The sequence below is a fragment of the Pseudomonas sp. 58(2021) genome (assembly GCF_017491585.1).
GTDB lineage: Bacteria > Pseudomonadota > Gammaproteobacteria > Pseudomonadales > Pseudomonadaceae > Aquipseudomonas > Aquipseudomonas fluorescens_BT.
The window spans coordinates 170,226-227,896 of sequence record NZ_JAFGYZ010000012.1 but is presented as its reverse complement, the minus strand read 5'-3'; the positions used below and the strand labels follow the sequence as shown (position 1 = coordinate 227,896).

General features: G+C 60.3%; 52 protein-coding genes (2 of these 52 cut by a window edge). 27 read left to right on the top strand and 25 right to left on the bottom strand.

Annotated features, from left to right (window positions below):
* The 5 genes from J5M72_RS16345 to J5M72_RS16325 all read right to left on the bottom strand — a co-directional run.
* On the bottom strand, nt 1-659 hold the 5' end (the start) of the coding sequence (locus tag J5M72_RS16345; protein WP_207866382.1) for a hypothetical protein. 1,543 nt of this gene lie to the left of the window's left edge; the window shows 659 of its 2,202 coding nt (coding positions 1-659); its start codon is at nt 657-659; the stop codon falls past the left edge of the window.
* Between the two features lie 389 nt (nt 660-1,048).
* Nucleotides 1,049-1,957, bottom strand: coding sequence for a hypothetical protein (locus tag J5M72_RS16340; RefSeq protein WP_169429344.1), 909 nt, complete (start codon nt 1,955-1,957; stop codon nt 1,049-1,051).
* A 71-nt stretch (nt 1,958-2,028) separates the two neighbouring features.
* Nucleotides 2,029-6,042 (bottom strand): hypothetical protein, encoded by a 4,014-nt coding sequence (locus J5M72_RS16335; protein WP_207866380.1) that lies wholly within the window; start codon nt 6,040-6,042, stop codon nt 2,029-2,031.
* Nucleotides 6,043-6,160: 118 nt separating this feature from the next.
* Nucleotides 6,161-6,556, bottom strand: coding sequence for a YbaN family protein (locus tag J5M72_RS16330; protein ID WP_207866378.1), 396 nt, complete (start codon nt 6,554-6,556; stop codon nt 6,161-6,163).
* A 10-nt stretch (nt 6,557-6,566) separates the two neighbouring features.
* Nucleotides 6,567-7,154 carry a YecA family protein gene (locus J5M72_RS16325; protein WP_169429347.1) on the bottom strand — a complete coding sequence of 196 codons (588 nt, stop codon included), beginning with the start codon at nt 7,152-7,154 and terminating at the stop codon, nt 6,567-6,569.
* Between the two features lie 277 nt (nt 7,155-7,431).
* On the opposite strand from J5M72_RS16325, the gene recQ reads away from it, so the two are divergent.
* From recQ to J5M72_RS16310, 3 genes are all read left to right on the top strand, one after another.
* The gene (gene recQ / locus J5M72_RS16320) at nt 7,432-9,561 is read left to right on the top strand and encodes a DNA helicase RecQ (RefSeq protein ID WP_169429348.1); all 2,130 of its coding nucleotides are present in this window, start codon (nt 7,432-7,434) and stop codon (nt 9,559-9,561) included.
* Nucleotides 9,562-9,695: 134 nt separating this feature from the next.
* Complete coding sequence (locus J5M72_RS16315) at nt 9,696-10,130, top strand: MarR family transcriptional regulator (RefSeq protein ID WP_065260957.1); 435 nt, start codon at nt 9,696-9,698, stop codon at nt 10,128-10,130.
* A gap of 127 nt (nt 10,131-10,257) precedes the next feature.
* Complete coding sequence (locus J5M72_RS16310; protein WP_207866377.1) at nt 10,258-12,063, top strand: FimV/HubP family polar landmark protein; 1,806 nt, start codon at nt 10,258-10,260, stop codon at nt 12,061-12,063.
* Nucleotides 12,064-12,069: 6 nt separating this feature from the next.
* On the opposite strand, the gene J5M72_RS16305 is transcribed toward J5M72_RS16310, so the two are convergent.
* Entirely contained in the window at nt 12,070-14,259 is a 2,190-nt protein-coding gene (locus tag J5M72_RS16305) for a patatin-like phospholipase family protein (protein WP_169429350.1), read from the bottom strand.
* A 71-nt stretch (nt 14,260-14,330) separates the two neighbouring features.
* Here J5M72_RS16305 and J5M72_RS16300 point away from each other — a divergent pair, with 71 nt between their 5' ends.
* Nucleotides 14,331-14,618: a SelT/SelW/SelH family protein gene (locus J5M72_RS16300; protein WP_169429351.1), complete on the top strand. Its 288-nt coding sequence runs from the start codon at nt 14,331-14,333 to the stop codon at nt 14,616-14,618.
* On the opposite strand, the gene J5M72_RS16295 is transcribed toward J5M72_RS16300, so the two are convergent.
* Entirely contained in the window at nt 14,612-15,505 is an 894-nt protein-coding gene (locus J5M72_RS16295) for a DMT family transporter (RefSeq protein ID WP_207866376.1), read from the bottom strand. The genes J5M72_RS16300 and J5M72_RS16295 overlap by 7 nt on opposite strands.
* Before the next feature lie 72 nt (nt 15,506-15,577).
* Nucleotides 15,578-16,342, bottom strand: coding sequence for an AraC family transcriptional regulator (locus J5M72_RS16290; protein ID WP_169429353.1), 765 nt, complete (start codon nt 16,340-16,342; stop codon nt 15,578-15,580).
* Between the two features lie 132 nt (nt 16,343-16,474).
* Here J5M72_RS16290 and J5M72_RS16285 point away from each other — a divergent pair, with 132 nt between their 5' ends.
* Nucleotides 16,475-17,290, top strand: a complete 816-nt coding sequence (locus J5M72_RS16285) for a UDP-2,3-diacylglucosamine diphosphatase (RefSeq protein WP_007958385.1) — start codon at nt 16,475-16,477, stop codon at nt 17,288-17,290.
* Nucleotides 17,291-17,305: 15 nt separating this feature from the next.
* Here the strand turns inward: J5M72_RS16285 and J5M72_RS16280 are convergent, their stop codons facing one another.
* Together J5M72_RS16280 and J5M72_RS16275 are read right to left on the bottom strand one after the other, a co-directional pair.
* A complete protein-coding gene (locus J5M72_RS16280; protein ID WP_207866374.1) occupies nt 17,306-17,896 on the bottom strand; it encodes an HD domain-containing protein in 591 nt (196 codons plus the stop codon).
* A gap of 24 nt (nt 17,897-17,920) precedes the next feature.
* Complete coding sequence (locus tag J5M72_RS16275) at nt 17,921-18,232, bottom strand: DUF962 domain-containing protein (protein ID WP_207866372.1); 312 nt, start codon at nt 18,230-18,232, stop codon at nt 17,921-17,923.
* A gap of 167 nt (nt 18,233-18,399) precedes the next feature.
* Here J5M72_RS16275 and J5M72_RS16270 point away from each other — a divergent pair, with 167 nt between their 5' ends.
* A complete protein-coding gene (locus J5M72_RS16270) occupies nt 18,400-19,461 on the top strand; it encodes an AraC family transcriptional regulator (protein ID WP_207866370.1) in 1,062 nt (353 codons plus the stop codon).
* Here J5M72_RS16270 and J5M72_RS16265 read toward each other — a convergent pair.
* Nucleotides 19,418-20,872: a TrkH family potassium uptake protein gene (locus tag J5M72_RS16265; RefSeq protein ID WP_169429356.1), complete on the bottom strand. Its 1,455-nt coding sequence runs from the start codon at nt 20,870-20,872 to the stop codon at nt 19,418-19,420. The genes J5M72_RS16270 and J5M72_RS16265 overlap by 44 nt on opposite strands.
* Before the next feature lie 121 nt (nt 20,873-20,993).
* On the opposite strand from J5M72_RS16265, the gene J5M72_RS16260 reads away from it, so the two are divergent.
* Nucleotides 20,994-21,560 (top strand): nitroreductase family protein, encoded by a 567-nt coding sequence (locus tag J5M72_RS16260; RefSeq protein WP_169429357.1) that lies wholly within the window; start codon nt 20,994-20,996, stop codon nt 21,558-21,560.
* A 5-nt stretch (nt 21,561-21,565) separates the two neighbouring features.
* Here the strand turns inward: J5M72_RS16260 and J5M72_RS16255 are convergent, their stop codons facing one another.
* The 6 genes from J5M72_RS16255 to J5M72_RS16230 all read right to left on the bottom strand — a co-directional run bounded on the left by J5M72_RS16255 (nt 21,566) and on the right by J5M72_RS16230 (nt 25,764).
* Nucleotides 21,566-22,906: a HAMP domain-containing sensor histidine kinase gene (locus J5M72_RS16255; RefSeq protein WP_207866368.1), complete on the bottom strand. Its 1,341-nt coding sequence runs from the start codon at nt 22,904-22,906 to the stop codon at nt 21,566-21,568.
* Nucleotides 22,907-23,072: 166 nt separating this feature from the next.
* A complete protein-coding gene (locus J5M72_RS16250; RefSeq protein WP_169429359.1) occupies nt 23,073-23,525 on the bottom strand; it encodes a Spy/CpxP family protein refolding chaperone in 453 nt (150 codons plus the stop codon).
* A 136-nt stretch (nt 23,526-23,661) separates the two neighbouring features.
* On the bottom strand, nt 23,662-24,339 hold the full coding sequence (locus J5M72_RS16245; RefSeq protein WP_169429360.1) for a response regulator transcription factor: 678 nt from the start codon (nt 24,337-24,339) through the stop codon (nt 23,662-23,664).
* A gap of 7 nt (nt 24,340-24,346) precedes the next feature.
* The gene (locus J5M72_RS16240) at nt 24,347-24,757 is read right to left on the bottom strand and encodes a translation initiation factor 2 (RefSeq protein ID WP_207866366.1); all 411 of its coding nucleotides are present in this window, start codon (nt 24,755-24,757) and stop codon (nt 24,347-24,349) included.
* Nucleotides 24,758-24,866: 109 nt separating this feature from the next.
* On the bottom strand, nt 24,867-25,166 hold the full coding sequence (locus J5M72_RS16235) for a YciI family protein (protein WP_096822226.1): 300 nt from the start codon (nt 25,164-25,166) through the stop codon (nt 24,867-24,869).
* 1 nt (nt 25,167) lies between these two features.
* Nucleotides 25,168-25,764, bottom strand: a complete 597-nt coding sequence (locus J5M72_RS16230; protein ID WP_169429363.1) for a septation protein A — start codon at nt 25,762-25,764, stop codon at nt 25,168-25,170.
* 87 nt (nt 25,765-25,851) lie between these two features.
* Here J5M72_RS16230 and J5M72_RS16225 point away from each other — a divergent pair, with 87 nt between their 5' ends.
* From J5M72_RS16225 to J5M72_RS16195, 7 genes are all read left to right on the top strand, one after another.
* Complete coding sequence (locus tag J5M72_RS16225) at nt 25,852-26,715, top strand: PHP domain-containing protein (RefSeq protein ID WP_207866364.1); 864 nt, start codon at nt 25,852-25,854, stop codon at nt 26,713-26,715.
* A 13-nt stretch (nt 26,716-26,728) separates the two neighbouring features.
* Nucleotides 26,729-27,358: an L-threonylcarbamoyladenylate synthase gene (locus J5M72_RS16220; RefSeq protein WP_096822250.1), complete on the top strand. Its 630-nt coding sequence runs from the start codon at nt 26,729-26,731 to the stop codon at nt 27,356-27,358.
* A 120-nt stretch (nt 27,359-27,478) separates the two neighbouring features.
* A complete protein-coding gene (locus J5M72_RS16215) occupies nt 27,479-28,177 on the top strand; it encodes a ScpA family protein (protein WP_169432605.1) in 699 nt (232 codons plus the stop codon).
* An 11-nt stretch (nt 28,178-28,188) separates the two neighbouring features.
* Nucleotides 28,189-29,196, top strand: a complete 1,008-nt coding sequence (gene scpB / locus J5M72_RS16210; RefSeq protein WP_207866362.1) for an SMC-Scp complex subunit ScpB — start codon at nt 28,189-28,191, stop codon at nt 29,194-29,196.
* Between the two features lie 2 nt (nt 29,197-29,198).
* Entirely contained in the window at nt 29,199-29,390 is a 192-nt protein-coding gene (locus J5M72_RS16205; RefSeq protein ID WP_085710416.1) for a DUF1289 domain-containing protein, read from the top strand.
* Between the two features lie 155 nt (nt 29,391-29,545).
* On the top strand, nt 29,546-30,757 hold the full coding sequence (gene rluB, locus J5M72_RS16200) for a 23S rRNA pseudouridine(2605) synthase RluB (protein ID WP_207866360.1): 1,212 nt from the start codon (nt 29,546-29,548) through the stop codon (nt 30,755-30,757).
* A gap of 848 nt (nt 30,758-31,605) precedes the next feature.
* Nucleotides 31,606-33,018, top strand: coding sequence for an amino acid permease (locus J5M72_RS16195; RefSeq protein WP_207866359.1), 1,413 nt, complete (start codon nt 31,606-31,608; stop codon nt 33,016-33,018).
* A 102-nt stretch (nt 33,019-33,120) separates the two neighbouring features.
* On the opposite strand, the gene J5M72_RS16190 is transcribed toward J5M72_RS16195, so the two are convergent.
* Nucleotides 33,121-34,470: a serine hydroxymethyltransferase gene (locus J5M72_RS16190; protein ID WP_207866357.1), complete on the bottom strand. Its 1,350-nt coding sequence runs from the start codon at nt 34,468-34,470 to the stop codon at nt 33,121-33,123.
* 556 nt (nt 34,471-35,026) lie between these two features.
* Here J5M72_RS16190 and J5M72_RS16185 point away from each other — a divergent pair.
* Both J5M72_RS16185 and J5M72_RS16180 read left to right on the top strand, forming a co-directional pair.
* Nucleotides 35,027-35,626, top strand: coding sequence for a helix-turn-helix transcriptional regulator (locus J5M72_RS16185; RefSeq protein ID WP_169429370.1), 600 nt, complete (start codon nt 35,027-35,029; stop codon nt 35,624-35,626).
* A complete protein-coding gene (locus J5M72_RS16180; protein WP_169429371.1) occupies nt 35,616-36,494 on the top strand; it encodes a queuosine precursor transporter in 879 nt (292 codons plus the stop codon). Before J5M72_RS16185 ends, J5M72_RS16180 begins: the two co-directional genes overlap by 11 nt.
* Nucleotides 36,495-36,564: 70 nt before the next feature.
* Here J5M72_RS16180 and queC read toward each other — a convergent pair whose 3' ends face one another.
* A complete protein-coding gene (gene queC / locus J5M72_RS16175; RefSeq protein WP_207866355.1) occupies nt 36,565-37,263 on the bottom strand; it encodes a 7-cyano-7-deazaguanine synthase QueC in 699 nt (232 codons plus the stop codon).
* A 286-nt stretch (nt 37,264-37,549) separates the two neighbouring features.
* Here queC and arfB point away from each other — a divergent pair, with 286 nt between their 5' ends.
* Nucleotides 37,550-37,963: an alternative ribosome rescue aminoacyl-tRNA hydrolase ArfB gene (gene arfB, locus J5M72_RS16170; RefSeq protein WP_169429373.1), complete on the top strand. Its 414-nt coding sequence runs from the start codon at nt 37,550-37,552 to the stop codon at nt 37,961-37,963.
* Here arfB and J5M72_RS16165 read toward each other — a convergent pair.
* The 6 genes from J5M72_RS16165 to phhA form a co-directional block, all read right to left on the bottom strand.
* Nucleotides 37,960-39,147: an MFS transporter gene (locus J5M72_RS16165; protein ID WP_207866388.1), complete on the bottom strand. Its 1,188-nt coding sequence runs from the start codon at nt 39,145-39,147 to the stop codon at nt 37,960-37,962. The genes arfB and J5M72_RS16165 overlap by 4 nt on opposite strands.
* A 95-nt stretch (nt 39,148-39,242) precedes the next feature.
* Nucleotides 39,243-39,425 (bottom strand): hypothetical protein, encoded by a 183-nt coding sequence (locus J5M72_RS16160; RefSeq protein WP_169429374.1) that lies wholly within the window; start codon nt 39,423-39,425, stop codon nt 39,243-39,245.
* Between the two features lie 73 nt (nt 39,426-39,498).
* Nucleotides 39,499-39,630 carry a hypothetical protein gene (locus J5M72_RS29175; protein WP_007958347.1) on the bottom strand — a complete coding sequence of 44 codons (132 nt, stop codon included), beginning with the start codon at nt 39,628-39,630 and terminating at the stop codon, nt 39,499-39,501.
* A gap of 258 nt (nt 39,631-39,888) precedes the next feature.
* Nucleotides 39,889-41,082: an amino acid aminotransferase gene (locus J5M72_RS16155; protein WP_207866353.1), complete on the bottom strand. Its 1,194-nt coding sequence runs from the start codon at nt 41,080-41,082 to the stop codon at nt 39,889-39,891.
* Entirely contained in the window at nt 41,082-41,438 is a 357-nt protein-coding gene (locus J5M72_RS16150; RefSeq protein ID WP_003222798.1) for a 4a-hydroxytetrahydrobiopterin dehydratase, read from the bottom strand. The genes J5M72_RS16155 and J5M72_RS16150 overlap by 1 nt, the downstream gene beginning before the upstream one ends.
* Nucleotides 41,439-41,555: 117 nt before the next feature.
* Nucleotides 41,556-42,392 (bottom strand): phenylalanine 4-monooxygenase, encoded by an 837-nt coding sequence (gene phhA, locus J5M72_RS16145; protein WP_323161804.1) that lies wholly within the window; start codon nt 42,390-42,392, stop codon nt 41,556-41,558.
* Nucleotides 42,393-42,615: 223 nt separating this feature from the next.
* Between phhA and J5M72_RS16140 the strand changes: the two genes are divergently transcribed.
* The 10 genes from J5M72_RS16140 to J5M72_RS16095 all read left to right on the top strand — a co-directional run.
* On the top strand, nt 42,616-44,181 hold the full coding sequence (locus J5M72_RS16140) for a sigma-54-dependent transcriptional regulator (protein WP_207866351.1): 1,566 nt from the start codon (nt 42,616-42,618) through the stop codon (nt 44,179-44,181).
* Between the two features lie 260 nt (nt 44,182-44,441).
* Nucleotides 44,442-45,182 carry a flagellar basal body rod protein FlgF gene (locus J5M72_RS16135; RefSeq protein WP_085710427.1) on the top strand — a complete coding sequence of 247 codons (741 nt, stop codon included), beginning with the start codon at nt 44,442-44,444 and terminating at the stop codon, nt 45,180-45,182.
* A gap of 45 nt (nt 45,183-45,227) precedes the next feature.
* A complete protein-coding gene (gene flgG, locus J5M72_RS16130) occupies nt 45,228-46,013 on the top strand; it encodes a flagellar basal-body rod protein FlgG (RefSeq protein WP_011333017.1) in 786 nt (261 codons plus the stop codon).
* 53 nt (nt 46,014-46,066) lie between these two features.
* Nucleotides 46,067-46,762 carry a flagellar basal body L-ring protein FlgH gene (gene flgH, locus J5M72_RS16125; protein WP_007965503.1) on the top strand — a complete coding sequence of 232 codons (696 nt, stop codon included), beginning with the start codon at nt 46,067-46,069 and terminating at the stop codon, nt 46,760-46,762.
* Nucleotides 46,763-46,789: 27 nt separating this feature from the next.
* On the top strand, nt 46,790-47,878 hold the full coding sequence (locus J5M72_RS16120) for a flagellar basal body P-ring protein FlgI (RefSeq protein ID WP_080593281.1): 1,089 nt from the start codon (nt 46,790-46,792) through the stop codon (nt 47,876-47,878).
* An 11-nt stretch (nt 47,879-47,889) separates the two neighbouring features.
* Nucleotides 47,890-49,182, top strand: coding sequence for a flagellar assembly peptidoglycan hydrolase FlgJ (gene flgJ, locus J5M72_RS16115; protein WP_207866349.1), 1,293 nt, complete (start codon nt 47,890-47,892; stop codon nt 49,180-49,182).
* Nucleotides 49,183-49,203: 21 nt separating this feature from the next.
* On the top strand, nt 49,204-51,249 hold the full coding sequence (flgK, locus tag J5M72_RS16110) for a flagellar hook-associated protein FlgK (RefSeq protein ID WP_169429379.1): 2,046 nt from the start codon (nt 49,204-49,206) through the stop codon (nt 51,247-51,249).
* Nucleotides 51,250-51,262: 13 nt separating this feature from the next.
* Entirely contained in the window at nt 51,263-52,834 is a 1,572-nt protein-coding gene (locus J5M72_RS16105) for a flagellar hook-associated protein 3 (protein ID WP_169429380.1), read from the top strand.
* A 117-nt stretch (nt 52,835-52,951) separates the two neighbouring features.
* Entirely contained in the window at nt 52,952-56,548 is a 3,597-nt protein-coding gene (locus tag J5M72_RS16100) for a glycosyltransferase (protein WP_207866347.1), read from the top strand.
* Between the two features lie 238 nt (nt 56,549-56,786).
* Nucleotides 56,787-57,671: the start of a calcium-binding protein gene (locus J5M72_RS16095; RefSeq protein ID WP_207866346.1), read on the top strand. Its footprint extends 1,119 nt past the window's final position; the window shows 885 of its 2,004 coding nt (coding positions 1-885); its start codon is at nt 56,787-56,789; its stop codon lies off the right edge, out of view.

Below are 57,671 nucleotides of genomic sequence, written 5' to 3'. Positions count from 1 at the left end.
TTGGCGACGATCACGATGGGTTCCTTGCCCTCTGCCTGAGCTTGCGTGACGAGAAGAGGTGTCAGGGTATGACTGCCCCAGCGCATCAGAATCCTGTCTCGCACCCTGATTTCCGGGTAAGCAGGAACCGTCAGGGGAACCCCTTTTTTTGCCCAATCCGCGTCGATCAATCCCTGATCGATGATTTCCTGCGGCAGTTGCGCGATGCGCAGTTCGGAGTGCCCGATGGGTAGATGAGGTTCCCTGTCTCGGCCACCGGGTCTGGTGAGTTTGACAAAAAACAGCGACACCACAGAGGGATCGTCCGGCGTGGTGGCGCCGAATCGGGTCAACTCATAAAAGCATTCATGCTGACCGGGAGTGAACAACTCCTTGGGCAGGTAAAAGAACAGGTGTTTGTCTTTCTCTCCCGGTTCAACCTTTCGTGTGAGCACCGGAACGCCGTCCCAATGAATAACACTTTCATCACCCTCCAGCATGTCGAGGTACGCCACAATCACGCTCAGCACACCGCTGTCACTTCCCGACACCACCTCAATATTGATCCCGCCATCCACGCCCTCGACTGGTGTGACTGCGCCGCTGATCTGCATGGGCCGAAGCGCCAGGGTGACGGGCTGGTCGAGATCAGGAAACAAAAGCGGACTGTGGGTGAGCATGACGAAACTCCTGAAAGAGTACGCATTGGGATCGCAGACGGTTTTTTATTGAACCTGAGGGAAGGAGGGAGAGGTACTGTCAGATCTGACAGGGGCAGGCTGGTTTGCGACGAGCGGTCCGGGCTCACGGTGTTTCCCGCCAACAAGTTGGTCTTGCGGATCGAATTCGAACCCGTGGCCATGCGCAGCGCAGTGTCAGAGGATAAGCCGCAGGAGCTGACAACTCCTTGAGGATCAGACCCTGCGGCTTTGAAAAGTTGAGCGTTGAGCGGTTTCCGGATCGGTGGCGGCCTGGCTGACACTGCCGAGCAGCGCCAATGCGAGCAACAGACATCTGATTCGCAACGTGCTTTGCATGGCGATCTCCACAAGTTTTTGGTCGCCGTCGCTCAAGTCTGGGAGACCCCCAGGACCTGCCAGAACGAGGCCGTGTCCTGGCTGGTGGCGTTGTCATTGACCGAAGAGCCGTTGAGGTCGTATGTCCAGGCGGTGTCGGCGCCCAGTACGTCGGCGGTCCACACCGGGTAGTTCAGCCACTCGAGGAAATCCGCGACAGGGCCGCTGTCGGGGAAATAAAGCGTCCACAGCCGTTTCGACTGGGCGAGGGTGATCGGTTGCAGCTTTGCAGCGGTACAAATTCTGGTCATGCCCTCCCAATCCGCGCTGGCACTCAGGAAGTGCACCTCCTGAATACCCTTGACAGTGAGGGGGTACTCGCGACTCTGGTTCTGGCTGTCGGTCGCGCGGATCCTGCAGGCGCCGTTGCGCAGGGCGGTGATCTCGCCCGATCGTGCATCGGCACTGGCAATCAGTGGATCGGTGCTGTCGTAGGTGTAGGGAGCCTGGCCCCAAGTGGCTTTACGGGTCATGCGCGCCGCTGGGGGAGGGGCAAGTGGCGGCTTGTCGACGGAGACGACGTAGTTTTCAGTGCTCAGATCCAGTGTGGCGTCGGCGTCGAAACCCGTCTGCAATTTCAGATCCAGGATGTCCGATGGTTCACGAGTGCTTTGGTGCAGCTGTACTTCGTAGCGAATCGGTACGATGTCATTTTCGTCGGCAACAAATTCCGAAGCGTCAACCTTGAACACGACATCATTGCCGACTGCGCCGGCGCTGATCGGCAGGTCATCGGTATAGGTATCACCGACGAACAAGAAAACGTGATCGCGGAACTTCATTGGCACCCAGGGCTTTATTCTGACGGTCGCCCCTCCGGGGGGAAGCGTTTGCGGATCCAGAATGTCGAGAGGCGCGTCGTCTACAGTTGGCGCCCGCAGATTGTTGTTGGTCTGGCTCATGTCACCCTCCGCTCAAGTCAAATAGGCGGCGCTCGGGCGAGCGCCGCACAGCAAGTCACCGTCGATGGGTGTCAGGGGGTATTGAGCCTGGCCAAACGGCTGGCCTTGAGCGCCAGACCGCGGGTGGCCGCATTGGCGTAGTACGATACCTGGCCTTTGAGCCGGTCTTGAGCGGCACTGCTGTCGCCGCCGGCGAGTGCATTGCCCCAGGTCACCACTTCGCCGTCGGAAGTGAGCGCCGTAAAAGCATGACGGTTGGCGTAGATCGCGGTGACGTTGACCAGTTTGGCGGTGACGGGCGTGGTATCTCCGCCGAGCAATGGGTCTCCCCAGGCCACCACGGTTCCATTTCTGCACACTGCAGCGAACGCTCCAGCGGTGGCGGCCAGTTGAACAAGATCGTCCCTGCCGGCGATCGGGTCAGGTATCAGGCCACCCGAATTGGCCTCGGGCCATCCGACGACGTGACCACTTTCTCGAAGTGCTGCAAACGCATTCGAACTGGCGACAACTGAGATGATATCCGTCAGGGAGCGGATTTCCGCAGGTATTGTCCCGCCATACCCTGCGGGCCCCCAGCCCGCAATTTGTCCGGTATCGAGCATGATGACAAAGGCTTGAGCATTCGCGCAGGCCAGTGTCTCGATGTTGGTCAGGCCGGCGACATCGTCGGATACGGTTCCGCCTTTCGCGGGATCGCCCCAGGCGACCACGGCGCCGTTTTCCCGAAGTGCGGCGAAAGCGAAGCCGTTGCCGATCACGTGTTTGATGTCGGTAAGGCTGGCAATCTCTGGAGGAACAACGCCGCCAAACCCCGCTCCACCTCCCCACGCCATCACCTGGCCGGTTACTCTGAGAACAGCGAAAGCATCTCCGGCTGGCGCCAGTTCGACTGCATCTGTCAAGGCCAGGATTTCGTCAGTCAGGTTTCCGCCTTTGGCAGCGCTGCCCCAGGCATGGACTGTTCCATTGGTTTTTATGCCCGCAATAGCCACGCTGTTGCCGGCGAGCACTTTGAAGTCCGTAGGAACCACCGCGCCCATTTCTCCACCCTGACCTGCAGTTCCGGGCCATGCCACGGTGAAGTTGTTGGTGCGAATCACCGCGTAGGAGCTGCCAGAACAAGCAATCCGGGCAATATCGGTGAAGGTCTGAAAGGTTGGCGGGATTTTCTGACCATTCAATGGGTTACCCCAGGCTGCCAGATTGTTCCTGTCCCGCAGCGCCACGAATGCCCCGTCATTGGCGGGAGTGCCCGGGCCACCGGTGCCAAATATGTTCACTCTGTTCAGGGTGACCTGGTCGTCGCTGGTGCGAACTTGCAAGGGGGCATAAGGGTCGGTATCAACCCAGATCTTCGCTTTCGTCCAGGTGCTGTCTTCAGCATATTTCCACTCTGCCTCTACCCGTTGCCGGGTGTCTGCGTTGAAGGCGGATATGAGCCAGCTGGAGCTGGTCTCCCGATAAATCCCCTTGTTGTAGCGGGCTCCCATGACTTGCAACTTGCCACTGCCAATCACCTTGCGCACATCGTAAACCGTCGGGTTGGAGGGGCCATCGGTTCCGCCGGCCTGGCGTTTGATTTTGTAGCTCAAGGCGATGTCCCTGCCTTCGTTGGCGTTGATCACGCTATGCGGCACCTTGATCACTGACAGCTCTTTGTCGGCCTGCCCGGACGTCACTGTATGCGAATACGTGGTGGTGGTTTGACCCTCTACCGTTACCGTGATTTCGTCGTCTGTCTTCAGCAGGGCGGTTGCCGGTATCACCACGGTTGCGCCGTTCGGGTGAACATCATCGGGATTCAACTGATCCTTTTGCGGTCCGGTCGCTTCTCTGAAAGTGGCGTCTGGCGGTGTGAACTCCGTCGCCTCCACTCTCAGAGGATAATCCTCCCCCGGGGTTTGGCCACCCTCGAACAGTGCCACGTAATAACTGATCACCACATTCTTGTTCAGGCAGGCCCGCACGATGGCATGGTCAACCGTAAACTCAACGGGTTTGCCCTTGTTGTTTCCGCTGATGGCTTTGTCGTCCTTGTGCACTGTCACGTTGTCCGTCGTGGCCCACTCCATATAGAAATGATCGCCGGTGTTCTCTTGCCGGTTGGCGGCAATTTCGACGGTAGCCCCGTTCGGGACTTTGGATGGATCCAGTATGCCGTCAATGGCTTGCAGTACCTTGGCTGGATCCAGCAGTTGTTGGTCTGCCTTGCCGACGACGAAGGTCAGGGGATCGGAATAGCTGGTGATGTCGGTTTCGTTGCGCAAGATCCGGTAAGTGGCCGTCACTTTTTTTCCGCGGTTGGGCTCAATGTGCTCTGCTACGAATTTGGCATCCAGTGTGAAGTTAACGTCCTTGTCGGCCGAGAGGGCGTTCAGGACGACGAAGTCTTCCTTCTTGCCTGTGACCTCGGCATCCCACGTATAGGTCACTGTGTCGCCAGACTTGCTTGGCGTACCGGTGGGTCTTGGCGCAGTGAATTTACTGGCGCCTGCGGGCAAATCGCCGGGTTCGAGTTCACCATTCTGCTCTCCCAGAACGATGGGCTTGACCAGTTCAAACTGCGGTTCGCCGACATTCACGGAGGCAGCAGGCCGGGAACGGCGCCTGATGATTTCACCGCCTTTGTCCATCAGCAGTGTGTAGGACGCGACGACTTTTCCGCCTTTGAGGGTGTGAATGTGTAAGCCGTCGACAGTGATGACAAAACCTTTTGGGTTGTTCACCTCGGACGGATCCGGGAAATACCAGTCATCTTCGAAGCTGGGATCATAGGGTTTGCCATCGGGACGTGTGCCGAACCATTTGATTTCGATTGCCATACCGACTTCAATGTCCGGGTTGTGCGGGATTCGCAAAGGGGTACTCGCGAGGTCGTCGGGAATCGCACCGTTTTGTGCATCGTCGAGAATCGGGGCGGCCAGTTGATCGGCTTCGCCCACAATCTGCACGAACTGGCCTTTGGATCGAAGCGGATCGGTGCTGCCATCGCGTTTCAGCTGGTAAGAGAAAGTGGCTTGGGTTTTTGCCAGCTTTCGCGCATCCGGGGTCTGGATTACCAACTCGTAGGCGTGTGGCACGTTGTCGATCTTCTTCAAGGGCGCCACGGCTTCGATCGGATCGCCCTCTACCGTGGTGCCGCGCATCTTCAGTTCGATGTCGTCGTCAAGCTTGAATTCTGGGACTCTGGCCACCACTTGAACGATGACGTTGTCGTCACCCAGTGTCTCAAGATCAAGCACGTTGTTGATGGCCCGGTCGACAATAGGCGCGGGCAGAAGATCTGTGCTCAACGAGACTACGATCCGGGTTTCCGTGCTCCAGTCTTCTGCAACGTTTTTCGCTATGTCCGTCACAATGAAGGCCACACCAAGGCCCTTTTTATCGCTGTCGCCGGCGCATTCGATGATTGCTTTATCCACCACGATTTCGATTGGGTTGTTGTCGGGGTCATTGATCTGCTCGGCGGTCAGCGGTGCGGATTTTTTGGGATAACCGCCCCAGGTAATCTCCGCAATATCGCCGACGGCGGCATTGGGGTAAGGCGGGGCGGTGCCGGACTTGGAACGGATGATGATCGGCACACCCGCCTCTGCTATGTCCTTATCCACGACACCGTTGACGATTTTCGGATCGATATGCATAAACAGCTCAGAGTGGCCGGGGCCTGGCAACGTATCTTGCCCCCCCGGAATCTCGAGTTTTTCGTATATATTGGTCGGCGGAGTCTGGGTTTCCCACGCTTGATTGAGTCGTTTGACTCGGTAATTCAGGGTATGCGAGCCGGTCTTGGCGTGCCGGGGGGGGACGAACAGCGTTACGCGCTGGTCCACCTCGGCGGCATCCCTGATGGTGGTCTGAGCAACGACATTGCCATCCTTCAACAGTTCGACGTCGTCACCGATGCCCATCTGGTTCCATGGCCAGATGTAAGTCTGCAGTCCTTGTTCGGGGTGTACCCCCATCGCCGCGGCCCGATTGATCGCCCACTCACCGGAAGGCAGTGGTTCGGGTTGTTTGTCGGGGATTTCCAGCTCGGCAAGCGCCAGCGTGGGAACTCTTTTCGCAGGTTTTTTCAACATGGCGGACACTCCTGTCGAGGGATGGGCGACGGAGTGATTTAAGGATTGAAGTCGATCGCTTGGCTACTGTCAGATCTGACAGGTGAGCAGGGTTTTTCGACGAACGGATGCTGAGCGCTCAGCGCTTGTGCAGGGTTTTCTGTCGCAGAATGTAGACCGTCACCAGCACCGCACTGGTCAGCATGAACCCCCGCGCCCACGGCAGTGGCACCAGATAGCAGGAAAACAGAATGCTTGGCCACATCAGCCCGATCGCGTAGACCTTGCCCTTGAGCGGAATGCCATTGCCATCAAGATAATCGCGGATCCATGGCCCGAGTCGGGGATGCTCGACAAGCCACTGATAGAAACGCGGGGAGCTGCGGGCAAAGCACGCGGCTGCCAGCAGCAGGAAGGGAGTAGTGGGGAGAACAGGCAGGAAAATCCCGATCACCCCCAATGCCACGCTCAGCCAGCCAATGGCCAGCAGGATGTAGCGCACCATCAGGGGGCGGTTGCCTATGGGGTTGTCCATAGGCCGGATCTTAGTGGTGACGTGGCTTGAGGATCGCCGGTTTTTCGTCGGGCGCCTGGCACAGCAGGTACAGCGCGGTCAGGGCTTCCGGGATCTGCACGATCATGTCGTCCATCAGGTTGGCATCCTTGGCGATGTCTTCGAACTCGGGCTGTTCGTCGAACAGGCCCGAACCGACCATGATCGGCAGGAGCATTTCGCTGACTTCTTCTTCGGCGGTTTCGAACCAGGCCGCTTCGCGCAGGAACACGCCTTCCATGAAGCCGATGCACCAGCCGCGCAGTTCGGAATCGTCCGGGTCGTCGCCCAGGTCCAGATCGCAGGGCAGCTCGAATTCTTCATCGGAGGCCAGTTGGCGGGCGATGTGGGCCTTGAGGCCGATCAGTGTGGCTTCGATCTCTTCGCGCTGGGCTTCGCTGCTGTAATGCGGCTCTTCGGCGAACAGGGCGTCGATCCACTCACGATCGGGGACCACGTCAGCGCAGATCGACAGCGCAGTCAGGTAACCGTGAGCGGCCACGTAGTCCAGCGCCTCTTCATGCAGCTCGTCGGCGTCGAGGAAGACTTGCAGGCGGGTTAGTTGCTCGGCGAAGGACATTAAAGGGCTACCTTGGGGGAATAAACAATGCGGGAATTCTAGGCCTTCTTGAGCCCTCAAGCCAGCCGCACGGCAGATTTGCCCGCACAAGCTTCTTATCGGCGGTGCCCTTTGCCGGGGAGGGCTCGGGTATACTGCCGCGCTTTGCGATCCCTGCCGGTGTCGCGGCTGAATCTGTACGGCGTCATGCAATGCGCCCTTACGTTTTGTTTAAAGCAGCCTCGGCTGACTTGAACCAGCCTGTGCAGGGATGTTTCGGTGGATTTTTGGAGTTTTTATGCTCGAACAGGCTCAACGCGTCCTCAAGGACATCTTCGGCTACGACAGTTTCCGTGGCCGTCAGGGTGCAATCATTGAGCGCGTGGCCAGTGGCGGTGATGCCCTTGTCCTGATGCCGACCGGCGGCGGCAAGTCCCTGTGCTTCCAGGTGCCGGCGCTGCTGCGCGACGGCCTGGCGGTGGTGGTGTCGCCGCTGATCGCGCTGATGGACGATCAGGTCGCCACCCTCGAAGAGCTGGGCGTGGCGGCCGCCGCGTTGAACTCCACATTAAGCGCCGAACAACAGCGCGACCTCGCCAACCGGATCAAGCGCGGCGAAGTGAAGATGCTGTATCTGGCGCCCGAGCGTCTGGTGCAGCCGCGCATGCTGTCGTTCCTGCAAGGCTTGAACATCGCCCTGTTCGCCATCGACGAAGCGCACTGCGTGTCGCAATGGGGCCATGACTTCCGCCCTGAATATCTGCAACTGGGGCAGTTGGCGGAAATGTTCCCCGACGTGCCGCGCATCGCCCTGACCGCCACCGCCGACAAGCGTACCCGCGAAGAAATCGTCACTCGCCTGCATTTGCAGAACGCCGAACGTTTTCTCTCGAGCTTCGACCGGCCGAACATCTTCTACCGCATCGTGCCCAAGGAGCAGCCGCGCAAGCAGTTGCTGGCGTTCCTTGCCGAGCGGCGCAGCGACGCCGGCATCGTCTACTGCCTGTCGCGCAAGAAGGTGGAGGAGGTGGCCGCGTTTCTCACCGAGCAGGGTTTCCCGGCGCTGCCGTACCACGCCGGTCTGCCCAACGATCTGCGCGCCTATCACCAGAAGCGCTTCCTCAACGAGGAAGGCCTGATCATGGTCGCCACCGTGGCGTTCGGCATGGGCATCGATAAACCCAACGTGCGTTTCGTCGCTCATCTCGACCTGCCGAAATCCCTTGAAGCCTATTACCAGGAAACCGGACGCGGTGGCCGCGACGGTCTGCCGGCGGACGCGTGGATGGCCTACGGGCTGCAAGACGTGGTGATGCTCAAGCAGATGCTGCAGAACTCCGAGGGCGACGAGCGCCACAAACGTCTGGAGCAGCACAAGCTCGACGCCATGCTCTCGCTCTGCGAAGAAACCCGCTGCCGCCGGCAGGCGTTGCTGGCGTACTTCGACGAAGACATGCCCGAGCCGTGCGGCCACTGCGACAACTGCATCGACGGCGTGCAGACCTGGGACGCCACCGAGCCTGCGCGTCAGGCGCTGTCGGCGATCTATCGCACCGGCCAGCGTTACGGCGTCGGCCATCTGGTGGACGTGCTGCTGGGCAAGGACAACGAAAAGGTCCGCAGCTTCGGCCACCAGCACCTGTCGGTGTACGGCGTCGGCAAGGCGCTGAATGAGAGCGAATGGCGCTCGCTGTTCCGCCAGTTGGTGGCCCGTGGTCTGGCGGATGTCGATCATGAAGGCTATGGCGGCCTGCGATTGAGCGATACCTGCCGGCCTTTGCTCAAGGGCGAAGTGACCCTTGAACTGCGCCGCGACCTCAAACCACAAATCACCGCCAAGAGCGGCAGCAAGAGCCAGGCCAGTCAACTGGTGCGTGGTGAAGAGCGCGAACAGTGGGAAGCCTTGCGCGCCCTGCGGCGCAAACTGGCGGAAGAACACGGTGTGCCGCCATACGTCATCTTCCCCGACTCGACCCTGCTGGAAATGCTCCGCAGCCAGCCGACCTCGCTGGCGGACATGGCCCGGGTCAGCGGCGTCGGTGCGCGCAAGCTGGAGCGTTACGGCGAGGCCTTCCTCGAAGTGCTCGGCGGCGAGGCCGAGGCGCCGAAAGTGGTGGCCGACGTGCGCCACGAGCTGATCACGCTGGCCCGCGCCGGCATGACGCCGTTGCAGATCTCCGGTCAGTTGCAGTGCTCGGAAAAGAACGTCTACACCATGCTCGCCGAAGCCATCGGCAAGCAGCAGCTGTCGCTGGAGCAGGCGCTGGATCTGCCGGAAGACCTGATGGGCGAAGTCCAGGATGCATTCCTCGACGGCGAAGGCGAGTTACCGTCGGTCGCCGAAGTGGCTGAGCTGTTTGCCGGTCGTGTACCGGAAGGTGTGCTGTATTGTGTAAGGGCTGCGTTGCAATCGGAATTCGAAATGTGAGCCTGGGCTTACACAAACCGTTATACAGATGTAACGATTCAGTACAGGGCGGCTCTTGCCTATAGCCAAATGTCATGCTTAGCTGACTAATAATTAGTTTTTCTCTATTTCTTCAGCCTAACCATGAGTGTTTTATGCCGTTAACCGATCAACACCGCTTTGGCATGCAACTGGCCCAGATGTCCCGTGGCTGGCGTGCCGAACTGGATCGCCGGCTGGCCGGCCTGGGTTTGTCCCAGGCACGCTGGCTGGTGCTGCTGCATCTGGCGCGTTTCGAAGAGGCGCCGACCCAACGGGAGCTGGCGCAAAGCGTCGGCGTCGAAGGGCCGACCCTTGCCCGCCTGCTCGATAGTCTGGAAAGCCAGGGCCTGGTGCAACGCCAGTCCGTGATGGAAGACCGTCGGGCAAAGAAAATTGTGCTGTGTGCTCCGGCCCGCCCGCTGATCGAGCAGATCGAAACCATCGCCACGCAACTGCGCAAGGAGTTGTTCGAGGGCATCGATGAGGCTGACATGAAGGTGTGCATGCGGGTTCACGGGCACATTCTGGCCAACCTGGAAAAATCTTGAGGCACAACGACGTGCCGTTTTTTTGAGGGATCGTGCTGGGCAGACTATAAGAACTACTGGGCAATATCGTGTTCGTACCGGATGTGCGAACCCATAGAAGTCGGTTTTGCTTATTTAAGGGATGCTCATGCTCGACAGTCGGCACGTAATACTGCGTTGCGCCCATTCGCTGCTGGTGGCCGGTGTTCTCACCTGGTCCACGGCATCACTGGCGCTGGGTCTCGGTGATATCACCGTGCATTCAGCGCTCAATCAACCGCTCAAGGCCGATATCGCCCTGGTGGACGCCGCAGGGCTCAGCGCAGGCGAGCTCTCGGCCAGTCTGGCCTCGGCGGACGAATTCGGCCGTGCCGGGGTCGAACGGGTGTTCTTTCTCAACGACCTCAAGTTCACTCCGATCCTGCATGGCAATCGCAACCTGATCCGGGTGACATCGACCAAACCGGTCAACGAACCTTTCCTGAATTTCCTGGTGCAGCTCAATCAGCCCAACGGCCATGTGTTGCGCGAATACACGGTGCTGATCGATCCGCCGGGGTCGCCGGGCATCGTGCCGGCCACCGACGAACCTGATGTCCATGCGCAATCTTCGGAGTTTCCAACGCCCGAGGTGCCCGCTGCCACTACCCGGAGCAAGCCTGCTGCAGCACCGGTAGCGCCGGCGCCTCAAACGACTGCGGCCAGCGACGCGCAAGCGGAACAGCTGGCGGCCAGTGTGCTGCAGAACCAGCAACTGCAGAAAACCATCGATGAGCTGAACCTGAAGCTTCAGGCGCAAGACGTGCAGATCGCCGATGGCAAGAAGCAGTTGGCCGATCTGCAGACGCGTCTGGCAGCGGCTCAACAGGCGCCTCCGGCACCCGCAGCCCCGGCGGCGCCTGCCTCGGTCACGGTTCCGGTCGCTGCGCCGGCGGAGGCTCAAGACGACTCCGTCAGTTGGCCGCTGCTCGGTGGATTGCTGCTGTTGCTGGGAGGGCTGGTGGCAGGGCTGATCCTGCGCCGCCGACGTCAGCCGGCAGAAATTCCGGAAGGGCCGGTACGCGTGCTGCCGCAGCGTAGCGAGCCAGAACTCAATGACAGCGAGAACGCTCGTCCTCATGCAGCCCATGGTGCCGTGGAGCATCGGGACGAGCAGGCAACCGGCGATGTGCTGGAGGCCGTGGGTATTTATCTGGCCTATGGACGACTGGGCGAGGCGCTCGGCTTGCTGCGCGACGCGCTGAAAAAAGAACCGGAGCGCATCGATCTCGGTGTGCAGTTGCTAGAGGTGCTGGGACGGCAGGGCGATCAGGCGGCGTATGACGAACAGGAAAACCACTTGCGCCAGCTCGGTGTCGAGGACCCGCGGTTGCACGAGATTCGCGTCCGATATCCGAAACTGGCCAGGACTGAACCGTTGGCTGCGGCGGCCCCGGTCATTGCCGCGTTACCCGTTGAGCAAGCTGCCCCCATAACTCCGCTGGCCGAAGATGATTTCGAGCTGAATCTGGAGCAACTGTCGATGGATGCCAGCTGGGATCTGGAAGACAGTCGCTCGGCAACGGACCCGCTGTCCTCGGCGCCCTCGGCACTTGGCTCGAGCCTGCAAGTCTTGCCGCAGGATTTCGACTTGCCGCAAACCACCAGCGATGACGTTGAAACGACAGAGCTGGAGTGGATCGCCGAGCCGGATGTGCAGCCGATAGACGACGATTTTCTCAACGAATTTGGCGATCCCGGCCAGTCACTGGCGCTGGAGCCGCTTGATCTGCAAGCCGCGGAGCCCGAGCCGGATCCCGCTCAGGCCGCCAGCGCCGGCAAGCTCGAACAGGCCCAGACCTGCATCGATGATGGCGACCTCGACAGTGCGATCGCCTTGCTCAATGAGCTGCTGAAAGAGGCCGATGAGCCGCTCAGGCAAACGGCACGAACCCTGTTGGCCGGGATTCGCTGATCCGGCTCAGAAGGTCTGCCCCAGATTCAGATAAACCGCCTGTTCATTGGCATCATTGAGGCCATAGCTGAAATTCAGCGGCCCCAGCGGAGTGTCAAAACCGATGAACACGCTGGCCGCATTGATGTAGCCGCTGTCGAACTCGTTGTCGTTGTTCCAGGCCCGTCCGCGCTCAAGCGACCCGCCGGCATACAACGGGAAATCCAGCGGCAGGTAAGCGCGGGGTGTCAGACGGCGGTAAAACACCGCGCGCATCAGACTGACGTTCTGCCCGGAGATGGCATCTTCGCGGAAACCGGACAGCTGTCGGGCGCCGCCGAGCAGGAAGCTCGATGTCACCACGTTGGCATCGTCCAGTGTGCGGCCGTAACGCCCGCCCAGAATCAGCGTGTTCGGGCCGCTGCTCATGGCTTTGTCCAGTTTGAATTCCCACTGTCGGTAGCGCGTGTCGGAACCCAGGCTCGGTTCGAATTGCATCAGGGTCAGGCTGACGTCCTTGCCGTCGTGGGGGAAGTAAACGTTATCCAGTGAGTCGAACGAATATTTCAGCGCATAGAAGCCTTCGTTGAAGTGTTCGCTCGGCAGGTTCTGATCGCCGATCCGTACGTCCGCCTTACCCCAGGCCTCACCGACGCCGAAGCGGATTTCACCGTTGTTGCCGATCTGGCGGCCGACGTTGAGACCCAAACCGTAGCGCTCCACCCGATATTGGGCGATCGGATCGTTGTCGAGCACCGAGTCGACGTTCTGCGCTTCGAACGCCGCATACGGCGCGACGAAGTAGCGTGAGCCGACATCCAGTGGCTGATAGAACTCGGTATAGAGCTCCTGCTTGTCGCCGATCTGCGCCCGGGTCAGCCACTCTGCACCGAGGCGGTTGATGCCGTTCATTCGGTAGCTGGCGCCGAGGTTGAAGGCGCTGTCACCGCGCATGTCGTCCGACAGGTTCAAACCGACCCGCAAGTAATCGGTGCCGCTGCGCTTGCCCCGGGCGCTGATCACCAATGTGTGTTCCTGGCCCTTGTGCACCACGCGGTACTGCACCTGTTCGAAGTAATCCAGGCCGTACAGGGTGCCCATGTCCGAGTGCAGGCGCCCAAGGTCCAGCGGCTCGCCGATCGGCTGGCGGATGTAGTAACGGATCACTTCGTCACCGACTTTCGAGTCGTTCTCGACCCTGATCGCGGTAATGATCGGCGTGCGCTGGCCCGGAGCTCGGGCGGCATTGAGCTCGGCATCCTGCGACACCGCAGGCTTCAATCGGGCGAGGCGGGCGTCGAGGGCTTTGGTGGCACGGTAACCCGCGTCGATCATTTCCTCGGCACGACCGAAATCGGTGACGCCGAAACTGGCCAGCGGCGGCTGGATCAGCACGTCGTCCGGGTGCAGCGCCGCCAGTTGTTCTTCGGAGTTGCGCCGGGTCATCAGGGTGATCGACTGGTTCAGCACATCGACTACGGTGGTCAGTTGCTTGCGATTGCGCAGTGGAGTACCGATGTCGACCACGATGGCCACGTCGACGCCCATTTCCCTGGCGACATCGAGGGGAATGTTGTCGGTCATGCCGCCGTCCACCAGCAACCGGCCATCGAGTTCGACCGGAGCGAATACCGCCGGAATCGACATGCTGGCACGGATCACCTGGGGTAGATGGCCTTTGCGAAACACCACTTTTTCGCCGTTGGCGATGTCGGTGGCCACGGCGCGGAACGGGATTGGCAATTTGTCGAAATCACGGGTGTCACTGGTGTGCGCCAGCAGACTTTCCAACAGCAGCGCCAGGTTTTGCCCCTGAATCACGCCCAATGGCAGGCCGAGGCTGCCGTCATCGCGAAAGCTCAGTTTCTGCTTCACCAGAAAATCGCGGTCGTCCTGTTTGCGCCGGAACGGCACGTCTTCACGGGGCGGGGCATCGGACAGGGCCTGCTGCCAGTCGATGTTCAGGGCGAGATTTTCCAGTTCGTCGATCTTGTAGCCCGAGGCGTACAGCCCACCGACTACCGCACCCATGCTGGTGCCGGCAATCGCATCGATCTTGATGCCTTGTTCTTCCAATGCCTTGAGTACGCCGATGTGCGCCAGCCCACGGGCCGCACCACCCGACAACACGAGGCCGACTTTTGGCCGTGGCGCTTCACTGGCATGGACGAACAGCGGGAGGAAACCAAGCAAAAGGCAGATCAGCAGACGACGCATTGTGAGTCTCGGGGCGAGCGTTAAAGCCGGCTATTATAGCGGCGCCCTCTGGCTCAGGAGTTTCAGCGATCATGACCGTAGCAAAACCGGAAATCGTCATCACCTATTGCACGCAATGCCAGTGGCTGTTGCGCGCCGCATGGCTGGCGCAAGAACTGCTCAGCACCTTTGGCGACGATCTTGGCAAGGTGTCACTGGTACCGGGCACCGGCGGTATCTTTCACATCAGTTGCAACGATGTGCAGATCTGGGAGCGCAAGGCAGACGGTGGCTTTCCCGAGGCCAAGGTGCTCAAGCAGCGAGTGCGTGACCAGATCGACCCTGAGCGTGACCTCGGGCACAACGACCGTACTCAGTGAGACGCGGCTTCGGCGGTGACGGTTTTCTTGTCGCTGTTGCCTGACATCCGGCTCGACACCACGATAGCGACGATGATCAGCGCGCCACCGATCAACATGCGCAGTGTCGGGTTTTCATCGAACAGCAACCACGCGACGGTAATCCCGTACACCGGCTCCATGGCAAACACCACCGCCGCGGTGCGCGCCTTGATCACGGCGAGACTGGCAACGAACAAGCTGTGGGCGACGCCGGTGCAGAACACCCCGAGCAAACCGATCCACAGCCAATCGATGGTGCGCACTTCACTCAGTTGCGGCGCCGCCACCGGCAGCAGACACAGCGCCACTACCACGTTCTGACACAGCGCAGCCTGCACCGCCGGAATGCGGCCGGAGCTGGCACGGTTGGTCAGCGACAGCAGGGAAAACAGCAGACCGGACAGGATCGCCCAGAGCAGCCCGGTGGTCGCGCCGCTGGCCAGATCGAACGCCGGGGTCACCAGCACCAGGCCGACACTGACCAGTGCCACCAGAATGATTTCGTTGGCGCGGATACGTTCGCGGAAAATCAGCCCTTCGAGAATCACCGTGAAAGCCGGGAAGCTGGCGAAACCGAGGGTGGCTACTGCGACACCGGCCACCTTCACGGCAATGAAGAAACTCACCCAGTGACCCGCCAGCAATACACCGCTCAAAGCCAGTCGGCGCCAGTCCGCGGCTCGCAGTTTTTGCCAGCCGTGCTGACTGGCGAAGCGGGCGAAAAACGCCAGCGCGAGAACGGCAAAGGCAGCCCGTCCAAAGACGATGACCGCCGGGGTTGCGGCGGCGAGTTTGCCGAAGACGCCGGTCAGGCCGAACATCAATGCGCCAATATGCAGGGCGCCGAGGGCGGTACGGGGAGTCATTGCAGTCCTTTTTTCAAACACCATTTCAGGCACACATTGAAGCCTGTAGCGGGCGAAAAGTCTGTCGGGAGACTATCGATTTTTGTCGTCAGCCTCGCGTCGCAATTGTGTAGGAGAGGTCCTGAACTCGCGCAGGACGGCAGCCGAGAAGGCACTTTGCGATCCATAGCCGACACGGCTGGCCACTTCACCGATGGGTAGCGTGGTTTCTCGCAACAGTGTGACGGCTTTATGCAGCCGTCGACTGCGAACGTAGTCCATGGGAGTCTGCCCGCATTCGGCGACGAACCGGGCATGCAATCGGGCGCTGGATAACCCGGCGATTCGCGCCAGGTCCGCCACTTGCAGCGGATAGGCCGCGTACTGCTCGATGTGCGCATCGAGTGCCGCGTAGGGCAGGCGACGTGCGCAGACTTCGGCAGGTTGGGCGTGGTTCAGGCTCGCCAGCAACAAAACCGCGCCCTGTTGTGCAATCAACGGATCGTCCACCGGACTGTTCGCCAGCCAATTGACCAGTTGGCCTTGACCGGCATCCAGCGACAAGCGCGCGGTGTTATCCAGCAGACGGCGGCTGGCCTCGGCGTGATCGCCCAGTGAGCGCGTCAGCCATTGCTCGTCGGGCACATCCAGCACCAGACAGCGGCTGCCCTTGGGGCTGCCGCACGCATGATGCGCGCCGGCGGGGATCACCACGAAACTCTGCTGCAACACCTGACTGCCTTGCCCTTGGACTTCGAAATCCAGCGCGCCGGACAGGCCGAACACCAGTTGCGCGTGGTCGTGACTGTGAACGATCAGGTCGTGGGTGTAATGGCGCAGGGTCAGGATCGGTTGCATGGCGGTCTCCGGGCGAGCCGCCAGTCTACACCGGCTCGAGAGCGCCGCGTTTGTCACAAGACTGACGCACACCTGTCACGGTGGATTAACCGGGCTCGCGCACAGTGGCGAAAACATCGCAGAGGGTTGCCCATGACCAGCGCCGAGCTCGCCAGACCCAGCCGTAAACAAAGGGTTCGCACCTTGTGGATCTCCGACGTGCACCTGGGCACGCGGGATTGCCAGGCCGAGCATCTGTCGCAGTTTCTCAAGGGTTACCACGCCGACAAGATCTACCTGGTCGGCGACATCATCGACGGCTGGAAACTGCGCGGCGGCATGTACTGGCCCCAGGCGCACACCAACGTGATCCGCCGCTTGCTGACCATGAGCAAGCGCGGCACCGAGGTGATCTACGTCACCGGCAACCATGACGAATTCCTGCGGCGCTATTCGAAGCTGATCCTGGGCAACATCCAGTTGGTCGACGAAGCGGTGCACGTCACAGCCGATGGCCGGCATCTGTTAGTGATCCACGGCGACCAGTTCGACGTGATCACCCGTTATCACCGTTGGTTGGCGTTCCTCGGCGATTCGGCCTACGAATTCACCCTGACCCTCAATCGCTGGCTCAATCACTGGCGGGCGAAATACGGTTACGGCTACTGGTCGCTGTCAGCCTATCTCAAGCACAAGGTGAAGACGGCGGTGAGCTTCATCAGCGACTTCGAAGAAGCCATCGCCCACGAATGCGTGAAGCGCGAATTGCACGGCGTGGTCTGCGGGCACATTCACCACGCCGAGATCCGCAAGGTCGGCGAGGTGGATTACCTCAATTGCGGTGACTGGGTGGAATCGTGCACGGCGCTGATCGAGCACTGGGACGGCACGATCGAGCTGTATCGCCTGGCGGATGCGCAGGCGCGGGAAGCCGAACTGAAAGCGGCGAAGGTTGCCGAACTGGCCTGAGTTTTTCAAATCGACTCAGGCCGGGTTGTGCTCTTCCATCGCCGCTTTGTAGATCGAGTTTTTCGGCTGGGCGAACAGCCGTTCCATCATCGGTTCGAAGAAGCTCAGCGGCAGGGTGTCGTACTCGGGGTCGAACGCCGCCGCGTCGTATTTCGCGCAAAACTCAGCGGTCGCCAGAAACTGCGGGTGGTCGCTGAATTGTTCGCGCAGGTGCCGATCCATGCCCAGGTGATGGAAGAAGTAGTAGCCCTGGAAAATCCCGTGTTTTTCCACCATCCACAGGTTCTCGGCGCTGACGAACGGTTTGAGGATGGCGGCGGCGATGTCCGGGTGATTGTAGGAACCCAGGGTGTCGCCAATATCGTGGAGCAGGGCGCAGATCACGTATTCCTCGTCGCGCCCGTCGCGAAAGGCGCGGGTGGCGGTTTGCAGCGAGTGGGTCAGGCGATCCACCGGGAACCCGCCGAAATCACCTTCGAGCAATTTCAGATGCGCCATGATCCGGCCCGGCAATTGGCGAGCGTAGGCGCTGAAATCCGCCGCGATGATCGCCCAGTCTTCCTGCGTGCCGTCCTTCATATGAGTGAAACGGGCAGTGGCATTCATCGGCAATCCTCTTGGTCAAGGTTTCTAGAACGCTACGCGGCCCAGGATCATGTCGCGGTACATGACGAAATCCCCCAGCAGGCTGTAGAGCGGATGCTGGAAGGTGGCCGGGCGGTTCTTCTCGAAAAAGAAATGGCCGATCCAGGCGAAGCTGTAACCGGCCAGTGGCAGGGCGAGCAACAGCAGCCAGGCGCCCTTGGCGATGGTCATCGCGAGAATGAAGATCACCAGCGTCGTCCCGATAAAGTGCAGGCGGCGGCAGGTGCTGTTGCTGTGTTCGCTGAGGTAATACGGATAGAACTCGGCGAAACTGTTGATATGCTTGATGGTTTCCACGACTGCGATCTCTGTGGTTATTGTTCTGATTGCAAGTTGTTCGGCGGGTAGCTTATTTGAGTCTAGAGTGATCATTGGCGTCGGCCAGTGACAATCGGCGCCACTTTACTATCCTTGGGAAATCGGCCGTAGTATGCGGCTCATCATGTCATTCAAGAAAAAACGCCATGAGCGAACGAACGACTTCTGCAAGCTGGGCGATGGGGATTGTCAAGGCACTGGAAATGGACGGCCTGGATTGCCGGGTTTTGTTCAGACAGCTGGGGCTCGACTACGCGGCGCTGGAGGATCCGGACGCACGCTTCCCGCAGGACTCCATGACCCGACTCTGGCAACGGGCGGTCGAGCTGTCCGGGAATCCCGCCATCGGCCTGAACATGGGCAAGGTGGTGCGACCGGCCTCGTTCCATGTTGCGGGCTACGCGCTGATGTCCAGCAACACCTTGGCCGAAGGCTTTCAGCGACTGGTGCGGTATCAGCGGATCATCGCCGAAAGTGCTGACCTGAGTTTTCGCCTGCTCGACGAAGGCTATGCGTTGATTCTGACGGTGCATGGCGATCATCTGCCACCGACCCGGCAAAGTGCCGAAGCCTCGCTGGCCTGCGCGCTGGCGCTGTGCGGCTGGCTGACCGGGCGCACGCTGCACCCGCGCAAAGTGCTGGTGCAGGGCGACGAGCCCGATGACCCTGGACCCTACAAACAAGCCTTCCATGCACCGCTGGTGTTCAACGCGCCGTATGACGCGCTGATCTTCGAACGCGCCGACATGGAAGCGCCGTTACCCACCGCCAACGAGGCGATGGCGCTGCTGCACGACCGGTTTGCCGGGGAATATCTGGCGCGGTTTTCCGAAAGTCGCGTGACCCACAAGGCGCGCCAGGTGTTGTGCCGTCTGTTGCCTCAGGGCGAACCCAAGCGCGATACGGTGGCGCAGACCCTGCACCTGTCGCAGCGCACCTTGCAACGGCGGTTGCAGGAGGAGGGCACCAGTTTCCAGCAGTTGCTGGATGACACCCGCCGCGAACTCGCCGAGCAATACTTGGCGCAGCCGAGCATGACCCTGCTGGAAATCGCCTATCTGTTGGGGTTTGCCGACCCGAGCAATTTCTTCCGCGCCTTCCGCCGCTGGTTCGACACCACGCCCGGCGATTACCGGGCGCGTTTGCTGGACGCGCCGAACGCGATCAGTGACGCCAGAACGCCGGAATACACAGCACAAACACCGTAATGATCTCCAGTCGGCCGAGCAGCATGCCGAACGACAGGATCCACTTGGCGGCATCGGGCAGCGTGGAGAAATTGCCCGCCGGCCCGATGGTTTCACCCAGCCCCGGGCCGACGCCGGACACCGTGCTGGCGGCGCCAGTCAGCGCGGTCATCCAGTCCACGCCCAACAGCGACAGCAGCAGGGCGATCACGCAGATGGTGATGGCGAAGAAGAACGAAAAGGTCAGGATCGAACGGACGATTTCTTCGTCGAGGCGATGACCGTTGTACTTCTGTTTGATCACCGCGCGCGGGTGTATCAACTGGTTAAGGTTGGCCTTGAGCAGGATGTAGGCGACCTGGAAACGGAAGATCTTGATCCCGCCCGCCGTCGAGCCGGAACAGCCGCCGACAAAGCCCAGATAGAAGAACAGCATCAGCGAGAAGTTGCCCCACAGGCTGTAATCCCCCAGTGCAAAACCGGTGGTGGTGACCACCGAGGTCACGTTCAGCGCGACATGGCGCAGCGCGTCCAGCCAGTGCAGATTGGTGGTCCACCAGTACCAGGTGCCGAGCACCAGCCAGGTTACCAGCAACATGCCGAGCAAACCCTGCACCTGTTGATCCTTGATCAGCGCCCGGCGGTTGCCGCGCAGCGTCGCCACGTACAGGGTGAACGGTAGGCTGCCGAGGATCATCACCACCACGGCCACCCAGTGCACTGCCGGTTGCGTCCACTTGGCCAGGGACTGGTCGGAGGTCGAGAATCCACCGGTGGAAATCGCCGACATCGCATGGTTGATCGCATCGAACGGGCTCATCCCCGCCCACCAGAACGCCAGACTGCCGAGAATGGTAATGCCCACGTACGCCGCCACGATCAGCCGCGCCACCATGTGCGAGCGGGGCATGACCTTTTCCGAGCGGTCCGAGGATTCGGTCTGGAACAGACGCATGCCGCCGATGCGCAGCAGCGGCAGAATCGCCACCGCCATGCCGATAAAGCCGATGCCGCCGAGCCAGTGCAGCAGCGAGCGCCACATCAGGATGCCCGGGGACATGGTGTCCAGCCCGCTGAGTACGGTCGACCCGGTGGCCGTGATGCCGGACATGCTTTCGAAAAACGAGTCGGTGTAGCTGATGTGCTGGGTCAGCAGAAACGGCAGCGCGGCGAAGATGCACACCACCAGCCAACTGGTGACGGTCAGCAGGTACATGTCGCGGGGCCGCAGGTGAATGTGTTCCGGACGTCCGGGAATCACCAGAGCCAGACCGGCGACGAAGGTGATCATGCTCGCCCAGAGGAACGACGGCAGATCGCCGGTGTGGTCGAAGATCACCAGGGTGGCCATGGGCACGACCATGGCGATGGCCAGGGTGATGAGGAAGATGCCGATGATGAAACCAATGATCCGTAAGGTCGGCAACGCCATGAAGTCCGCTCGGGCTGATGTGGGAAGGGCGCCATTCTACCTGCGGGGCAAGGCATGTAAACCGACGCGGCCGGATCACTTGCCGCTAGAATAGCCGGACATTTTTTTCAGGAGGTGGCCGATGCAGGCTCTCGACGCTTTGCTCAACCGTGTTTCCGTTCCACGACTGATCGATCCGGCCCCCACCGCCGAACAGCGCGAAGTGCTGTTTGCCGCCGCGACCCGCGCACCGGATCACGGCCATTTGCAGCCGTATCGTTTCCTGACCGTCGAAGGTGCGGCGCGTGAGCAGATGGGTCAGTTGCTGGCCGAAGCGGCGCAGATGCAGGAAGGCGAAGTCACCGAAGCGATGATCGACAAGGCGCGCAACGGCCCGCTGCGGGCGCCGCTGGTGGTCGTGGTCATCGCCAAACTTCAGGATCACGTCAAATACCCGAAGGCCGAGCAGTTGCTGGCCGCAGGCTGTGCGGCGCACGGCATTCTGCTGGCGGCCTACGCGCAGGGGATTGGTGCCGTTTGGCGCACCGGTGATCTGGCCTACTCGAAACATGTAGCCAAGGGCCTGGGCCTGACGGATGACGAAGAAGTGATTGCCTTCCTGTACCTCGGTACGCCGCAGAAAGAACCGCGGGTGGCCGAGAAGGTTGATCTGGCGGAGTTTGTCAGCGCCTGGCCGGCAAAGGCCTGATTCAATCAGGGCTGGACCACCGCCCCCGGTTCCAGCGGCAATTCAAGACTGGCCACAAACCCGCCCTGCGGGTGATTGGCCAGCACCAGCGTCCCGCCATGCCGTTCCGCCGCCCGCCGGGCAATCGCCAGGCCCAGGCCATGGCCTGCAGCGGTCTGCCCCGGCGCCCGATAAAACGGTTCGCCCAACTGGCTCAAGTGCTCGGCCTGCACCCCCGGCCCATGATCCCGCACGCTGACCACGATTCGTTCGCCCTGACGTGACGCCTGCATTTCAATCGGCTGCCCGACCGGGTTGAAGCGCTGGGCATTGCGCAGCAGATTGTCCACGGCGCGTTCGATCATGGTCGGCCAGCCTGTCAGATTGAGCGCCGGGTCGGCTTCCAGGCGGACGGTCTGTTCGGGTGAGCCCAGTTGCGCATCCTTTTGCAGAGTGCCCAGCAGGGCATTCAAATCCACGGCTTCGGCGCTGGCATTGTCGGCATCGACTCGTGCCAGCACCAGAATTTCACTGATCAACGCTTCCAGCCGATCGCATTCACGGGTCAGGCGCGGCCAGAGTTTTTCCCGCTCTTCCGGGCTGGCCCGTTCGGCCAGTGCCAGGGCGATGCGCAGTCGTGCCAGCGGTGAACGCAATTCGTGGGAGACGTCGCGCAGCAACTGGCGCTGACTGCCGATCAGACTTTGCAGACGTGCGCCCATGCGGTTGAAGTCGTTGGCCAGCACACCGAATTCATCGCGGCGGTTGGCCAGTTGCGCCAGGCTGTTCTGTTGATAGGTGGTCTGGCCGAGGTCATGCACTGCACCGCGCAGGCGACTGAGCGGGCGAGTGATGGAAAACGTCACCAGCAGGCTGAACAGGGTCAGCACCACCAGCGCGATGCCCAGCGCACTCAACGGCCAGAGCAGGCTTTCGCGGTGCCAGGCGTCGAGTTCCGGGTGCGGGATGCGGTAGATGAACAGGTAGGTGTCACCGCTTTTTTCGCTGGTGAACTCGTCGGTCAGACGGCGCCAGGGCAGGCGTCGGTCATCGTTGTTCTGCCGCGCCTCGAAGGCGGCCGCGCGCCGGGGGAAGGTGCCGCGCACCACCGGGTCGCCGCTTTCGTTCAGCACTTGCACGTCGATGTGGTACTGGCGTTTGCGCTGTTCGAGGATGTCCTGGGCGGCGTCTTCGCCCTGGGCTTCGTAGGTCTGCGTCCATTCGGCAGCCAGGGTGTTGAGGCCCGGATGGCGGCTGAGGATCCACGCGTCCTGGTTGAGCATGTGCCCCAGCAGAATGGAAAGCCCTGCAACCAGAGCGATGGCCAGCCAGAAGCTGGCGAGGATACGCCAGAACAATGAACGCACAGAAAATCCTCAAACTAGCGCAAAACCTGTGGGAGCGAGCCTGCTCGCGATAGCGTAGTGTCAGACAGCTCAGTCTTGTCTGATACACCGCTATCGCGAGCAGGCTCGCTCCCACATCGGGCTGGGTGAAAAAAGACCCGACGGCGTGAACCGTCGGGTCAGAACATTATTGCGCCTTTTGCGGCTGTTGCGCTTTCCAGGCTTTGAACTCGGCCCATTCGGCGCGACGTTCAGCCTGTTTCTTCTGGATCTCGTCGAATTTCTTCTGTTGATCCGGTTTCAACACGGCGCGGACATCGGACTCGGCTTTCTTGTGGTTGGCCGCCATCTCGTCCTTCATGGCTTTCTGGTCGGCTGGCGACAGTTTCTCCAGGTATTTTTCGACCGTCTGGTGACGCTCTTGCATCTGCTCGCCCATGATCTTGCGGATCTGCTCGCGCTGTTCGCGGGACAGGTCCAGCTCGCTGTACGGGCCTTTGCCGTGCATGCCGTGCATCTGACCGCCGTGGCGCGGGCCGTCCAGCGGGCCACCCATCGGGCCGCCATCCTGTGGTGGCATGGCCATGGCGACGGTCGGCAGGGCAGCGGCAAACATCAGAGCGATAAGAGTCTTGCGCATGGTGTATCTCCTTTGTCTCGTTCCCGGTACGTTCCGGATGAGTACAGATTACGGAGATCAAGGTCAGCGGCGGTCAGCGCTGTGTAAAGCTTGGGTAAACACGTTTTCGCGCCGACCTGACAAAACATACGGACGATCAGAGGCTGTAGTAGTAGCCACGGCTGCGCAAGGCCACGATGCGCGGGCGGCCGTCGGCGTGGGGGCCGATTTTCTTGCGCAGGTTGCTGACGTGCATGTCCAGGCTGCGGTCGTACAGGGTCAGCTTGCGGCCGAGGGCGATCTGCGCCAGTTCCTGTTTGTCCAGCGGCTCGCCCGGCTGCTTGAGTAAAGCTTCGAGCAGACGGCTTTCGGAAACGGTGAGGGTGAATTCCTTCTCGTCGATGCTGACGACACCGCGCACCGGACTGAAGCTCAAATCGCCCAGCTCCAGCTGGGTCGACACGGCGGCCGGATGACTGCGGCGCAGCACGGCGCGCAGGCGGGCGGTGAGCTCGCGGGGGTCGCAGGGTTTGGCCAGGTAATCGTCGGCACCGAGTTCCAGGCCGAGGATACGGTCCAGCGGCTCGCCACGGGCCGAAAGCATCAGCACCGGCAGATCGGCGTGATCGCTGCGCAGTTGCTTGAGCAGTTCCAGACCGCTGCCGTCGGGCAGCATCACGTCCAGCACCACGGCGGCGGGGGCGGACTCGGCCAGGGCCTTGCGGGCGCTCTGGCCGTCGTGACACGCACGGACCTGAAAGCCTTCCTGGCTCAGCCAACTGCTCAGAAGCTCACACAGCTCCTGGTCATCATCAATCAGTAACAGCTCGCTCATGACTCACTCAATTTAGCCATTGTCGACGTTTTCGACTTGCACCACTGGCAAAGATACCGCAGAGCAGGGCCAATAGCGCTACCCCGGCGCCGGTGACGAACCATTGCTGCTGTTCGGTCAGCAGGCGCGGCAGCGGGCTGGCTTGGGCTTCCTTGAGTTGCAGCTTCAGACGCTGGTTCTCCTGGCGCAACCGGGCAAGCTGGGCGCTTTCGCGGGTGCTATCGGCATCCTGCAGTTGTTTGCTCAGTGCTTCCCGCTGCTGCTCGCTGGCCTTCAGGCGCTGCTGCAACTCGGTGATCTGGCTGCCGGCGCTTAACGACAACGGCGTGGAATTACCGCTTTCGCTGCTTTCCTCACCATGGGCGGGCGCCATGATCGACAACGTGACCAGCATCAGACACAACGGACCCTTGCGCATCGCGACTCCTGTTACCAAATGGATATTGGGCAGGTTGTCGGCCGGCAAACGAGAATAATGAGCGATTGAGAACGCGATGAACCGACAAGGTTCATCGCGTGGGGAAGGACTACGGCAGGACTTGCTTGAACGGCTTCACGACAACGTTGGCGTAGACGCCGGCGGCGATGTACGGATCGGCATCGGCCCAGGCTTGTGCCGCGCTCAGGGAATCGAATTCGGCAACGATCAGGCTGCCGGTGAAACCCGCCGCGCCCGGATCATTGCTGTCGACCGCCGGGTGCGGGCCGGCCAGGACGATGCGGCCTTCGCCCTTGAGCACTTGCAGGCGTTCAAGGTGCGCCGGGCGGGCGGCGAGGCGCGCGTCCAGGGAGTTGGCGACGTCGGTGGCAATGATGGCGTAGAGCATGTCAGTCCTCGGTTTTTGGCGTTGTGGTATCGGCGTCGTGCAGGTGACGGGACAGGTAAATGCCCTGAGCGACCAGGAACAGCACGGTCAGGCCCAGGCTGCCGAACACCTTGAAGTCCACCCAGTAGTCCTGGAACGTGAACGCGACGAACAGGTTGGCGGCGCCGCAGAACAGGAAGAAACCGATCCAGGCGATGTTCAGGCGCGTCCAGACGGCGTCCGGCAGGGTCAGTGCGTGGCCCATGATGCGCTTGATCAGCAGGCGGTCACCGATGAAATGGCTGCCGATGAAGGCCAGGGCGAACAGCCAGTTGACCACCGGGGCTTTCCACTTCAGGAAGGTTTCGCTGTGGAAAGCCAGGGTCAGACTGCCGAACACGAGGCAGGCGATCAGGGTCAGCCACTGGCTCTTTTCCAGCTTGCGCTGCTTGATGAAGAGCGCGCCATAGACCACCAGGGAGCTGATGATCAGCACGGCGGTGGCGCTGTAGATGCCGCCTACGGTCAACTCATTGCCGGCAACGTCGACGGTGCGTGGATCGAGTTTGTAGACGATGAAAAACAGCAGAAGCGGGATGAAATCGATGAATTGTTTCACAGTGAGAGCCAGAAGCTGGATGTGGCGGCATAATAACAAACATATGGGCGCGCGATAGCGCCGGCTGATTTGAGGTTACACATCCCCGTGAATGTTGATTTGCACTGCCACAGCACGGCCTCCGATGGCGCCCTGGCGCCTGCGGCACTGGTTGCGCGTGCGTTCGAAAATGGCGTGCGAGTCCTGGCCCTGACCGACCATGACACCCTCGAAGGCCTCGCCGAAGCGCGCACGGCCGCCGAAGCGCTGGGCATGCAACTGGTCAACGGCGTCGAACTGTCCTGCACCTGGGGCGGCGCGACCATTCATGTGCTGGGCTACGGTTTCGACGTCAACGCCGCGCCGTTGGTCGAGGCGATCGCCAGTCTGCACGATGGCCGCTGGCTGCGGTCTGAAGAAATAAGCCGCAAGCTCGCCCTCAAGGGCATGCCCGGCGCGCTCGACGGCGCGCGGCAGATCCAGCAGGAACTGGGCGACAGCGGCAACGCACCGGCCCGTCCGCATTTCGCCGACTGGATGGTGCGTAAAGGTTTCGTCAAGGATCGCGCCGAAGCGTTCCGCAAATGGCTCGGCGCCGGCAAGCTGGGGGACGTCAAGCAACACTGGCCGACCCTCGAAGACACCGTCGGCACGCTGCGCGCCGCCGGCGCCTGGGTCAGCCTGGCGCATCCGTGGCACTACGATTTCACCCGCAGCAAGCGCCGAAAGCTGATTGCAGACTATATTCAAGCGGGCGGGCAGGCGATCGAAGTGGTCAACGGTCACCAGCCTGCGGAACAGGTGGGCAGCCTTGCGATTCTTGCCCGTGAGTTCGGTCTGCTGGTCAGCGCCGGCAGTGATTTCCATGGCCCTGGTGGCTGGTCCGAGATCGGCCAGTACCGGCCGGTGCCGGAGGACCTTTCACCCCTGTGGTGTCGGTTCAAACATGACACAGTTATTGCCGCCGTCTGAACAGGTAGAGAATGTGAGTCAATTTTTCCAGATTCATCCGGAAAACCCGCAAGCGCGCCTGATCAAACAGGCGGTCGAGATCATCCGCAAGGGTGGGGTGGTGGTCTATCCCACGGACTCTTCCTACGCGATCGGCTGCCAGATCGGCGACAAGAACGGCATCGAGCGCGTTCGACGCCTGCGTCAGCTCGACGAAAAGCACAACTTCGCGCTGATCTGCAGCGATCTGTCGCAGTTGGGCAATTACGCCAAGATCGACACCGGGACCTTTCGAATCCTGAAAGCCCACTTGCCGGGGCCTTACACCTTCATTCTCAACGCTACCCGTGAAGTGCCGCGGCTGTTGCTGCATCCGAAGAAGCGCACCATCGGCCTACGCGTGCCGAGCCATCCGATTGCCTTGGCATTGCTTGCCGAACTGGGCGAGCCGCTGATGAGCGTGACCCTGATCATGCCCGGCGATGAAGACCCGCTGAGTGATCCGTACGAAATGCGCCAGTTGCTGGAGCATCAGGTGGACCTGATCATCGACGGCGGTTTCGGCGGCATCAAGGCCTCCACCGTAATCGACCTGACCGGCGACGATCCGGAAGTGGTCCGCGTCGGTTGCGGCGATCCGGCTCCGTTCATGGTCGAGGCCTGAATGTCCGCAGTGGAAACCGTTGATCCCCAGGCCGGTGCCCAGCAGGAACTGCCGTTTGCCATGGTCTATGGCCAGGCCGTCACGGAAATGCCGCTGGACCTGTACATCCCGCCGGACGCCCTGGAAGTCTTCCTCGAAGCCTTCGAAGGCCCGCTCGACCTGCTGCTGTACCTGATCCGCAAACAGAACATCAATATCCTCGACATCCCGGTGGCGGAAATCACTCGTCAGTACATGGGTTATGTCGAGTTGATGCAGTCGGTGCGCCTGGAGCTCGCCGCCGAATACCTGGTGATGGCCGCGATGCTGGCCGAGATCAAGTCGCGGATGCTGCTGCCCCGGGCCGAAACCGTCGAGGATGAAGAGGAAGACCCGCGCGCCGAGCTGATCCGCCGTCTGCAGGAATACGAGCGTTTCAAGGCTGCGGCCGAAGGCATCGATGGCCTGAGCCGGGTCGGTCGCGACGTGATCGTTCCAAAACTCGACGCGCCGCAGGCCACGGTGCGCAAGTTGCTGCCGGACGTGGCGCTGGAAGAAATCCTGATGTCCATGGCAGAAGTGCTGCGCCGTGGCGACATGTTCGAAAGCCATCAGGTCAGCCGCGAGGCGCTGTCCACCCGCGAACGCATGAGCGACGTGCTGGAGCGTCTCAAGGGCGGCGGCTTTGTGCCGTTCGTCGAGCTGTTCACCGCCGAGGAAGGCCGGCTCGGGGTGGTAGTGACCTTCATGGCGATCCTTGAACTGGTCAAGGAATCCCTGGTCGAGCTGGTGCAGAATGAGCCGTTCGCCGCGATCCACGTGCGAGCCCGAGTCGAATAACGAGTCCGAACATGAACCTGAGTGAACCCCGCGAGCTGGCGCCCCTGCTTGAAGCCTTTCTGTTGGCCTCGGGAAAGCCGCAAACCCTTGAACGTCTGTACGAGTTGTTCGAGGAAGGCGAACGGCCGGAGCCGCCGGTCTTCAAGAAAGCCCTGGCCCTGCTGGAAAAGTCCTGCGAGGGGCGGGCGTTCGAGCTTAAGGAGGTCGCCTCCGGCTATCGCCTGCAGATCCGCGAGAAGTTCGCGCCATGGGTTGGCCGACTGTGGGAAGAGCGCCCGCAGCGTTATTCCCGGGCCCTGTTGGAAACCATGGCGCTGATTGCCTATCGCCAGCCGATTACCCGTGGCGAGATCGAAGATGTGCGGGGCGTGGCGGTCAACACCAACATCGTCAAGACGCTGATGGAGCGCGAGTGGATCCGCATCGTCGGCTATCGCGACGTGCCGGGCAAACCGGCGATGTTCGCCACCACCAAGGCGTTTCTCGATCACTTCAACCTCAAGAGCCTTGACGAGTTGCCGCCACTGGCCGAACTGCGCGAGATCGAGCCGGATCCGGTGCTCGACTTCGACGATGCTCCAGTGCCGCCTGGCCTGCAGGAGCTGGCCGATGCCAGTGCCGAGCCGGAAGAGCAGAAAGAGGAAACCAGTTTCCACACGCTGTTGCTGGAGCTGGACAGCATGGAGGAGGGGATCAAGACCGACTTCGACGACTTGCTGCGTGACGGGGTGGGCGGCGAATCGATGCCGACAGGGGGTGAGTCCGATCCGGTCGAACCGCCGGTTGAGGGGGAGCCAGAATCTGACTTTGAGCCTGAATTCGAGCCTGAATTTGAGTCCGAACCTGAACTGGAAGACGATGTGCTCGGCGTGGCCGAAGCCCGGGAAAAACTGCTGGCCGCCGTTGCTCGCCTCGAACAACCCGCACCAGAACCTGAGCCAGCACTGAGCGAAGAAGAAGCCGAAGCCCGGGCACTGGCCGAAGCCATCGAAGCCGAACGCCGCGAGTTCGAAGATTGAGCATGAGCTCGACCAAAGACCCGTGCATCAGCCTCTGCAAGTTCAGCGATGACATCTGTCTGGGCTGCGGCCGCAGCAAGCGCGAGATCAGGGCCTGGAAGAAACTCGACAAGGACGACAAGCGCACGGTGTTGGCCGAAGCTGCGCTGCGCCTGATCAAGCTCGGCGCCACCGGTCGGCGGAAAAAGAAATAACCTTGGTTTGATCGACTAGTCTCTGATGCGCACGCGGCCACATCCGCGTATGATTCGCGACCCTTCGGCGATCCCTTCGCCCGAAAACCCAGATTTCAATGCTTCGGCAGGCCCAATCCAGAGCCGCTGAACAGACCACACCGGGAGGTGCCCAGATGAGTGACAACCAGAAAGACGACCAGCAAATCGGCCCAGCAGGCGAAAAACTGCAGAAAGTCCTCGCCCGTATCGGCGTCGGCTCGCGCCGTGACGTGGAAGCGTGGATCAGCCAGGGCCGGATCAAGGTCAATGGCACAGACGCCACCCTTGGCCTGCGCGTCGACATGCACGATGCCATTACCATCGATGGCAAGGTCATCAAGCGCGAAGAGGCTGCCGAGTCGGTCCGCCGCGTGATCATGTACAACAAGCCGGACGGCGAGATCTGCACCCGTGACGACCCGGAAGGTCGTCCGACCGTGTTCGACAAGTTGCCGCGTCCGAAAGAAGGGCGCTGGATCAACATCGGCCGTCTCGACATCAACACCACCGGTCTGCTGATGTTCACCACCGACGGTGAGCTGGCCAACCGCCTGATGCACCCGTCCTACGAGATGGACCGCGAGTACGCAGTCCGTGTTCGCGGCGAAGTCGATGACGAGATGATCGAGCGTCTGAAGGCCGGCGTCGTGCTGGAAGACGGTCCGGCGCGCTTCACCGATATTCAACAGGCACCGGGCGGCGAAGGCTTCAACCACTGGTATCACTGTGTGGTGATGGAAGGTCGCAACCGTGAAGTGCGTCGTCTGTGGGAATCCCAGGGCCTGGTGGTCAGCCGTCTGAAGCGCGTGCGTTTCGGTCCGGTGTTCCTCAACTCCGACCTGCCGATGGGCCGCTGGCGCGAAATGAGCCAGTACGAAGTCGACGTGCTGAGCGCCGAAGTCGGCCTGACCCCGGTGGCCATGCCGCAACTGAATGCCAAGAGCAAAGACAAGCTCGACCGCATGCAGCGTAAATCGTCGCGGCCGATGCCTCGCACCGAGCGCGTGCGTACCTTGCGTCCGGCCAACGGCGCACCGGCGGCGGCCGGCCCGCGTACCGTGCGTGAGCCGCAGATCGAAGGCGAGCGTCCGGGTCGCAAGCCCGCGGCGCGTCCGGATGGCGAGCGCGCTCCGCGTGGGCGCACCGAGCGTGGTGAAGGTCGTGCACCGGCCGGTCGCGGTACGCCAGTGGCGGATCGTCCAGCCGAGGCCAGGCGTCCGGCCAAACCGGCGCCGAAGCGTCCAGGCATCAAGCTGGCGGACGACGACAAGCCGTCGGGCAAGCGCCGTGGCGCACCGGCCGGTTCCGGCCAGCGTCCGGGTTTCGGTCGCAAGAAGCCGGAATAACGCAGTTGTAAGCTTCGAGCGGCAAGCTTCAAGCTGAAAAACAGAAGCGCCAACCTCAGGGTTGGCGTTTTTTTTTTTGGATTTTTGTTTCTTTTTTGGGATGTGTTTTTTCTTGTTTTAAAACAAAAAAACTGACGTTCTTCAGATAGTTAGCCAGCTAATGTCAATCACGTGCCTGCCTTCTATCCGTCTGAGGTGGAAATTTTTCGTTACGCACTGTCAGTGAATGTTTACGGAAAATCCTCTGAAGTCCCGTGGATCGCTTGCCTCTGGCGTGCTGTAAGGAAAATCTGCCGGAGTCCCGTCCGCCGGGCCTTGCGCAGCGCTCTGGTGCGCTTGTTTCAGCGCCGTTTGGAGGGTGAGATGCGCCCCATGCCTGTCGTGCAGGTGCATAACAAGAAGGAGGCGCAATGAACGCCGATATCCAATTTCACTTCTCTACGTGGGACGGATTTTCCATCGTCCACGCCGATGGCCTGCAAAGGCCTGACTCAATTTTTGCAGCCGCCCGGGTCGCCCGGGGTGGACACACGCAATCCCGGCAACCGACACGCTGATCCAGCGGGGTCTGGCAGCAGGGGGTTAGCGGTGTACAATGCGCCGCGTTTTACCTGTGACCCTCTGCGTAATCGCGCATACCTCAAGGCTATCCGTCTTGTTCACTCCGTCGCGTCACGAGCGTGTCGGGTTCGATTTCGTCACAGATAAAAACAAACAGGTGACGCATGACCGTTGTAAAAAAGCTGAATTCCTGGTGCCTGCGCTGGGGTTTGATCAAGGTTGGTTGAAATCGCAACCTTGCAGCAACGTCTACTGAACATCATCAAACCTTGCGTGAGACCTTTTTCATGAGTGGACAAAACTCGCAATCAGGCGAGCTGAAACGCGGCCTGAAAAATCGCCATATTCAACTGATCGCCCTCGGTGGCGCGATCGGTACAGGATTGTTCCTCGGCTCGGCCGGGGTGCTGAAATCCGCCGGCCCGTCGATGATCCTCGGCTATGCCATCTGCGGCTTCATCGCTTTCATGATCATGCGCCAGCTCGGCGAAATGATCGTCGAAGAGCCGGTGGCCGGATCCTTCAGCCACTTTGCGCACAAATACTGGGGCGGTTTCGCCGGTTTCCTGTCGGGCTGGAACTGCTGGATCCTGTACATCCTGGTGGGCATGTCGGAGCTGACCGCAGTCGGCAAGTACATCCACTACTGGGCGCCGGATATCCCGAGCTGGGTCACCGCAGCCGCGTTCTTCGTGCTGATCAACGCGATCAATCTGGCCAACGTCAAAGTCTTCGGTGAAGCCGAGTTCTGGTTCGCGATCATCAAGGTCGTGGCGATCGTCGGTATGATTGCCCTGGGCAGCTACCTGCTGGTCAGCGGTCATGGCGGCCCGCAGGCGTCGGTCAGTAACCTGTGGTCCCACGGCGGCTTCTTCCCGAACGGCGTCAGTGGTCTGGTGATGGCCATGGCGATCATCATGTTCTCCTTCGGTGGTCTGGAAATGCTCGGTTTCACCGCCGCCGAAGCCGACAAGCCGAAAACCGTGATCCCGAAAGCGATCAATCAGGTGATCTACCGGATCCTGATTTTCTACATCGGCGCACTGGTCATCCTGCTGTCGCTGACCCCGTGGGACAGCCTGCTGGAAACCCTCAACGCGTCGGGCGACTCCTACAGCGGCAGCCCGTTCGTGCAGGTGTTCTCGATGCTCGGCAGCAACACCGCCGCGCACATCCTCAACTTCGTGGTCCTGACCGCAGCGTTGTCGGTGTACAACAGCGGCACCTACTGCAACAGCCGTATGCTGCTGGGCATGGCCGAGCAGGGTGATGCACCGAAAGGTCTGGCGAAGATCGACAAGCGCGGCGTGCCGGTGCGTTCGATCCTGGCGTCGGCGGCTGTGACTCTGGTGGCTGTGCTGCTCAACTACCTGATCCCGCAACACGCGCTGGAACTGCTGATGTCGTTGGTCGTTGCAACGCTGGTGATCAACTGGGCGATGATCAGCTTCTCGCACTTCAAGTTCCGCCAGCACATGAACAAGACCCACCAGAAGCCGCTGTTCAAGGCGCTGTGGTACCCGTACGGCAACTACATCTGCCTGGCGTTCGTGGCGTTCATTCTCGGTGTGATGCTGCTGATCCCGGGCATTCAGGTCTCGGTGTATGCGATTCCGGTGTGGGTCGTGTTCATGTGGGTCTGCTATGTGATCAAGAACAAGCGTGGTGCGCAGCAGGCGTTGCACGCTGCCGTGAAATAACGCGGCAAGCCAAACAACAAACCCGGCCAGGCGCCGGGTTTTTTGTTTTCGCGGATTTCGACAGTGATCCCGAACGCCTTGCGCGTTCGGTGGTTCGAGGCTCTATGCGTAGTCGGCAATGGGATAAAGCGTGCACAACGCTTCGGTCTGTAAGCGAAATTGTTCCCTGGCGGAGTGCTCCAGTGTGTAATCCCGTTCGCCGAGCGCTGTCACTTTGTCGAGGATCCGGCACATCAGGTCGACAATCTGCCGGCATCCCCGCGAGTCGATGTGGCGCTGGGCAATGGAGCCCGTGCCGATACGCAACCCACTGGTCACGGAGGATGATCGAGCCTCGCCGGGGACACGATGCCTGTTCACGATGATCCCGCATTGTTCCAGCGCCGATTCTGCAATGGCGCCGGTGATGCCGCTGCGCAACCGAAGCAGAATCGTGTGATTTTCACTGCGTCCGCCCACGACTTCGTAATCATGTGCCTGAAACGCAGTGGCAAGTTCATCGGCGGTATGGCGGATCCGCGCCATGTAAGCGTCGAATTCGGCCGACATTGCATGACCCAGCGCCGTCGCCTTGGCCGCGATCATGTTGACGGCCGGCGCGCCCTGCATGCCGGGAAACACGGCGTGATCAAGGGCGCGGCTGAAAGTCGTCCGCAAGCCGGGGACTTTGGTATTGGCGTCCCGGCCGCAAAGAATCAGGCCGCCTCGGGGGCCCATGAGTTGCTTGTGTGTGCAGGTGGTCGTGACGTGTGCAACGTCAATCGGGCTCGGATGCCGTCCGGTGGCAACCAGTCCGGCGATGTGTGAAATGTCGGCGAGCAGGATGGCGCCGGCCTCATCGGCAATCTCGCGAAAGCGTTCGAAATCCACGATCCGCGAGTAAGCAGTGGCGCAGCACATGATGATGCGCGGGCGGTGAGCGAGCGCCAGCGTTCGCACCTCGTCGTAATCGATCAGGCCTTGGGAGGTCGTACCGTACTGGATGGCTTTGTAGTGGTCGCTCGAGAACGCTGCGGTGCTGCCGTGGGTGAGGTGGCCGCCATGTTCGACGGCCATTCCCAGCAGGGTATCCCCCGGTTCGAGCAGGCCGGTGAGCACCTGGTAATTGGCGTTCGATGCCGAGTGTGGCTGCACGTTGGCGTACTGAGCGCCGAACAGCGCCCGGGCTCTTCGAATGGCCAGCGACTCGACCAGGCTGACGTTCTCGCAACCGGCGTTATAGCGCCTGCCGGGTGTGCCTTCGGCCGTCACGTTGACCAGCGCCGACGCAGAGGCCGCCAGGGTGCGTGGGTTGACTGCGCAGGAGGAAGATACCAGCGACAGGGTCTGGTGCTGTCGCGTGACTTCGGCGTCAAGGATCTGCGCGAGTTCGGCGTCTTGCACTCGCAGATCCGTCAGGCCGCGCCGCAGCAAGTCGGCCTGGGTCGTAAGCAGTTGAGTATTGACCGGCATTCTTTGTATTCCTTCCCTGTTTGTTGCGCGCCGCGAACAACAGCGCGACTTTCCTGGTTTTGCGTGTGCCGACATCCATGTATCGCCACAAGCTGTACAGGCGGATCCGTGTTCCGGCGCCGATGCGCGCAAAACCAACGTCTGTACAGGTAGCCACTGTCTGATTTCCTCTGCGGGTTACCGTGACGAGGGACAGCTTGAAGCATCATAGTTTTTTTGTTTGTGAACGCGAGAAAAATTAATCAAAAAAATGAACATTGTTCAAAGAAAATGATTCTTTTTGCAGGGCTCAAGGTGTAAAGCTGTAGGGCGACCGTCGCCGCTTTGCGGTGGTGAAGGGAAAGGCAGCGGGAACTAACACGTCAGTACAGCTTGCAGGTGAGTCTGCAAGTCTGGATGAGTCGCCCCGGTTTCGGTCACTCAAGGATGGAGGATGCTATGATCTCTCGCGGTTTTGACAGGGATGCAACTGTAATCAACGACCTGATGTGAGTACCCGTGAGTCATCATTCAGGGTGTGTTTTCATTACAGTTATAAATGGGCGGTCAGTAACTCATGCACAGAAGAGAAAGATCGGAGAATCTGAAAAACAATATCAAGTACCTGATAAAAAGTCGTGGGGAGACGCAGCTGTCCTTGTGTAACTCCAGTGGCCTGACCAGAACGACCATCTATAACATCCTCGAGGGGAAGGTGGTCAATGTGCAGCAGTCCACGGTTCGCAAGATTTCCGATTTCTTTGGTGTTTCCTATGAAGAAATAGAAACCATCGATTTTGAAGAGAAGGAGATAATAGAAAGCAGTATCTCGCCGCAGGGGAACATGAATCCGGCGGCAGTGCCTGTTCTGAAAGAGAGTCTGGTGATCCAGAATCTGGACAAGAGAATTGGCGAGTTGGCCACGGTTTATCCATTGACTTATTATTTTGGCGCCTCTTTCAATTTGATAGGTGTGCTGCTGGAAAACGAGATCAGTGGATTGAATGAGCCGGGCGATCTATTGATCGTACAGAAAGGTTCTTCGAGTAGTGACAGGGAAAAGCTGCTGTATGACAAAGCCACGAACAGGCTGCTGATATCCAGAGAGACTGGCGTTGCCACGGATCGTATTTGTGTTATCGGGGATATAATCGAGGAACGATTTAATGGGCTGTAGTGTTGGAATGGAAAACAGCAAGTACAAGCTATTGGGATTTGAAAACGGTAAAAGCCTGGCTGTCATCATGGTGATTGCGACAGGCAAGATAATCAAAATAAAACTGAGTGAAGTGTTGAATAGTGAGATTATGGATAATCTGAACAAGCTGGAAATAAAGAATCTGTACAAGAAGTTTTATTCCCAGGGAGGGGCGCTCACCGCTTATGAGTTGAATGATCGCCATGAGAGTTCCTGGATGATCTATATCATTCTGAACCTCATGTTGTTTACGCTGTATATCTTTACCAGTATCGCCGCGACCAAGCCGATCTATCTGGAGTCTCTGGACATTATCGTAACGCCTGGGACTTTTCTTTATCCGCTGACGTTTCTGATCGTCGATCTGTTGAATGAAACGTTCGGTCTCAGGCTTGCGCGAAAAGCGATTCTCTTTGCCTTCATCAGCAACGCGGCCATCATCATCCTGCTGGCCATCACGACTCATCTCCCCGGATTGCCTGGCTGGAAGCTCGATGGCCCTTACAATGATGTCATTGGCCAGTTGTCTTCTGTCCTGGTAGCTTCCTCTGTTTCATTTCTGGTTTCCGAAAATATAAACTCGTATTTGCTGTGCAAAATCAAGGAACTCACAAATTCCAGATTCCTGTTCTTGCGCGTGTTTTTAAGTACGTTGTTTGCGGTAATCATCGACAGCTTTCTTTTCTGCTTCATCGCGTTTTATGGTGCGATGGAAACCAGCGCGATACTGAACATGATCTACGTTCAGATTGCGATAAAGGTTGGCTTCGCTTTCTTTAATGTATTGCCTGCTTATGGGGCAAGGGCATTGTTCAAGAAGTACCTGACTGGCGGTCAGGCGCAATAATGCAGAATGGCGCTCACCGGGTGTATCGGTTTTGTCATACCGGGTGAGCGCTTGTTGTGTCGTCGAATATTCAGTTCAGATTCAGTTTTGCTTTCAGGCTGTGCGTAACCCGATCTTTGTTGTTCAGGTATTCATTGAGGCCTTTGGCACGAAGGTTACACGCGTCGCAATTGGAGCAGCCGTTACCTTTGATGCCGTTGTAGCAAGTCAGTGTCTGGTCCCGAATGAACTCCAGTCGCTGATGGTAGTCGGCCAGGGCCCAGGTTTCCGCTTTGTTCAGCCACATCAGCGGAGTGTCCAGGGTCAATTGATAGTCCATGCCCAGTTCCAGGGCTTTGTTCAATGCCTTGACGAAGTCATCCCGGCAATCCGGGTAACCCGAGAAGTCTGTTTCACAAACGCCGGTAATGACGGTTCTGGCTTGTACCTGATACGCATAAATGGAAGCCAGGGTCAAAAACAGGATGTTTCTGCCGGGTACAAAAGTACTGGGCAGGCTTTCTCCTGAACTGTTGATGGTCGGAACCGGAATGTTGTCGCGGGTCAGGCTGCTGATGGCCAGTTCATTCAGCAGCGACACATCCATGGTCTTGTGCACGGTCACGCCAAGTTCTTTTGCCAGTTGCTGTGCAACTTCAATTTCCGCGCGATGGCGCTGGCCATAGTCAAATGTGATGCAGTGAATTTCATCGTAATGGGTCAAGGCATGGATCAAGCAGGTTGTTGAATCCTGTCCGCCGCTAAATACGATGACTGCTTTATTGCTCATGATTATGCTTCCTGCATGGAAAGGGTAAATGCAATATTCGAACAATAATCGAGGGGGGCTTGTCCCGGTTGCTCATTGCCGTGGCGATATTCTACGTAGTACGGCGCTCATTGGCACTGACGAATGCCCCCCTATTGACGGCGCATTTTCTCCCAAACGTTTTCCCGTTTCGCCTGATAGTCGCCGTGTATAGTGAAAAGGCGCAACACTGAAAGCACACCCAGGGTCCTGCTGACCGTAGTTTCTACAGATGCGGCGTAGCGCAAGGCTCTACGATGAGAATGCAATGCTGAAGATTTCCAATAACGTGCATCTGCCGGATGCCGAGATCGAACTGACCGCTATCCGCGCCCAGGGGGCCGGCGGGCAGAACGTCAACAAGGTCTCCAGCGCCGTGCACCTGCGCTTCGACATTCCGGCCTCGTCCTTGCCCGAGTTCTACAAGGAGCGCTTGCTGGCGCTGCGTGACAGCCGCATCACCAGCGATGGCGTGCTGATCATCAAGGCCCAGCAATACCGCACGCAGGAACAGAATCGCGCCGATGCGCTGGAGCGCCTGATCGAGCTGATTCTCAGCGCTACCAAGGTCGAGAAGAAGCGCCGGCCGACCAAGCCGACGCTGGGTTCAAAGAAACGTCGGCTCGAATCGAAAACCAAGCGTGGCAGTATCAAGGCCGGGCGGGGCAAGGTGGATTTCTAGTCTTCGCGGTACTTCGATGTGTGGCGATACAGATAGATGCTCAGTGCCAGGCCACTCAGTGCGGCAATGGCAGCGAACAGGAAGATCGAGGCAAAACCGAAGCCCGCCGCAATCGCCCCGGCCAGGGGGCCGGTGATCCCCAGCGACAGATCGATGAACAACGAATAGGCGCCGACCGCCGCCCCACGGCTGGAGGCCGGCACCAGGTTCACCGCCTCTACGCCCAGTGCCGGGAACACCAGCGAGAAGCCGAAACCGCTCAATGCCGCGCCGGCCAGCGCCCAGTGTGCATCCGGTGCGATCCATAGCAGCAACAGGCCGAGGGTTTCCACCGACAGACAGGCAATCGCTACGCGAAAGCCGCCGAGACGGTTGATCAGATTGCCGAACAGCAGTCGCGCGCCGATGAAGCTGGCGCCGAACAGGCTCAGGCACAGCACCGCGTTATCCCAATGCCGGGTGGCGTAATACAGCGTGATGAAGGTGGCGATGGTGCCGAAACCGATCGAGCCCAGTGCCAGGCCGCAGCCGTGTGGAAAGACACGCCCCAGTACGTGCATGAACGGCAGGCGCTCGCCGGCGACAATCGGCGCAGCGGTCTTCGGCCAGGCCAGCAGCACTCCCAGCGTTGCGAGCAGCAGAATGCTCACGCCCATGCTCCAGAGGCCGAAACGGCTGACCAGCCACACCCCGAGCGGCGCACCGATCGCCAGCGCGCCGTAACTGGCGATGCCGTTCCACGAGATGACTTTGGCCGTGTTGGCCGCGCCGACGCGGCCGATGCCCCAGCCGATCGATCCGGAACCGACGAGACTTTCCGCGCTGCCGAGTACCAGGCGACCAACGAACAGGCTGATCAGGCTGAGCATCGGCAGGTTGGGCGTCCATGCGGAGATCAGCATGAACACACCGCTCAAGCCGCAACCGGCCAGACCAATCATCACCGCACGTTTGCTGCCCTGGTTGTCGATGATCTTGCCGGCATACGGACGGCTGAGCAGGGTGGCAAGGTATTGCACGCTGATCACCAGACCGGCGATGACCGCGCCGAAACCCAGGTCGCTGTGCACATAGCCCGGCAGTACGGCCAACGGAATGCCGATATTGAGGTAACCGATGAAGGTGAACAGGACGATGGAAACGACTTGCAGCGTGACCGCCAGGGGGCGCTGGGGTTCTGGCATTGAGGACGACATGAGTAACGATCCACGGGGAGAGCAGAATAGATAGGCTGCTCATGATACCGGCGTGGACGATTCTGCGGCGGGGAAAAGTAAAACTATTTGGCCGGAGCGACCAGTTGCGTGGTGACCAGTGCCGCGAGGGCGTTTTCTTCGCTGCCGAAACGGGCGAGCAGGGCGGCCTGTTTCTCGGGCGAGAGGCGGCTCCAGATCTCGATCATCTTCTCGGTGGCGCCGATGAGGATTGCGGCCTGGTGTTCGTCAAAGGATTCTTCGGTCATGGCGGGCTCGGCTTCAGGCAGTGTGGAAAGCGCATGTTAGCGCTTTCCACACGGTCTGTACGGCGGGTATTACTTACTCTTCGCTGTCGGCCGGACGGCTTTCGGCGGCTTCTTTCGGCTCGGGCTGTTGGGCGCCGGCTTGTTGCGTGGTCGTCTGCTCAGTTTCGTGCAGGCTTGGGAAGGGGAGATTCGGAATCTCGTGCATGGTTGCGCTCCTCGCTAAGTCTGTTGATAGATCTGGTAGATCCGCGCTTTCAGAAAGCCTGCGAAGGATACAGCAGGAAAAGTGACAAACAGATTTTTAAATCCATTTGTTTCGACAGGCGGGATTGTCTAGACAAGTGCGACAGGGTGACGCAGGGCAAATGTGGGAGCGAGCCTGCTCGCGATAAGTGCTTGTCAGTCGACATTTGTGCTGACTGATGCACCGCTATCGCGAGCAGGCTCGCTCCCACAATTGGGGTTATTTGCAGACGTTGGCGATCGCTTCGGCCAGCAGGTCGAGGCGCGTCGCATCAATCCCGGCGACGTTGGCCCGGCCCGAGCTGACCATGTAAACGCTGTGATGCTCGCGCAGGTTTTTCACTTGTTCCGGCGACAGGCCGGTGTAGGAGAACATCCCGCGTTGCACGCCAATGTGCGCAAAACGCTCGCGCAGACCGTGCGGTTCCAGCGCTTCCACCAAGCCACTGCGCAACTGGGCGATGCGCAGACGCATGGCTTCCACTTCGTCGGCCCAGCGGCGTTTCAGCTCCGGGTCGGCGAGGATCGTGGCGACGACAGCGGCGCCGTGATCCGGTGGCGTCGACCACAGGTTGCGGGCGATGTGGGCCAGCTGACTGCGGATGTCGATGAGCTTGTCAGCGCTTTTCGCGCAGACGATCAGCGCACCGGTGCGGTCGCGGTACAGGCCGAAATTTTTCGAGCAGGAACTGGTGATCAGCAGCTCGGGCAACTCGGCGGCGAACAGCCGGGTTGACCATGCATCCTGCTCCAGACCGTCGCCAAAGCCTTGGTAGGCAAAGTCGATCAGCGGCAGCAGGTTGCGGCTGCGCACCACGTCCAGCACCCGGTGCCAGTCGTCGTGACCGAGGTCGAAACCGGTCGGGTTGTGGCAGCACGCATGCAGCAGCACCACATCACCTTTCGGCACTTCATTGAGCGCGGCGAGCATTGCATCGACGTCGAGACGGTTGTCGCTGCCGACGTACGGGTAATGGCTGATTTTGACCCCGGCGGCCGCGAAAATCGTTTCGTGGATCGGCCAGGTCGGGTTGCTCAGCCATACGCCTTTGCCCGGCAGGCATTGCGCGATGAAATCCGCTGCCAGACGCAGGGCTCCCGTGCCGCCCGGGGTCTGGGTGGCGCCGGCACGTTGCTCGGCGATCAGTGCCGAATCGGCACCGAGCACCAGCTCATTGATGACTTTGCCGAATAGCGGATTGCCATGGCCACCGATGTAGGTCTTGGTGTCTTGGCTCTCGACCAGACGCGCCTCGGCGATTTTCACCGCCTCCGGGATCGGCGTCAGGCCCTGGGCATCCTTGTAGACGCCCACGCCGAGGTCGAACTTGCGCGGGTTGGAATCTTGCGCGTAGGCCTCCATCAGGCCGAGGATCGGATCGCCGGGCACCCGGCCGATGGCGTCGAAGTGCATTACTTGCGTCCTTCTGCAGTCTTGGCCACTTCGTCAGTGCGCGCGGCCATGATGAAGTCGTTGCGGTGCAGGCCTTTGATCGAGTGGCTCCACCAGGTCACGGTGACTTTGCCCCACTCGGTCAGCAGGCCCGGGTGGTGACCTTCGGCCTCGGAGATCTCGCCGACGGCGTTGGTGAAGGCCAGAGCGTGCTTGAAATTCTTGAACAGGAAGACTTTTTCCAGCTGCATGATGCTGTCACGCACTTCGATGTTCCAATCAGGGATCTGCTTGATCAGGATCGGCAGTTCTTCATCGCTGACTTGTGGGGCATCGGCACGGCACGCTTCGCAATGGGCTTGGTTCAAAGTGGACATGGTTTGATTCCTGAGATCGGATGTCTTTTTTATAAGAGCTGTTACGGTCGTCAATGTCGTCACGCTAAACCAAAGCCGCGACGACTGACAGACTCACTTGTAAGTAAAAGCCACGGTTCACGCAGCTTTTGGTTTCGGTGGAAACTTCGGTGCGTGCAGACCCAGCTGCATGCCTTGCTTGACCATGGCCATGATGTCTTCGTGAGCCAGGTCGAACAGGCGCTTGAGGTTCGGCAGGACAAAATACAACGGTTGCAGGATGTCGATGCGGTACGGCGTGCGCATGGCTTCCAGCGGATCGAAGGCCTGATGCTCGGGCTCGTCCGACAGCGAATAAACGGTTTCTTTCGGCGAAGAAAGGATGCCGCCGCCGTAGATGCGTTTGCCTTGCGGGGTGTCGACCAGGCCGAACTCGATGGTCATCCAGTACAGACGCGCCAGATAAACGCGTTCTTCCTTGGTCGCTTGCAGGCCGAGCTTGCCGTAGGTGTGGGTAAATTCAGCGAACCACGGGTTGGTCAGCAGCGGGCAGTGGCCAAAGATCTCGTGGAAAATGTCCGGCTCTTGCAGGTAGTCCAGTTCTTCACGGGTGCGAATGAACGTGGCCACCGGAAACTGCTTGCTGGCGAGCAATTCGAAAAAGGTCTGGAAGGGGATCAGCGCCGGGACGCGGGCAACCTGCCAGCCGGTGGTCTCGCCGAGCACCTTGTTGATCTCGCCCAGTTGCGGGATGCGGTCGTGGGGCAGGCCGAGTTTTTCGATACCGTCCAGGTATTCCTGGCACGCCCGACCCTCGATCACTTTCATCTGGCGGGTGATCAGCGTGTTCCACACCGCGTGTTCTTCGGCGGGGTAGTCGATAAAACCTTGCGCATCGGGCTCGCGGGCCACGTATTGCGTCTGCTTCATACTGCTCTCCTGCGAGGGGAATTCGTTCTTGTTATGTCCTGCGATGGACTGAGAAATACCCCAGCGTGTGCCGTGTTGCACCAGGTTGATGGCCGGTCAGGCAGGAAAAGTCTCTTTGAGCCGTAAATTTTTCGTTACGCTTTGTGCGATAAGTCGTGATTACGGTGATTAGCGGGTTTGAAATGGCCAGTGTCTGTCACATAATCTTGACGACTATCTTGCGGGCGGCAGAGAAAAATCCGCCCCTTTACCTGTTTCGGGCCTTTATATGCGTATCAAAGTCCACTGCCAGAACCGCATCGGCATTCTGCGCGACATCCTCAATCTGCTGGTGGAGTACGGGATCAACGTCGCCCGCGGTGAGGTCGGCGGTGAACACGGCAACGCGATCTATCTGCATTGCCCGAATCTGATCAACCTGCAGTTCCAGGCGCTGCGACCGAAATTCGAAGCCATCGCCGGGGTGTTTGGCGTCAAACGGGTGGGGTTGATGCCCAGCGAGCGCCGACACATGGAGCTGAATGCGCTGCTCGGTGCGCTGGAGTTTCCGGTGCTGTCGATCGACATGGGCGGCTCCATCGTTGCCGCCAACCGGGCGGCGGCGCAGTTGCTCGGGGTTCGGGTCGACGAGGTGCCGGGGATTCCACTCTCGCGTTATGCCGAAGACTTTGACTTGCCGGAGCTGGTGCGCGCCAACAAATCGCGAATCAACGGCATGCGGGTCAAGGTCAAGGGCGACATCTTTCTGGCCGACATCGCCCCGCTGCAATCGGAGCACGACGACAGCGAGGCCATGGCCGGTGCCGTGCTGACCTTGCACCGGGCGGACCGCGTCGGCGAGCGCATCTATAACGTGCGCAAGCAAGAGTTGCGTGGCTTCGACAGCATCTTCCAGAGCTCGAAAGTGATGGCGGCGGTGGTGCGCGAAGCCCGGCGCATGGCACCGCTGGATGCGCCGTTGTTGATTGAAGGCGAAACCGGCACCGGCAAGGAATTGCTGGCGCGTGCCTGTCACCTGGCGAGCCCGCGCGGCCAGTCGCCGCTGATGGCGCTCAATTGTGCGGGGCTGCCGGAGTCGATGGCCGAGACCGAGCTGTTCGGCTATGGCCCTGGTGCCTTTGAAGGGGCGCGGGCCGAAGGCAAGCTCGGATTGCTTGAGCTGACGGCGGGCGGCACGCTGTTCCTTGATGGCGTTGGCGAAATGAGCCCGCGCTTGCAGGTGAAATTGCTGCGCTTCCTGCAGGACGGCTGCTTCCGGCGTGTAGGCAGTGATGAAGAGGTTTATCTGGATGTGCGGGTGATCTGCGCCACCCAGGTGGATCTGTCGGAGCTGTGTGCGAGAGGGGAATTTCGCCAGGATCTGTATCACCGTTTGAACGTGCTGTCGCTGCACATTCCGCCCTTGCGCGAATGCCTCGACGGTTTGACGCCGCTGGTCGAGCACTTCCTCGATCAGGCCAGCCGGCAGATCGGCTGCCCGCTGCCGAAACTGGCGCCGACGGCAATGGACCGGCTCAGTCACTACCATTGGCCGGGCAACGTTCGGCAACTGGAGAACGTGCTGTTCCAGGCGGTGTCGCTGTGTGATGGCGGGACGGTCAAGGCCGAACATATTCGTCTGCCGGACTATGGCGTGCGTCAGCCGCTTGGCGACTTCTCGCTGGAGGGCGGGTTGGACGAGATTGTCGGGCGCTTCGAGAAAGCGGTGCTGGAGCGACTGTATTCCGAACATCCGAGCAGTCGACAACTGGGCAAGCGGCTTGGGGTTTCGCACACCACGATTGCCAATAAGCTGCGTGAGTACGAAGTCGGCAAGGAGTCAGGCAACGTCTGATCACGCCCACGCAGATCGTTCCCACGCTGATCCCTCATGCAGTGTGGGAACGATCAATTGATAAGGGTCAGGTGTTTGCCGCCAAGCGGCATGACACCGCCGGTTTTTCGTCTTCGATACATTCCCCCAAACCCCGCCAATTCCCTCAAGTCCTTTGTTTATCGGGTCCCTGGCCGCCAGAAAAAAGTTGGTCTGCAAATTGCTTGTGGGTCAGCAGTACAGCGGTGGGCGGCAAACGTCCGGCATGCAGAGGAAAGAGTGTGGACAAGTACCTTTATGTGGCAATGACCGGCGCCAGCCAGAACGCACTGGCGCAAAAGGCTCATGCCAACAACCTGGCGAACATCTCCACCAATGGTTTTCAGCGCGACCTGGAGCAGGCGCGTTCGATGCCGGTGTTCGGTGACAGCTTTCCGGCGCGTGCGTTTGCCATGAGCGAGCGGCCCGCCACCGATTTCACCCCGGGCTCGCTGGTGCAGACCGGACGTGACCTCGACGTGGCCGTCAGCGGCAACGGCTTCATTGCCGTGCAGAACCCCAACGGCGGCGAAAGCTACGTGCGCACCGGCAGCCTGAACATCGACGCCCTCGGCGTACTGCGTGCCGGCAACGGCATGCCGGTGCTGGGCAATGGCGGTCCGATTGCCATTCCACCGGAGCAGCAGGTGGAAGTCGGTGAAGACGGCACCATCAGTATCCGTGCGATGGGCGAAGGCCCGCGCGTCATGGCCGAAGTCGACCGGATCAAACTGGTCAACCCGGACATCAAGAACATGAACAAGGGCCTGGACGGTTCGATTTACACCAAGGACGGTCAGCCTGCGCCGGCCGACGCCAACGTCAAACTGGTGTCGGGTTTCCTGGAGTCGAGCAACGTCAATGCCGTGGAAGAGATGACCTCGGTGCTGGCCCTGGCCAAGCAGTTCGAGTTGCACGTCAAGATGATGAACACCGCCAAAGACGACGACCAGGCCATGGCTCGGGTCTTGCAGATCAGCTAATTATCAGAACGTCGCGCCGTAAAACAGGCGCACGAGGAGAATCGAATGCTTCCGGCTCTATGGGTTGCCAAAACCGGTCTGTCCGCCCAGGACACCAACCTGACTACCATTTCCAACAACCTGGCAAACGTGTCGACCACGGGTTTCAAACGTGACCGCGCCGAGTTCCAGGACCTGCTGTATCAGATCAAGCGTCAGCCAGGCGCCCAGTCGACCCAGGACAGCGAACTGCCGTCGGGTCTGCAAGTGGGTACCGGTGTGCGCATTGTCGGCACCCAGAAAAACTTCACCGCCGGCAGCCTGCAAACCACCGAGCAGCCGCTGGACATGGCCATCGATGGTCGTGGCTTCTTCCAGATCCTGCAGCCGGACGGCACCACGTCCTACACCCGTGACGGTACTTTCCACCTCGATTCCAATGGCCAGATCGTCAACGCCAGCGGTTTCGCGCTGGAGCCGGCGATTGTCATCCCGAACAACGCCCAGACCTTCACCGTCGGCCGCGACGGCACCGTATCGATCACCGTTGCCGGCAACCCGGCCGCCCAGGTGATCGGCAACCTGCAAACCGCCGACTTCATCAACCCGGCCGGTCTGCAAGCGGTGGGCAACAACCTGTTCCTGGAAACCGCCGCTTCCGGTGCGCCGCAAGTCGGCACTCCGGGCCTGAACGGTTTCGGTACCACCCTGCAGAACACCCTGGAAACCTCCAACGTCAGCACCGTGGAAGAGATGGTCAACATGATCACCACCCAGCGCGCGTACGAGATGAACTCCAAGGTGATCTCCACCGCCGACCAGATGCTCTCGTTCGTAACGCAGAATCTGTAATCAAGTCTATGAGGCGGTCATGAGGCCGCCTGCAACACCGTGAGGTAAGGGTCATGAAGCGCTTCGTATCTGTTCTGGCATTGGGTGGGGTGGTCTCGCTCGCGGGCTGCGTCGCTCCGACGCCCAAGCCCAATGACCCTTACTACGCTCCGGTGTTGCCGCGTACGCCGTTGCCGGCGGCCGCCAACAACGGCTCGATCTATCAGGCCGGTTTCGAACAGAACCTGTACAGCGACCGCAAGGCGTTCCGGGTCGGTGACATCATCACCATCACCCTGAACGAGAAGACTCAGGCCAGCAAGAACGCCAACTCGCAAGTGGCCAAGAACAGCAAGACCGGCATTGGCCTGACTTCGCTGTTCGGCGGCAGTGGCACCACCAACAACCCGTTGGGCGGTAACGATCTGAGCCTGGACGTCGGCTACAGTGGCGACCGTGCGACCAAGGGCGACAGCAAGGCGGCCCAGGGCAACACCCTGACCGGTTCGATCACCGTGACCGTCGCCGATGTGCTGCCCAACGGCATCATCGCCGTGCGCGGCGAGAAGTGGATGACCCTCAATACCGGTGATGAGCTGGTGCGGATCGCCGGTCTCGTACGCGCCGATGACATCGCCACCGACAACACGGTGTCGTCGACCCGGGTCGCCGATGCGCGCATCACCTATTCGGGCACCGGTTCGTTTGCCGATGCGAGTCAGCCAGGCTGGTTCGACCGTTTCTTCCTCAGCCCGCTGTTCCCTTTCTAGGTGGCTACGTTGAATTTCAAGAGCCTCATGCTCGCTGCGGCGTTGATGTCCGCAGCCTTTGGTGCCCACGCCGAGCGGCTGAAAGATATCGCCAGCATTTCCGGCGTGCGTTCCAACCAGTTGATCGGCTACGGCCTGGTGGTCGGGCTTAACGGCACCGGCGACCAGACCACGCAAACCCCGTTCACCCTGCAGACCTTCAACAACATGCTCTCGCAGTTCGGCATCAAGGTGCCGCCGGGATCGGGCAACGTGCAGCTGAAAAACGTCGCGGCGGTGTCGGTCAGTGCCGATCTGCCGGCGTTCGCCAAACCGGGTCAGCAGGTCGACATCACCGTTTCGTCCATCGGTAACTCCAAGAGCCTGCGCGGCGGCACCCTGTTGCTGACCCCGCTCAAGGGTATCGATGGTAATGTCTACGCCATCGCTCAGGGCAACCTGGTGGTCGGCGGTTTCGATGCCGAAGGTCGTGACGGTTCGAAGATCACCGTCAACGTTCCGTCGGCCGGTCGCATCCCGGGCGGAGCCTCGGTCGAGCGTTCGGTGCCGAGCGGTTTCAACCAGGGCAACAGTCTGACGCTGAACCTCAACCGTTCCGACTTCACCACTGCCAAGCGCATCGTCGACAAGATCAACGACATGCTCGGCCCTGGCGTCGCCCAGGCCATCGATGGCGGCTCGATTCGCGTCACTGCGCCGCTCGATCCGAGCCAGCGCGTCGACTATCTGTCGATCCTGGAAAACCTCGAAGTCGACCCGGGTCAGGCGGTGGCGAAAGTCATCATCAACTCGCGTACCGGCACCATCGTCATCGGCCAGAACGTGAAGGTGTCGCCGGCCGCCGTGACCCACGGCAGCCTGACCGTGACCATCACCGAAGACCCGATCGTCAGCCAGCCGGGCCCGCTGTCCAATGGTCAGACGGCCGTGGTCCCGCGCTCGCGTGTGAATGCTCAGCAGGAAGCCAAGCCGATGTTCAAGTTCGGCCCGGGCACCACCCTCGACGAAATCGTGCGTGCGGTGAACCAGGTCGGCGCGGCGCCGGGTGACCTGATGGCCATTCTCGAAGCACTGAAGCAGGCCGGCGCGTTGCAAGCCGACCTGATCGTGATCTGAGGACCGCACTCATGGATATGCGCAAAAGCGGTCTGGTCAGCAGCAGCGATTCGGGTTCGTACTCCGACCTCAATCGTCTGAATCAGCTCAAGGTTGGCGACAAGAACAGCGACGGGAACATGCGCAAGGTGGCGCAGGAATTCGAATCGCTGTTCCTTGGTGAGATGCTCAAGTCGATGCGTTCGGCCACTGAAGCGCTGGGCCAGGACAATCCGCTCAACACCCCGGCAGCCAAGCAGTATCAGGAAATGTACGACCAGCAACTGGCTGTTTCCCTGTCCCGCGAGGGCGGTGGTATTGGCCTGGCCGACGTGCTGATGAAGCAGATGTCGAAGAACAAACCGATGGCGCCGGGTGAGGCCGCTGCCGCGTCCGCCGCCAAGCAGCAAGAGGCCCTGGCCAAGGCTGCTGCGGTGCCCACGCCGATTGCCGCCGGCACCGTGGCCACCAGCGGTCCGCTGTCGCGCCTCAATGGCGAGCGTCCGTTGTGGGCTTCGCGTTCGGTGCATGCGCCGAATACCCAGCTGGCCCATCGCAACGACATGGAAATGATCAACCAGCGTCGTCTGGCCCTGCCACCGAAACTGGCTGATCGCTTGCTCGCCGGCCTGGTGCCTTCGGCCACGCCGACGGCGGCCGCTCAACTGCCGCAGCGTGCCGCGACGGCCGCTGCCACCGGTTCCGGCCCGCTGTACAACGGCGACTGGCTGGCCCGTGCCGAGGCAGACAAAGCCTCTGGCGGACAGATGCAGATCTATGGTCGCGCCATGGCGCAGATTCCGCTGGCACCGGCCAAGCGCGCCTTCAGCAACGCCGACGAATTCGTCAACACCATGCTGCCGATGGCCAAGGAAGCTGCAGCGCGCATTGGCGTCGATCCGCGTTATCTGGTGGCTCAGGCTGCACTGGAAACCGGTTGGGGCAAGTCGGTCATGCGCGCCCAGGACGGCAGCAGCAGTCACAACCTGTTCGGGATCAAGGCCAGTGGCAACTGGAAGGGCGATTCGGCCCGGGCGATCACCAGCGAATTCCGCAACGGGCAGATGGTCAAGGAGACGGCCGAGTTCCGTTCCTACGCCTCCTACAAGGACAGCTTCCACGATCTGGTGACTTTGCTGCAGAGCAATAATCGCTATCAAGATGTGTTGAAGTCGGCCGATAACCCAGAACAGTTTGTACGCGAATTGCAAAAGGCCGGTTACGCGACCGACCCGAACTACGCGACGAAGATTTCGCAGATTGCCAGGCAGATGACGGTCAATCAGAGCTACGCTGCGGCCGGCGTTTCAACAACGCCTTTATAAACACAAGGTAAGGTTTGAATCATGAGTTTGCTCAATATCGGGATGTCGGGGTTGGCCGCGAGTTCGTCCTCTCTGGCTGTGACAGGTAACAACATTGCCAACGTCGACACCGCCGGTTATTCACGCCAGCAAACCGTGCAGAGCACCAAGTCCTCGATCCAGAGTGGCAACGTGTTCATCGGTACGGGCACCACCCTGGCGGACGTGCGCCGGGTGTACAACTCTTACCTCGAGACTCAACTGCACACCGCCACTTCGCTCAACAGCGAAGCGGCCGCCTACGGTGCTCAGGCGACCGCGCTGGACGCCTCGCTGTCCGATACCAACACTGGCCTGACCGGTGTGCTGCAGAAATTCTTCACCTCGATGCAGGGTGTAGCGACCTCGGCGACCGACGACACTTCCCGTCAGTCGGTGCTGACCGGTGCACAGGCGCTGACCAGCCGCTTCAATGCCCTGGCCAAACAGCTGAACGATCAGAACACCACGATCAACGGCAACCTGGCGGACATGGCTGCCCAGGTGAACAAACTGGCCACCTCGATTGCCAACCTGAACCAGAAAATCGGTGAGGTCTCCACCAGCGGCGGCCAACCGAACGACCTGCTCGACAGCCGTAACGAAGCCGTGCGCCAGCTCTCCGAGTTGACCGGTGCACAAGTCGTCGAACGCGGCACCAGCTTCGACGTCTACGTCGGCAGCGGTCAGCCGCTGGTCGTCGGCAACACCACCAACACCCTGAGCACCGTGCCGAGCAAGGATGACCCGTCGCGCATGGCCATTCAGATGGATCGTGGCTCGAGCACCATCGACATCACTTCGGTGATGAATGGCGGTGAAATCGGCGGTCTGCTGACCTATCGCAATGAAGTGCTCAACCCTTCGCTCAACGAACTGGGTCGTGTCGCGCTGGTCATTGCCGACCAGATGAACCGCCAGCAAGCCCAGGGCATCGACAAGAACGGTGACTTCGGCGCGCCGATCTTCAACGACATCAACAGTGCTGCGCTGATCAGCCAGCGCAGCATTGCCTCGGCAGGCAACAGCGCGGGTTCGGGCAACCTGAACGTCACCATCAAGGACACCGGCAAGCTGACCACCAGCGATTACCAGGTCACCTTCACCAGCGCCACCGACTATTCGGTCAAGCGCTCCGATGGCACCGACATGGGTTCGTTCAGCACCACCACCACGCCACCGCCAGTGATCGACGGTTTCACCCTGGCCCTCAATGGCGGTGCGCTGAGCGCCGGTGACACCTTCAAGGTGACGCCGACCCGCAACGCAGGATCCACGATTCAGACCGTGCTCACCGATCCGAAGAAAATCGCGGCGGCAGCACCGTTGACTGGCGTGGCCAGTGCCAACAATTCCGGCACCTACACTCAGCCGACGCTGGTCGACACCCTCGACATCACCAACCCGGCCTCCCAGGCCGAGTTGCAGAATGCGCTCAAGTATTCGACGCCGGTCAAGCTGGTCATGGGTGCGGTCACCAGCGGCAGCCAGTCGTACAACATGGTCGATGCCAAGGGTTTCACCATCGGTACCGGCACCATCGTGCCGGGGCAGGCCAACACCCTGAACCTGAAAATCGGCATGGTCGACTCCACCGGGGCTCCGGTGATGGATACCTCGGTCACGCCGAACGTGCAGAAAACCTTCACCGTGCAGACCACCGTGGGCGCGACACCGAAACCAGGCGAAACCTTCACGATCAACCTGACCGGCGCCGCTTCTTCGGACAACCGCAACGCGCAGGCGCTGGTCGGCCTGCAGACCAAGCAGACCGTGGATACCGGCACGGCAAGCAAGGGCATCAGCCTGACCGACGCCTACAACAAACTGGTGACCAACGTTGGTACCAAGGCCGCTCAGAGCAAGTCCGACAGTGCAGCCACCACGGTGATTCTGGATCAGGCACAAGGCGCGCGCGATTCGCTGTCCCAGGTCAACCTGGACGAAGAAACCGGCAACCTGGTCAAGTATCAGCAGTACTACACCGCCTCTTCGCAAATCATCAAGGCTGCGCAGGAAACCTTCGCAACGCTGATCAACAGTCTTTAAGGAGCCGTAATTCATGCGCATTTCCACCGCCCAGTATTACGCGACACAAGCTGCCCAATATCAGCGTAACTACAGCAAGACTGTCGCTACCGCCAACGAGGCGAGCAGCCTGCAGCGCATCAACACCGCCGCCGACGATCCGATCGGCGCCGGGCGCCTGCTCAAGCTGGGGCAGCAGGCCTCGATGCTGGAGCAGTATCAGGGCAACATCGATACCACCAAGAACTCGCTGACCGTGCAGGAGTCGACGCTGAACTCCATCACCACCGCATTGCAGCGCGCGAAGGAGATCGGTCTGGCGGCCAACAACGGCATCGCCACCGACGATAACCGCAAGGCTTATGCGGCAGAGCTGAGCCAAATCCAGCAACAAGTGCTGGGCCTGATGAACTCCAAGGATGCCAACGGCAACTACATGTTCTCCGGTTCCAAGACCGACACGGCGCCGTACTCGCAAAACGTCGATGGCACCTACACCTACAACGGCGACCAGACCCAGATCAACCTGGGCATTGGCGACGGCATGTCGGTGACCACCAACACTACCGGTTGGGACGCGTTCCAGCAGACCATCAATACTGCCCGCACCCAGACCAGCATGACCGCTCCGTTGGTCGACGATGGTCGCGTGGTACTGACCAACGGTATCGTTGGCACCGCTGCGACGTACAACGCCAAGTTCGCGGCCGGCCAACCGTACACCGTGGACTTTCTCAGCAGCACTCAGCTGAAGATCACCGATGCCCTGGGCAACGACGTGACGTCCGAGGCTAGCCAGAACGGGCTGATCAGCAACAGCAACGGCACGAACCAGACGGTCAGCTTCCGTGGCGTCGACCTGAAGCTGAACATCAACCTCAAGCCTGGTGACACCAACCCGGACGCGGTCATCGCCGGTCACAGCTTTCAGCTGTCCGTCACTCCGGACTCGTTCACCACGGCGCGCAGCCCCGGCAACCCGTCCACCGCGGTCATCACCGGCTCCAGCGTGACCAACCAGGGCGCCTACGACGCCACGTTCCCGTCGGGCGGCGGTGCGATCCTGAAGTTCACCAGCGCCACTGACTTCGATCTGTACGCGGCGCCGGTCACCGCTGACAGCAAGCCGATTTCGTCGGGCACCATGGTTGGTGCAAACGCCACGGCGGCGGGCGTGACCTTCGCCATCGGCGGCACGCCGGGCGCGGGCGATCAGTTCTCGATCCAGTCCAACAACCACCAGACCCAGAACGTGCTCGACACCCTGGGCCAGATGGTCGCGGCGCTGAACCTGCCGGTCGATGCCGACCCGGTCACCAAGCAGAAATTCCAGGGTGCCATGGAATCGGCCCTGGGTAACCTCGACAGCGCCTCCACGCAGATCGGCGCGGCCGTCACTTCGATCGGTGCTCGCGGTCAGTCGCTGGATGATCAGGACACCACCAACCAGAGTCTGATCCAGGCGAACACCACGACCCAGGGTTCGATCCGTGATTCGGATCCGGCCGAGGTGATGACCCGCCTGACCTTGCAGCAGACCATGCTGCAGGCCTCGCAACTGGCATTCAGCAAAATCAGCCAGTTGGGCCTGTTCAACAAGATCTGATGCTGACCGGGCGCGCGAGCGCCCGGTTGCTCTGACTGCTCTGTACTTATTGTTCTTCTTTTGCGGTTTCAAAGGGCTCGCTGTTCCGGGCGGGTTCCCGCCGCTTGCGAGTCCGCCGTGAATTCACTCCCCCTTGTCAGCCTTGTTATCCCTGCCTTCAATCCACGTTTTTTCGAACGGGCCTTGAACAGTGCCGTGAGTCAGACTTACGGCAATCTTGAGATCATTGTCTGTGACGACAGTCGTGGCGACGAGATCGAGCAAACTGTTGCGTCGATCATCGAGCGTACCGGGGTTGCGGTGCGCTACGTGCGCAATGTCCAAACGCTGGGGATGGTCGGCAACTTCCATGCGTGCCTGGAACAGGCGCAGGGTGAATTCATCAAGTTCCTGTGCGACGACGATCAGTTGTTTATCACCTGCATCGAAAGTCAGGCACAAACGCTCATCGATCAGACAGATGTCAATCTGGTATTGGCTCAGCGCCTGTTTTGGGACGCTGACGACCTGCCGCTGCCGTCGCGACTGGAAAATACTCCGCTGTCTCCGGTGTCCGGTCTGTTCAAGGGCGAAGACCTGCTGGCCATTTTCGAAAACTTCCCGGTCAATATTCTTGGCGGCTTCAGTAATGCCCTGTTCCGCCGGGCCGATGTGCTGGAACTGCTTCCGGCCCTGACACAACCGGGCCATTGTTTTGTCGCTTCCCTGGATTTTGCGTTGTATGTGTGCCTGCTGCGCCGCGCAAACCTTGTGGTGTCCAATCACATTCTGAGTGTCGAGCGCCTGTACCCCGAGCGTTTGAGCGCTCAGCAAGCGATGCGCGATGCGACCATGGTCGAGCGGCAATGGTTGACGCAGATGCTCAAGGCTCGCAGTGGCGAGTCGGCGCCTGCGCCGGGTTGGGTGCGCTATCTGCCGGTCACCAAGGCGGGTGAATCGCCTCGGGTCTGGGAAGAGTTGCCGCTGAGCCGGACGCTGGGTACCAAGCAGACCACTCAGGATTGGCATGTCGGTATTGCCAGCGTCAGCTTTGCCCAGCTGTACGCGCAATGGCTGGCGTGCCGCAGCCTGACCGAAGGTCAGCGTGAATTGCTCCCGGAGACCATGGCCAACTGGCCGCGCATTCCGAAGATCGTGCCGGTCATCATCGACGAACAGGGCAGCGTTTCCGCCCTGGAACTGACCCTGCAATCGCTCGCCGCCCAAGAGTACGTGCCTGAGCTGACACTCGTATTGTCGGCATCCTGCACCGAAGCGCAGTTGGATGAGCGGGTCGTGCGCATGCCGCTGCAGGATGACTGGCGCCAGCAGCTCAATGAACTGCTGCCGCAACTGGACGGCGCTGACTGGTTCTATCTGCTGCGTGCCGGTGATCGACTGGTCGTGCCGGCGTTGTTGGTGATGGCTGAGCGCATTGCGCTTTCGCGCACGCTGATGTGTCTGTACAGCGATGAAGGCGGGTTGAGCGAGGGTGAATCCACAGAGCCCGTGTTCAAGCCGGATTTCAACCTGGACCTGATGCGCAGCTATCCGTACGTGGGCAGGGCGCTGGCATTCGAGCGTGAACGCTTCCTGGCACTGGGTGGTTTTGACTCCGTGTTCGGCGAGCTGGCCCCGCACGACGTCTTGCTGCGTATGGTCGAGAACGACGGCTTGCAGGCAGTCGGTCACATCTCCGAGATTCTGCTGGAGTCGGCATTCGATCTGGCCAAGTGGTTGTCGGAGCCGCAACTGGCAGACAACAACGCGCAATTGCTTGAGGCGCATCTGCACCGTCTGGGAATCTCGCATGACATTCGCCGGGGCAGTTCGGCGTTGCTCAACCGTGTGGACTATCGCCACGCGAGCCAGCCACTGGTGTCGATCGTCATCGTCAGCAAGGATCAGACGGCCGCCGTACAGCGTTGCGTCGAGAGCCTGCTGGAGAAAACCGCCTACGGCGAATATGAGTTGTTGCTGGTCGACAATGGCAGCGAGACCGCCGAGGCGAAAGCCTGGTTTGACGGCATGTCGCAATTGGGCAGCGAGCGGATTCGCGTGCTTGACTGCCCGCTGCAGGACAATGTGGCGGCAGTGCGCAATGTCACGGTCAGCCAGGCTCGCGGCGAGTATGTACTGCTGCTCAACCCGTACAGTGTGATCACCCACGGTGACTGGCTGACGGAAATGCTCAATCATGCACAACGCCCGGAAGTTGGCGTGGTGGGCGCCAAGATCTTCAACCCGGATGGTCGGGTATTGCATGCCGGTCTGATTCTCGGCCTGCAGGGACCAGCGGGCGTACCGTTCTACGGCGAGTCGATGCATGCGACGGGTTACATGTACCGGCTGCTGGTCACACAGGATCTGAGCGCTGTCGGCAGCGATTGCCTGATGGTGCGCAAGTCGGTTTTTGAAGCGGTCGGCGGGCTGGATGAGGAGCATCTGGCGCAATCGCTGCACGAGGTCGACCTGTGCTTGCGCGTTGGTCAGGAAGGCTATCTGGTGGTCTGGACGCCATTTGCCCAACTGGCGCTCGGCGCACAGCCGGTCGTAGCGGCGAACGACGCTGAAGTGGCGTTGCACACCCAGGAGCAGGAAGTCTTCTACAAGCGCTGGCTGCCGATTGTGGCGCGCGATCCGGCGTATAACGCCAACCTGTCGTTGAACGGGATTGTCGGGTCGAGCTTTCGTCTCGATCCGGGACTGCGTACTGGCTGGAGTCCGTTTTCGCAGCCGCAATTGCCGAAAATTCTCGCGCTGCCAGTCAACGCATCGGCCATCGGTCACTACCGCGTGACGCAACCGCTGATCGAGCTGGAAGCGGCAGGGCGGGCGCTGGGGCGCATTCATTACAACCTGCCGAGCATCATCGAGGTCGAGCGTCAGTCCCCGGATGTGATCATTTTGCAGGGACGATATTCAGAAGGCCCGATCAACGAAATTCCGAGCCTGCAAAAGTATTCCAACGCCCGCAGGATCTACGAACTCGACGACTACGTGATCCATGTTCCTCATCGCAATGCCCACATTCGCAACATGCCGGGCAAGGATGAGATGGAGGCGCTGGTGCGTCGTGCGATCGGCATGTGCGACCGGGTCGTGGTGTCCACGGCGCCGCTGGGTAATGCGCTGTCGAGCATGCACAACGATATTCGCGTTGTTCCGAACATGTTGGCCAAACACCTGTGGTCAGACCTGCGCAGCCAGCGCCGCACGTCGAAAAAACCGCGGGTCGGCTGGGGTGGCGGCACCAGTCACCACGGTGACCTTGCTGTCATCGCCGACGTGGTTCGCGAACTGGCGAACGAGGTTGACTGGGTGTTCTTCGGCATGTGCCCGGACGATTTGCGTCCGTACATGCATGAGTTCCATGGTGTGATCGGCCTGGACGTGTACCCGGCGAAACTGGCCAGCCTCAACCTCGATCTGGCCCTGGCACCGCTGGAATTCCACATCTTCAACGACTGCAAGAGCAACCTGCGTCTGTTGGAATATGGCGCCTGCGGCTACCCGGTGATCTGCACCGACACCGAGGCCTATCGCGGCTACCTGCCTTGCACGCGGATCAAGACCAACACCACGGATGAGTGGCTGCAAGCGATCCGCATGCACCTGGCCGACTCGGACGCCAGCTATCGCATGGGTGATGAGTTGCGTGAAGTCGTACTGCGCGACTACGTGCTGCGTGGTGACAACCTGCGGTACTGGGAAGCGGGCTGGCTGGCGGACTGACCGGTTCGCGCGGGCCCCTCTGGAAAACAGGCGACTTTCGAGTCGCCTGTTTTTTTTGCGCCGCAAAAATCGTATTTGTATCAATCGCGATACTTTTTTTGCTCGACGGCCTCAAGCATCGGGATTTTTCTGTCGATATCTCTCTATTCGCTCATTCGGGATGGCTGACGCAGGCAGGGTCGGCGTGTGCACGGGATGGCAGGTTCGCGGATTCAACAACCATGCAAGGAAGAAGCAAATGGCAGTAGTGAATGGAACGAGTGATGCGGATGTCCTGTTGGGCACCGACGGTGATGACCAACTCTATGGACTGGAGTCGGATGATGTGTTGCTGGCAAGCGCCGGCAATGATCTGCTGGATGGCGGGGAAGGGTTTGATACGGCGAATTATTACGCCTTGTCCTCGGGCGTGAACGTCGAGTTCAGCAGTGCTTCGGCGACTGTCACTGCCGCTGACGGCAAGGTCGATACGCTGGTCGGCGTGGAGAAGGTCTTCGGCACTTTTCAAAATGACACCTTCACCAGCAATGTGGCCGGCGTGACGCTGGAAGGCAGTGTCGGTGACGATGTGTATATCGTCGGCAGCGAGGGTGTGACGATCATCGAGGAAAACTATCTCGGCTACGACGAGCTGCGCACCAGTCTCAACACCATCAAGATGGACCCGTTCATCGAGAAACTGACCTTTACCGGCACGGGCGATTTCAAGGGTTACGGCAATGCCAGCGACAACGAGATCATCGGTGGCGCCGGCAACGACTGGCTGTGGGGCGGCGCCGGCGCTGATCACTTCGTGGGTGGCGAAGGCTTCGATACCGTCAGCTATTCCGACAGCCTCGAAGGTGTGAGAGTCCTGGACTTCGAGAACTTCGACGCATTGACCATCGCCTATGGCGACTCCTTCACCGGCATCGAGGCGATTCAGGGATCGAATTTCGATGACGTGGTGTATCTGCTCGATAACGCCATGATCGTGGATGGCGCCGATGGCTACGATACCGTGAGCTACCGTCACTCCTGGGATGGCGTCAATATCGGCATCGGTCAGCAGGCAGGTCCGGATGTCACGTTGCTGAACGTGGAGAAAGTCATCGGTACGCCGTTCGCTGACCACTTCACCGCC

Coding starts and splice junctions, on each gene's coding strand:
- J5M72_RS16340 (WP_169429344.1), bottom strand. CDS start 1,957: ATGAGCCAGACCAACAACAATCTGCGGGCGCCAACTGTAGACGACGCG.
- J5M72_RS16335 (WP_207866380.1), bottom strand. CDS start 6,042: ATGTTGAAAAAACCTGCGAAAAGAGTTCCCACGCTGGCGCTTGCCGAG.
- J5M72_RS16330 (WP_207866378.1), bottom strand. CDS start 6,556: ATGGACAACCCCATAGGCAACCGCCCCCTGATGGTGCGCTACATCCTG.
- J5M72_RS16325 (WP_169429347.1), bottom strand. CDS start 7,154: ATGTCCTTCGCCGAGCAACTAACCCGCCTGCAAGTCTTCCTCGACGCC.
- recQ (WP_169429348.1), top strand. CDS start 7,432: ATGCTCGAACAGGCTCAACGCGTCCTCAAGGACATCTTCGGCTACGAC.
- J5M72_RS16315 (WP_065260957.1), top strand. CDS start 9,696: ATGCCGTTAACCGATCAACACCGCTTTGGCATGCAACTGGCCCAGATG.
- J5M72_RS16310 (WP_207866377.1), top strand. CDS start 10,258: ATGCTCGACAGTCGGCACGTAATACTGCGTTGCGCCCATTCGCTGCTG.
- J5M72_RS16305 (WP_169429350.1), bottom strand. CDS start 14,259: ATGCGTCGTCTGCTGATCTGCCTTTTGCTTGGTTTCCTCCCGCTGTTC.
- J5M72_RS16300 (WP_169429351.1), top strand. CDS start 14,331: ATGACCGTAGCAAAACCGGAAATCGTCATCACCTATTGCACGCAATGC.
- J5M72_RS16295 (WP_207866376.1), bottom strand. CDS start 15,505: ATGACTCCCCGTACCGCCCTCGGCGCCCTGCATATTGGCGCATTGATG.
- J5M72_RS16290 (WP_169429353.1), bottom strand. CDS start 16,342: ATGCAACCGATCCTGACCCTGCGCCATTACACCCACGACCTGATCGTT.
- J5M72_RS16285 (WP_007958385.1), top strand. CDS start 16,475: ATGACCAGCGCCGAGCTCGCCAGACCCAGCCGTAAACAAAGGGTTCGC.
- J5M72_RS16280 (WP_207866374.1), bottom strand. CDS start 17,896: ATGAATGCCACTGCCCGTTTCACTCATATGAAGGACGGCACGCAGGAA.
- J5M72_RS16270 (WP_207866370.1), top strand. CDS start 18,400: ATGAGCGAACGAACGACTTCTGCAAGCTGGGCGATGGGGATTGTCAAG.
- J5M72_RS16265 (WP_169429356.1), bottom strand. CDS start 20,872: ATGGCGTTGCCGACCTTACGGATCATTGGTTTCATCATCGGCATCTTC.
- J5M72_RS16260 (WP_169429357.1), top strand. CDS start 20,994: ATGCAGGCTCTCGACGCTTTGCTCAACCGTGTTTCCGTTCCACGACTG.
- J5M72_RS16250 (WP_169429359.1), bottom strand. CDS start 23,525: ATGCGCAAGACTCTTATCGCTCTGATGTTTGCCGCTGCCCTGCCGACC.
- J5M72_RS16245 (WP_169429360.1), bottom strand. CDS start 24,339: ATGAGCGAGCTGTTACTGATTGATGATGACCAGGAGCTGTGTGAGCTT.
- J5M72_RS16240 (WP_207866366.1), bottom strand. CDS start 24,757: ATGCGCAAGGGTCCGTTGTGTCTGATGCTGGTCACGTTGTCGATCATG.
- J5M72_RS16235 (WP_096822226.1), bottom strand. CDS start 25,166: ATGCTCTACGCCATCATTGCCACCGACGTCGCCAACTCCCTGGACGCG.
- scpB (WP_207866362.1), top strand. CDS start 28,189: ATGAACCTGAGTGAACCCCGCGAGCTGGCGCCCCTGCTTGAAGCCTTT.
- J5M72_RS16205 (WP_085710416.1), top strand. CDS start 29,199: ATGAGCTCGACCAAAGACCCGTGCATCAGCCTCTGCAAGTTCAGCGAT.
- rluB (WP_207866360.1), top strand. CDS start 29,546: ATGAGTGACAACCAGAAAGACGACCAGCAAATCGGCCCAGCAGGCGAA.
- J5M72_RS16195 (WP_207866359.1), top strand. CDS start 31,606: ATGAGTGGACAAAACTCGCAATCAGGCGAGCTGAAACGCGGCCTGAAA.
- J5M72_RS16190 (WP_207866357.1), bottom strand. CDS start 34,470: ATGCCGGTCAATACTCAACTGCTTACGACCCAGGCCGACTTGCTGCGG.
- J5M72_RS16185 (WP_169429370.1), top strand. CDS start 35,027: ATGCACAGAAGAGAAAGATCGGAGAATCTGAAAAACAATATCAAGTAC.
- J5M72_RS16180 (WP_169429371.1), top strand. CDS start 35,616: ATGGGCTGTAGTGTTGGAATGGAAAACAGCAAGTACAAGCTATTGGGA.
- queC (WP_207866355.1), bottom strand. CDS start 37,263: ATGAGCAATAAAGCAGTCATCGTATTTAGCGGCGGACAGGATTCAACA.
- arfB (WP_169429373.1), top strand. CDS start 37,550: ATGCTGAAGATTTCCAATAACGTGCATCTGCCGGATGCCGAGATCGAA.
- J5M72_RS16165 (WP_207866388.1), bottom strand. CDS start 39,147: ATGCCAGAACCCCAGCGCCCCCTGGCGGTCACGCTGCAAGTCGTTTCC.
- J5M72_RS16160 (WP_169429374.1), bottom strand. CDS start 39,425: ATGACCGAAGAATCCTTTGACGAACACCAGGCCGCAATCCTCATCGGC.
- J5M72_RS29175 (WP_007958347.1), bottom strand. CDS start 39,630: ATGCACGAGATTCCGAATCTCCCCTTCCCAAGCCTGCACGAAACTGAG.
- J5M72_RS16155 (WP_207866353.1), bottom strand. CDS start 41,082: ATGCACTTCGACGCCATCGGCCGGGTGCCCGGCGATCCGATCCTCGGC.
- J5M72_RS16150 (WP_003222798.1), bottom strand. CDS start 41,438: ATGTCCACTTTGAACCAAGCCCATTGCGAAGCGTGCCGTGCCGATGCC.
- J5M72_RS16140 (WP_207866351.1), top strand. CDS start 42,616: ATGCGTATCAAAGTCCACTGCCAGAACCGCATCGGCATTCTGCGCGAC.
- flgG (WP_011333017.1), top strand. CDS start 45,228: ATGCTTCCGGCTCTATGGGTTGCCAAAACCGGTCTGTCCGCCCAGGAC.
- flgH (WP_007965503.1), top strand. CDS start 46,067: ATGAAGCGCTTCGTATCTGTTCTGGCATTGGGTGGGGTGGTCTCGCTC.
- J5M72_RS16120 (WP_080593281.1), top strand. CDS start 46,790: ATGCTCGCTGCGGCGTTGATGTCCGCAGCCTTTGGTGCCCACGCCGAG.
- flgJ (WP_207866349.1), top strand. CDS start 47,890: ATGGATATGCGCAAAAGCGGTCTGGTCAGCAGCAGCGATTCGGGTTCG.
- flgK (WP_169429379.1), top strand. CDS start 49,204: ATGAGTTTGCTCAATATCGGGATGTCGGGGTTGGCCGCGAGTTCGTCC.
- J5M72_RS16105 (WP_169429380.1), top strand. CDS start 51,263: ATGCGCATTTCCACCGCCCAGTATTACGCGACACAAGCTGCCCAATAT.